58 protein-coding genes and 1 tRNA gene (1 of these 59 cut by a window edge) are annotated in these 54099 nt (G+C 61.8%); 27 read left to right on the top strand and 32 right to left on the bottom strand.

What is annotated here, in order from left to right; all coding sequences use genetic code 11:
- Positions 1-177: 177 nt before the first annotated feature.
- Positions 178-759: a hypothetical protein gene (locus tag J3456_RS15530; RefSeq protein WP_349581028.1), complete on the top strand. Its 582-nt coding sequence runs from the start codon at positions 178-180 to the stop codon at positions 757-759.
- Positions 760-937: 178 nt separating this feature from the next.
- On the opposite strand, the gene J3456_RS15525 is transcribed toward J3456_RS15530, so the two are convergent.
- Genes J3456_RS15525 through J3456_RS15515 form a run of 3 tightly spaced genes read right to left on the bottom strand, consistent with a single transcriptional unit; the run spans position 938 to position 3687 of the window.
- Positions 938-1474, bottom strand: a complete 537-nt coding sequence (locus J3456_RS15525; protein WP_349581027.1) for a GNAT family N-acetyltransferase — start codon at positions 1472-1474, stop codon at positions 938-940.
- On the bottom strand, positions 1474-2751 hold the full coding sequence (eno, locus tag J3456_RS15520; protein ID WP_349581026.1) for a phosphopyruvate hydratase: 1278 nt from the start codon (positions 2749-2751) through the stop codon (positions 1474-1476). The genes J3456_RS15525 and eno overlap by 1 nt, the downstream gene beginning before the upstream one ends.
- A 33-nt stretch (positions 2752-2784) precedes the next feature.
- Positions 2785-3687, bottom strand: a complete 903-nt coding sequence (locus J3456_RS15515; RefSeq protein ID WP_067939274.1) for a DMT family transporter — start codon at positions 3685-3687, stop codon at positions 2785-2787.
- 129 nt (positions 3688-3816) lie between these two features.
- Here J3456_RS15515 and J3456_RS15510 point away from each other — a divergent pair, with 129 nt between their 5' ends.
- A complete protein-coding gene (locus J3456_RS15510; protein ID WP_349581025.1) occupies positions 3817-4878 on the top strand; it encodes an AbrB family transcriptional regulator in 1062 nt (353 codons plus the stop codon).
- 10 nt (positions 4879-4888) lie between these two features.
- Here the strand turns inward: J3456_RS15510 and J3456_RS15505 are convergent, their stop codons facing one another.
- Together J3456_RS15505 and J3456_RS15500 are read right to left on the bottom strand one after the other, a co-directional pair.
- Positions 4889-5587: an NYN domain-containing protein gene (locus J3456_RS15505; RefSeq protein ID WP_120351010.1), complete on the bottom strand. Its 699-nt coding sequence runs from the start codon at positions 5585-5587 to the stop codon at positions 4889-4891.
- Positions 5584-6003, bottom strand: coding sequence for a Fur family transcriptional regulator (locus J3456_RS15500; protein ID WP_067629018.1), 420 nt, complete (start codon positions 6001-6003; stop codon positions 5584-5586). Before J3456_RS15500 ends, J3456_RS15505 begins: the two co-directional genes overlap by 4 nt.
- Before the next feature lie 347 nt (positions 6004-6350).
- Here J3456_RS15500 and J3456_RS15495 point away from each other — a divergent pair, with 347 nt between their 5' ends.
- Positions 6351-7661 carry a DEAD/DEAH box helicase gene (locus J3456_RS15495; protein ID WP_349581023.1) on the top strand — a complete coding sequence of 437 codons (1311 nt, stop codon included), beginning with the start codon at positions 6351-6353 and terminating at the stop codon, positions 7659-7661.
- 186 nt (positions 7662-7847) lie between these two features.
- On the opposite strand, the gene J3456_RS15490 is transcribed toward J3456_RS15495, so the two are convergent.
- From J3456_RS15490 to mazG, 4 genes are all read right to left on the bottom strand, one after another.
- The gene (locus J3456_RS15490; protein ID WP_349581022.1) at positions 7848-9257 is read right to left on the bottom strand and encodes a protein adenylyltransferase SelO; all 1410 of its coding nucleotides are present in this window, start codon (positions 9255-9257) and stop codon (positions 7848-7850) included.
- The gene (locus J3456_RS15485; RefSeq protein WP_067629022.1) at positions 9257-9706 is read right to left on the bottom strand and encodes a GNAT family N-acetyltransferase; all 450 of its coding nucleotides are present in this window, start codon (positions 9704-9706) and stop codon (positions 9257-9259) included. Before J3456_RS15485 ends, J3456_RS15490 begins: the two co-directional genes overlap by 1 nt.
- Entirely contained in the window at positions 9703-10644 is a 942-nt protein-coding gene (locus J3456_RS15480) for a nucleoside hydrolase (protein WP_349581020.1), read from the bottom strand. The genes J3456_RS15485 and J3456_RS15480 overlap by 4 nt, the downstream gene beginning before the upstream one ends.
- 77 nt (positions 10645-10721) lie before the next feature.
- Positions 10722-11546, bottom strand: a complete 825-nt coding sequence (mazG, locus tag J3456_RS15475) for a nucleoside triphosphate pyrophosphohydrolase (protein ID WP_349581019.1) — start codon at positions 11544-11546, stop codon at positions 10722-10724.
- A gap of 64 nt (positions 11547-11610) precedes the next feature.
- Here mazG and J3456_RS15470 point away from each other — a divergent pair, with 64 nt between their 5' ends.
- The 3 genes from J3456_RS15470 to J3456_RS15460 all read left to right on the top strand — a co-directional run bounded on the left by J3456_RS15470 (position 11611) and on the right by J3456_RS15460 (position 14276).
- Positions 11611-12780, top strand: coding sequence for a M20 aminoacylase family protein (locus J3456_RS15470; protein WP_349581018.1), 1170 nt, complete (start codon positions 11611-11613; stop codon positions 12778-12780).
- Positions 12780-13745, top strand: a complete 966-nt coding sequence (speB, locus tag J3456_RS15465) for an agmatinase (protein ID WP_349581017.1) — start codon at positions 12780-12782, stop codon at positions 13743-13745. Before J3456_RS15470 ends, speB begins: the two co-directional genes overlap by 1 nt.
- Before the next feature lie 105 nt (positions 13746-13850).
- Complete coding sequence (locus J3456_RS15460; RefSeq protein WP_349581016.1) at positions 13851-14276, top strand: DUF1499 domain-containing protein; 426 nt, start codon at positions 13851-13853, stop codon at positions 14274-14276.
- Here the strand turns inward: J3456_RS15460 and J3456_RS15455 are convergent.
- Positions 14214-14513, bottom strand: coding sequence for a hypothetical protein (locus J3456_RS15455; protein ID WP_349581104.1), 300 nt, complete (start codon positions 14511-14513; stop codon positions 14214-14216). The two genes, J3456_RS15460 and J3456_RS15455, sit on opposite strands and share 63 nt — an antisense overlap.
- Before the next feature lie 60 nt (positions 14514-14573).
- Here J3456_RS15455 and prfA point away from each other — a divergent pair, with 60 nt between their 5' ends.
- The 3 genes from prfA to J3456_RS15440 all read left to right on the top strand — a co-directional run bounded on the left by prfA (position 14574) and on the right by J3456_RS15440 (position 17286).
- Positions 14574-15629 (top strand): peptide chain release factor 1, encoded by a 1056-nt coding sequence (gene prfA, locus J3456_RS15450; protein WP_349581015.1) that lies wholly within the window; start codon positions 14574-14576, stop codon positions 15627-15629.
- Positions 15626-16468, top strand: coding sequence for a peptide chain release factor N(5)-glutamine methyltransferase (gene prmC / locus J3456_RS15445; protein WP_349581014.1), 843 nt, complete (start codon positions 15626-15628; stop codon positions 16466-16468). The genes prfA and prmC overlap by 4 nt, the downstream gene beginning before the upstream one ends.
- Before the next feature lie 209 nt (positions 16469-16677).
- On the top strand, positions 16678-17286 hold the full coding sequence (locus J3456_RS15440; RefSeq protein WP_259944150.1) for a DUF4167 domain-containing protein: 609 nt from the start codon (positions 16678-16680) through the stop codon (positions 17284-17286).
- A 64-nt stretch (positions 17287-17350) separates the two neighbouring features.
- Here the strand turns inward: J3456_RS15440 and J3456_RS15435 are convergent, their stop codons facing one another.
- The 7 genes from J3456_RS15435 to lptF are packed head-to-tail and all read right to left on the bottom strand — an operon-like array spanning position 17351 to position 25347.
- Positions 17351-17929 carry a hypothetical protein gene (locus J3456_RS15435; RefSeq protein ID WP_349581013.1) on the bottom strand — a complete coding sequence of 193 codons (579 nt, stop codon included), beginning with the start codon at positions 17927-17929 and terminating at the stop codon, positions 17351-17353.
- A 2-nt stretch (positions 17930-17931) separates the two neighbouring features.
- Complete coding sequence (gene rsmA, locus J3456_RS15430; RefSeq protein ID WP_349581012.1) at positions 17932-18774, bottom strand: 16S rRNA (adenine(1518)-N(6)/adenine(1519)-N(6))-dimethyltransferase RsmA; 843 nt, start codon at positions 18772-18774, stop codon at positions 17932-17934.
- Complete coding sequence (gene pdxA, locus J3456_RS15425; RefSeq protein WP_349581011.1) at positions 18771-19745, bottom strand: 4-hydroxythreonine-4-phosphate dehydrogenase PdxA; 975 nt, start codon at positions 19743-19745, stop codon at positions 18771-18773. Before pdxA ends, rsmA begins: the two co-directional genes overlap by 4 nt.
- The gene (locus J3456_RS15420; protein WP_349581009.1) at positions 19742-20980 is read right to left on the bottom strand and encodes a peptidylprolyl isomerase; all 1239 of its coding nucleotides are present in this window, start codon (positions 20978-20980) and stop codon (positions 19742-19744) included. The genes pdxA and J3456_RS15420 overlap by 4 nt, the downstream gene beginning before the upstream one ends.
- Positions 20968-23118, bottom strand: coding sequence for an LPS-assembly protein LptD (locus J3456_RS15415; RefSeq protein WP_349581008.1), 2151 nt, complete (start codon positions 23116-23118; stop codon positions 20968-20970). Before J3456_RS15415 ends, J3456_RS15420 begins: the two co-directional genes overlap by 13 nt.
- Before the next feature lies 1 nt (position 23119).
- On the bottom strand, positions 23120-24217 hold the full coding sequence (gene lptG / locus J3456_RS15410) for an LPS export ABC transporter permease LptG (protein ID WP_067629041.1): 1098 nt from the start codon (positions 24215-24217) through the stop codon (positions 23120-23122).
- A complete protein-coding gene (lptF, locus tag J3456_RS15405) occupies positions 24214-25347 on the bottom strand; it encodes an LPS export ABC transporter permease LptF (RefSeq protein WP_349581006.1) in 1134 nt (377 codons plus the stop codon). Before lptF ends, lptG begins: the two co-directional genes overlap by 4 nt.
- A gap of 131 nt (positions 25348-25478) precedes the next feature.
- On the opposite strand from lptF, the gene J3456_RS15400 reads away from it, so the two are divergent.
- Together J3456_RS15400 and J3456_RS15395 are read left to right on the top strand one after the other, a co-directional pair.
- Entirely contained in the window at positions 25479-26951 is a 1473-nt protein-coding gene (locus J3456_RS15400; protein ID WP_349581005.1) for a leucyl aminopeptidase, read from the top strand.
- 7 nt (positions 26952-26958) lie between these two features.
- A complete protein-coding gene (locus tag J3456_RS15395) occupies positions 26959-27417 on the top strand; it encodes a DNA polymerase III subunit chi (protein ID WP_349581004.1) in 459 nt (152 codons plus the stop codon).
- 51 nt (positions 27418-27468) lie between these two features.
- On the opposite strand, the gene J3456_RS15390 is transcribed toward J3456_RS15395, so the two are convergent.
- The 4 genes from J3456_RS15390 to J3456_RS15375 all read right to left on the bottom strand — a co-directional run bounded on the left by J3456_RS15390 (position 27469) and on the right by J3456_RS15375 (position 31314).
- Positions 27469-27942 (bottom strand): hypothetical protein, encoded by a 474-nt coding sequence (locus J3456_RS15390; RefSeq protein WP_349581003.1) that lies wholly within the window; start codon positions 27940-27942, stop codon positions 27469-27471.
- A gap of 149 nt (positions 27943-28091) precedes the next feature.
- A complete protein-coding gene (locus J3456_RS15385; RefSeq protein ID WP_349581002.1) occupies positions 28092-28673 on the bottom strand; it encodes a retropepsin-like aspartic protease family protein in 582 nt (193 codons plus the stop codon).
- Between the two features lie 45 nt (positions 28674-28718).
- A complete protein-coding gene (locus J3456_RS15380; RefSeq protein WP_067629053.1) occupies positions 28719-29357 on the bottom strand; it encodes a MarC family protein in 639 nt (212 codons plus the stop codon).
- 91 nt (positions 29358-29448) lie between these two features.
- Positions 29449-31314: an ABC-F family ATP-binding cassette domain-containing protein gene (locus J3456_RS15375; RefSeq protein WP_349581000.1), complete on the bottom strand. Its 1866-nt coding sequence runs from the start codon at positions 31312-31314 to the stop codon at positions 29449-29451.
- Between the two features lie 106 nt (positions 31315-31420).
- Between J3456_RS15375 and ndk the strand changes: the two genes are divergently transcribed.
- Entirely contained in the window at positions 31421-31843 is a 423-nt protein-coding gene (gene ndk / locus J3456_RS15370; RefSeq protein ID WP_067266630.1) for a nucleoside-diphosphate kinase, read from the top strand.
- A 63-nt stretch (positions 31844-31906) separates the two neighbouring features.
- Here ndk and J3456_RS15365 read toward each other — a convergent pair whose 3' ends face one another.
- The 3 genes from J3456_RS15365 to J3456_RS15355 all read right to left on the bottom strand — a co-directional run bounded on the left by J3456_RS15365 (position 31907) and on the right by J3456_RS15355 (position 33607).
- Positions 31907-32329 (bottom strand): DUF4112 domain-containing protein, encoded by a 423-nt coding sequence (locus J3456_RS15365; RefSeq protein WP_067629055.1) that lies wholly within the window; start codon positions 32327-32329, stop codon positions 31907-31909.
- Between the two features lie 95 nt (positions 32330-32424).
- Positions 32425-32547: a hypothetical protein gene (locus J3456_RS15360; protein WP_349580998.1), complete on the bottom strand. Its 123-nt coding sequence runs from the start codon at positions 32545-32547 to the stop codon at positions 32425-32427.
- 145 nt (positions 32548-32692) lie between these two features.
- Positions 32693-33607: an MBL fold metallo-hydrolase gene (locus tag J3456_RS15355; protein WP_349580997.1), complete on the bottom strand. Its 915-nt coding sequence runs from the start codon at positions 33605-33607 to the stop codon at positions 32693-32695.
- 44 nt (positions 33608-33651) lie between these two features.
- Here J3456_RS15355 and J3456_RS15350 point away from each other — a divergent pair, with 44 nt between their 5' ends.
- On the top strand, positions 33652-34974 hold the full coding sequence (locus J3456_RS15350; protein WP_349580995.1) for an ATP-binding protein: 1323 nt from the start codon (positions 33652-33654) through the stop codon (positions 34972-34974).
- Between the two features lie 69 nt (positions 34975-35043).
- Complete coding sequence (locus J3456_RS15345; protein WP_259944189.1) at positions 35044-35493, top strand: DUF4442 domain-containing protein; 450 nt, start codon at positions 35044-35046, stop codon at positions 35491-35493.
- A 26-nt stretch (positions 35494-35519) separates the two neighbouring features.
- Here the strand turns inward: J3456_RS15345 and J3456_RS15340 are convergent.
- Positions 35520-35596: transfer RNA gene (locus J3456_RS15340), tRNA-Ile, on the bottom strand.
- A 128-nt stretch (positions 35597-35724) separates the two neighbouring features.
- On the opposite strand from J3456_RS15340, the gene purM reads away from it, so the two are divergent.
- The 3 genes from purM (at position 35725) to rnd (ending at position 38601) form a co-directional block, all read left to right on the top strand.
- Positions 35725-36771, top strand: a complete 1047-nt coding sequence (gene purM, locus J3456_RS15335) for a phosphoribosylformylglycinamidine cyclo-ligase (RefSeq protein WP_349580994.1) — start codon at positions 35725-35727, stop codon at positions 36769-36771.
- Complete coding sequence (gene purN / locus J3456_RS15330; protein WP_349580992.1) at positions 36768-37364, top strand: phosphoribosylglycinamide formyltransferase; 597 nt, start codon at positions 36768-36770, stop codon at positions 37362-37364. Before purM ends, purN begins: the two co-directional genes overlap by 4 nt.
- 79 nt (positions 37365-37443) lie before the next feature.
- Positions 37444-38601: a ribonuclease D gene (gene rnd / locus J3456_RS15325; protein WP_349580990.1), complete on the top strand. Its 1158-nt coding sequence runs from the start codon at positions 37444-37446 to the stop codon at positions 38599-38601.
- A gap of 57 nt (positions 38602-38658) precedes the next feature.
- Here the strand turns inward: rnd and J3456_RS15320 are convergent, their stop codons facing one another.
- Positions 38659-39177 carry a hypothetical protein gene (locus J3456_RS15320; RefSeq protein ID WP_349580987.1) on the bottom strand — a complete coding sequence of 173 codons (519 nt, stop codon included), beginning with the start codon at positions 39175-39177 and terminating at the stop codon, positions 38659-38661.
- A 125-nt stretch (positions 39178-39302) separates the two neighbouring features.
- Here J3456_RS15320 and J3456_RS15315 point away from each other — a divergent pair, with 125 nt between their 5' ends.
- Positions 39303-39713, top strand: a complete 411-nt coding sequence (locus J3456_RS15315) for a SufE family protein (protein ID WP_349580985.1) — start codon at positions 39303-39305, stop codon at positions 39711-39713.
- A gap of 3 nt (positions 39714-39716) precedes the next feature.
- On the opposite strand, the gene J3456_RS15310 is transcribed toward J3456_RS15315, so the two are convergent.
- Entirely contained in the window at positions 39717-40361 is a 645-nt protein-coding gene (locus J3456_RS15310; protein WP_349580984.1) for a DUF1638 domain-containing protein, read from the bottom strand.
- Positions 40362-40411: 50 nt separating this feature from the next.
- Entirely contained in the window at positions 40412-41110 is a 699-nt protein-coding gene (locus J3456_RS15305; protein ID WP_259944197.1) for a cobalamin B12-binding domain-containing protein, read from the bottom strand.
- Positions 41111-41311: 201 nt separating this feature from the next.
- Between J3456_RS15305 and J3456_RS15300 the strand changes: the two genes are divergently transcribed.
- Positions 41312-42388 (top strand): PA0069 family radical SAM protein, encoded by a 1077-nt coding sequence (locus J3456_RS15300; RefSeq protein WP_349580983.1) that lies wholly within the window; start codon positions 41312-41314, stop codon positions 42386-42388.
- 3 nt (positions 42389-42391) lie between these two features.
- Here J3456_RS15300 and bmt read toward each other — a convergent pair whose 3' ends face one another.
- Both bmt and J3456_RS15290 read right to left on the bottom strand, forming a co-directional pair.
- A complete protein-coding gene (gene bmt / locus J3456_RS15295; protein ID WP_132443426.1) occupies positions 42392-43405 on the bottom strand; it encodes a betaine--homocysteine S-methyltransferase in 1014 nt (337 codons plus the stop codon).
- A gap of 132 nt (positions 43406-43537) precedes the next feature.
- Positions 43538-43855, bottom strand: a complete 318-nt coding sequence (locus J3456_RS15290; RefSeq protein WP_259944203.1) for a DUF1476 domain-containing protein — start codon at positions 43853-43855, stop codon at positions 43538-43540.
- A gap of 167 nt (positions 43856-44022) precedes the next feature.
- On the opposite strand from J3456_RS15290, the gene purC reads away from it, so the two are divergent.
- From purC to J3456_RS15265, 5 genes are all read left to right on the top strand, one after another.
- Positions 44023-44784, top strand: a complete 762-nt coding sequence (gene purC, locus J3456_RS15285) for a phosphoribosylaminoimidazolesuccinocarboxamide synthase (protein WP_067629081.1) — start codon at positions 44023-44025, stop codon at positions 44782-44784.
- 48 nt (positions 44785-44832) lie between these two features.
- On the top strand, positions 44833-45063 hold the full coding sequence (gene purS / locus J3456_RS15280; protein WP_007119709.1) for a phosphoribosylformylglycinamidine synthase subunit PurS: 231 nt from the start codon (positions 44833-44835) through the stop codon (positions 45061-45063).
- Positions 45063-45731 carry a phosphoribosylformylglycinamidine synthase subunit PurQ gene (gene purQ, locus J3456_RS15275; RefSeq protein ID WP_349580982.1) on the top strand — a complete coding sequence of 223 codons (669 nt, stop codon included), beginning with the start codon at positions 45063-45065 and terminating at the stop codon, positions 45729-45731. The genes purS and purQ overlap by 1 nt, the downstream gene beginning before the upstream one ends.
- Positions 45732-45800: 69 nt before the next feature.
- The gene (locus tag J3456_RS15270) at positions 45801-47528 is read left to right on the top strand and encodes a sensor histidine kinase (RefSeq protein WP_201721952.1); all 1728 of its coding nucleotides are present in this window, start codon (positions 45801-45803) and stop codon (positions 47526-47528) included.
- Between the two features lie 4 nt (positions 47529-47532).
- Positions 47533-48867, top strand: coding sequence for a sigma-54-dependent transcriptional regulator (locus tag J3456_RS15265; RefSeq protein WP_067624654.1), 1335 nt, complete (start codon positions 47533-47535; stop codon positions 48865-48867).
- A 23-nt stretch (positions 48868-48890) separates the two neighbouring features.
- Here the strand turns inward: J3456_RS15265 and J3456_RS15260 are convergent, their stop codons facing one another.
- Positions 48891-49181 (bottom strand): hypothetical protein, encoded by a 291-nt coding sequence (locus J3456_RS15260; protein ID WP_349580980.1) that lies wholly within the window; start codon positions 49179-49181, stop codon positions 48891-48893.
- Between the two features lie 547 nt (positions 49182-49728).
- Between J3456_RS15260 and J3456_RS15255 the strand changes: the two genes are divergently transcribed.
- Complete coding sequence (locus J3456_RS15255; protein WP_349580979.1) at positions 49729-52611, top strand: Rne/Rng family ribonuclease; 2883 nt, start codon at positions 49729-49731, stop codon at positions 52609-52611.
- 91 nt (positions 52612-52702) lie between these two features.
- On the opposite strand, the gene J3456_RS15250 is transcribed toward J3456_RS15255, so the two are convergent.
- Complete coding sequence (locus J3456_RS15250; RefSeq protein WP_349580978.1) at positions 52703-52930, bottom strand: sulfurtransferase TusA family protein; 228 nt, start codon at positions 52928-52930, stop codon at positions 52703-52705.
- Positions 52931-53021: 91 nt separating this feature from the next.
- Here J3456_RS15250 and J3456_RS15245 point away from each other — a divergent pair, with 91 nt between their 5' ends.
- Both J3456_RS15245 and J3456_RS15240 read left to right on the top strand, forming a co-directional pair.
- Positions 53022-53774: a cytochrome c biogenesis CcdA family protein gene (locus J3456_RS15245; protein WP_349580976.1), complete on the top strand. Its 753-nt coding sequence runs from the start codon at positions 53022-53024 to the stop codon at positions 53772-53774.
- 53 nt (positions 53775-53827) lie between these two features.
- On the top strand, positions 53828-54099 hold the 5' portion of the coding sequence (locus J3456_RS15240; protein WP_349580975.1) for a hypothetical protein. The gene runs 958 nt beyond the window's last position; only the first 272 of its 1230 coding nucleotides appear in the window; the start codon lies at positions 53828-53830; its stop codon lies beyond the right edge, outside the window.

The following is a 54099-nucleotide window of genomic DNA, read 5'->3' as shown; positions in this document are numbered from 1 at the left end:
TTCTCAGGCGGCCAAGGCGGCAATCGCGGCATATTTTTAACAAAGTTTCAAAAAATCTATCGTTTTCGCAATTTATTGAAACAAAAATCCATTTTAATGCGTGAATATAGCATGGGGGTCATTGGCTGGCGGAGGAGCTGGGTCTTGCCGGCCCCGATCTAAAGAAGGAGATTCAAAATGGCTATCTTTCAAACCAGAAGCTTTAAAAATTCCATGGCGATCACGGCCGCGGCGATCTTGCTCGCGCCCACAGCCCAGGCGGAAATCGGTCTGGGGGTCGGCGTGAGTGTCGGCGGCCATGGCGGTCACGATGGCGCGGATGTCGGCGTCGGGGCCTCAGTTGGCGGAAGCAGTGGCGTCGGGGCCGGGGTCGGCGCTTCAGTCGGGGGGGATAGCGGTGTGAACGCGGGCGTCGGCGCCTCAGTCGGCGGCGGGAACGGCGTGAACGCAGGCGTCGGCGCCTCAGTCGGTGGCAGTCATGGTGTCGGGGCCGGGGCGGGCGTCTCGGTTGGTGGCAATGGCGGCTCAGGCAGCGGCGGTGCCGGCACGGGCGGTCAAGACCCTGTTCCCGGGGCCACCGCAGGCCGGGCGACGGGCGTGGCCGACAGCAGTGCACTCTCTGCCAAGACAATCAACATTACGACGCTGATCGGCGCACCGGTCTGGAGCAAAGACCGCGTCTTGGTCGGTATGATCGAGGAGGTCGCCCCCGGCCCCAACGGCAAGTCGATGCCGTTCTACGCCTCAGCGCGGCGCTGAAAAGTGACAAGGATATCATCCGGATGCGGATTGCGCCGCGTCTGTCCGACCGGGGCGCGTTGCGGCTGGGGTATTCGAAACAAAAGTTCCTCCAGCTATTCGCCGGCTGATCGCCAATGGGATGAAGGCAGTGGACTGAAGAATGAGGGGCGGGGGAACTTCCGCCCCTTTTCATGCGCTACCGAGACAGTGCGGCGGCACCGGTCAGAGGCAGTTCATAAAAGCAGATCGCCTTACGGGCGAAATCGGGCATCGGCTGGTAGGGCCCCCGCTCAACAAACCCAAGCGCGGCATAGAGCGCGCGGGCAGGGGCAAAGGCGATGGAAGTGTCGAGATAGACCTTCTCAAACCCATCTTCCCGCGCCTGATCAATCAGCCTTTGGCAGATTGCACGGCCCGCGCCGGTGCCACGGGCGGCATCCGTCACAAAGACGCGCTTGATCTCACTCTCGGTATCGCTCAGCGCATGGGACATGCCGCAGCCCAGAGGGATGCCGTCACGTTCCGCCAGTAGGATGATGCCGCGCGGGCGGGCGTGTTCCTCGGCCAAGCGGTCCATCAGAACGCTGTATTTGTCTTGCGGATAGAAGGTCTCAACAATCCGCCGCTCGGTCGGGGCGAAGGTGTAGAGAAAGTCGCGGTAAGCCCAGCAAAGGTCGACCACCGCCGCGAGATCCGCAGCGGTGGTGACAGGGCGAATGTCTATGCCAGACATCAGCCGCGCAGGATCGAGCGGCCCGCGTATTGTGCGGTCTCGCCCAGCATTTCCTCGATACGGATCAACTGGTTGTACTTCGCCAGCCTGTCAGAGCGCGCCAGCGAGCCGGTCTTGATCTGACCGCAGTTGGTCGCCACGGCGAGGTCGGAAATCGTGGCATCCTCCGTCTCGCCCGAGCGGTGCGACATCACGTTGGTGTACCCCGCGCGATGCGCGATATCGACAGCCTTGAGCGTCTCGGTCAGGGTGCCGATCTGGTTGACCTTCACCAGCATGGAATTGGCGCAGCCGCGTTTGATGCCGTCGGACAGACGCGCGGGATTAGTCACGAAAAGATCATCGCCCACCAATTGCACCTTGCCGCCCAAGACATCTGTCAGCGCCTTCCAGCCGTCCCAATCGTCTTCGGCCATGCCGTCTTCGATGGAGATGATCGGATAGTCGTTCACGAGGGCTGCTAGATAGTCGGCGTTCTCTTCGCTCGACAGGGTCTTGCCCTCACCGGAAAGGACATATTTGCCGTCCTTGTAGTATTCCGTCGCCGCGCAATCGAGGGCGAGGTACATGTCTTCGCCGGGTTTGTAGCCCGCTTTTTCGATCGACTTCAGGATGAAATCAAGCGCATCGCGGGAAGAGCTGATGTTGGGGGCAAAACCACCTTCATCGCCGATCCCGGTCGAGAGACCCGCATCGGAAAGCTCGTTCTTCAGCGTGTGAAAAACTTCGGCACCCATGCGCACGGCCTCGCGGATATTGTCCGCAGCGACCGGCATGATCATGAATTCCTGAATGTCGATCGGGTTGTCGGCATGTTCGCCGCCGTTGATGATATTCATCATCGGCACCGGCAGGACGCGGGCGGTGGTGCCACCAACATAGCGGTAGAGCGGCTGTGTGCAGTAATCTGCGGCGGCCTTGGCGGCGGCCATCGACACGCCCAAGATAGCATTCGCGCCCAAGCGGGATTTGTTCTCGGTCCCGTCGAGTTCGATCATCATCTCGTCGATCTCGACCTGCTCGGTCGCGTCGATCCCCACCAGCGCTTCGGCAATTTCGCCGTTCACGGCGGCGCAGGCTTCCAACACACCTTTGCCCATGTAGCGGGACTTGTCGCCATCGCGGCGCTCGTTCGCTTCATAGGCGCCTGTTGAGGCACCGGAGGGAACCGCGGCGCGGCCCATTGTGCCGTCTTCGAGGATAACGTCGACTTCGACCGTCGGGTTGCCCCGGCTGTCGAGGATTTCGCGGGCGTGGATGTCGATGATCGTGCTCATGGGCTTTGTCCTCATGTTCGGGTTTGCAGCGGTTTACCCCGGCAGGCCCGGCTTGGAAAGACCGCGGCGGGGCCGGGGGGTGATTTTGCGTTCGCGCAGCAGGGTATAGACCCCCGAGGCGATGATGATCGCGGCCCCCACCAGCGTCAGCGTGTCGGGGGATTCGTCAAAGACCACGATCCCCGCGACCAGTGCGAATAGCATCCGCATGTAACGAAAGGGCGTGACGAAGCTGACTTCGCCCACGCGCATGGCCGCCACGATGGCGTAATAGGCCATCACACCGATCACCATCGCGGCGGCAAGATAGACCACCTCGGCCCCGCCGGGCATGGCGGCGGGGGTGCCAGCGGCCAGCATCAGGATCAGCCCTGCCGGGACCAGCACGATAAAGGCAAGAAAGCTAAGCTGCATGGAACTGATGCTTTTGGGGACCTTGCGCGTCGCCAGATCGCGCAGCGCAAGGCCGATGACACCTGCCACGGCAAAGAGCGACAGCGCGTTGAACCCCTCCAACCCCGGGCGGACGATCAGCAGCACGCCGAGGAAACCCACGACAATCGCGCTCCAACGGCGCCAGCCGACGGGTTCCCCCAGAAACAGCGCCGCACCAAGGGTCACGGCCAGCGGGGTCGCCTGCAAAATAGCAGAGGCCGAGGAGAGCGGCGTCAACACGATGGCGGTCACGAAACACAGGGTGCCCAGCACCTCCCCCACGGCGCGCAGCAGGATCGGCCCGGTGAGCATATCCGCAGAGAACAAACGCCGCCCCTGAATGCGCAGGATCACGGCAAAGATCGCCCCGCCGCCCGCGCCCAACAGCGCGATGATCTGCCCCACGGGGAGGGCATCGCTCGTCAGTTTGACGAACATATCCTCAATGGCGAAACCGGCCATGGCCAGCACCATCAGCATCGCGCCGCGCAAATTGTCCATGATAAGGCCCTTTCGCCCGTGGTATTGCCAGCCGCCCATGAACCTTTTGCGAAGAAAGGGCAAGGGCCCGAAATGCGCGTCATGCGTGTGGCTCTGGCGCCCGCTGCGACGGGGTGCTAGCCCTATGGCATGAGATGGCCGACCCGTTCCCTTGCCCCGCGCGACACAGTGCTGACCCTTGGGGTTGGCACGCTCGGCGCGTTGCTGTTTTGGTGGCTCAACGCGCCTGTCTATATGCTGCTGGGGCCGGTGATCGCAGTGAGTGGTCTGGGGCTGGCCGGTCTGCGCACGGCGGTCGACCCGCGGCTGCGGGACGCCTGTTTTGTGGTTTTGGGCATCGCCGTAGGTGCAGGCTTTAACCAAGATGCGGTCAACGCCATGGTGCGCTGGCCACTGGCCTTTGTCTTTATGACCGGGGTGATCTGGGGGATTATGGCCGCCTGCCGTTGGATGCTCGCCCGTTATTTCGGTTTTGATGCGCGCTCAGCGCTTTTGGCCTCGGCCCCGGGGCATCTGAGTTTTGTCATGGCGATTGCCAGCGATGGTGGCTCGGACGTGGCGCGGATCTCGATTACGCAGTCGGTCCGGCTTTTGGCGCTGACCATTGTTGTGCCCTTCGCTGCGCTGCTGATGGGCGTCGACATGACTGGTAATATCGCCCCGGTGGGCGCGGGAATGGGCGTTATCTCTATCGTGGTGATGATTTCCGCTGCGGTCGTGGTCGGGCTGATCTTCACCCGTCTTTCGGTGCCAGCACCGCTGCTGATGGGGGCGATGGTCGTCTCTGCCATCGCGCATTTGACCAAGCTGGAAACCGGTGTTCTGCCGGGTTGGCTGACCCTCATCGCCTATCTGGTGCTGGGCAGTCTTATCGGCACGCGGTTCTCGGGCATCACGCCTGCACGGTTTGTCAGCGGACTTGGTGCAGGGCTGGCGATTACCGGCGTTGCTGTCGGGCTTGCGGGTCTGGGCGCTGTGCCAGTGGCTTGGGCGCTTGGCATGCCGCTCGGTCATGTGCTGGTGGCGTTTGCACCCGGAGGGCTTGAAACGATGATCGCGCTTGGTGCTGTACTGGCTGTCGTGCCGGGATTTGTCGCGGCATGTCACATCATGCGGCTGGTCGTGCTGAGCGTGCTGTTGCCCGCCATGCTCGCCCGCGCGTCCCGACGCGAAAAGCATCCCGCCGAATGATACGCAGGCGTTAGGGTTTCAGGCGCACCATCAACCGGTTGCCGGTCTTGCGCGTCTCCAGTGCTTTCAGGTCCGCCGCCAAGGCGCTCAGCTTGCCATGGCCGTATGTCCGGCTGTCGAAATCCGGATGCGCTGCCTGAATGGTCTGGCCGATCTGACCGAGGTTGTACCAATCGTCCTCGGTGTCGATCTTGTCCATCGCCGCTTTGAACAGGGGCAGGGCGTCGGCCACCTTGGCGCTGGCGCGTGACGTTGTGTCCGGCTCTGCTCCGTCGAGGTTTTCGATCAGGATGAAACGGTTATAGACGTTGCGCAGCGAATCGTGGGTTTTCTTCTCCCCGATGCCGATCACCGTCACCCCATCCTCGCGCAGGCGGTTCACCAGCGCGGTGAAGTCACTGTCGGACGAGACGATCACGATGATATCGAAGCGGCGGCTGTGCAGAATGTCCATCGCCTGAATGACCAGCCCGATGTCGCTGGCGTTCTTGCCCTTGGTGTTCGCGGTCTCTTGATGGGCCACCAGACCGAGCTCACGGATGGGGGCTTTCCAACCTTTAAGGTGGTCATTCGACCAATCGCCATAAACGCGGCGCAGGGCGGGCTCTCCGATGGTCGTAACCTCCCGCATGATGGCTGCGGCATGTTTGGCTGGGACATTGTCGGCGTCGATCAACACGGCCAGAAGCGGGCGGTCACGGTCGGTCATGGGTCATCCTTTTTGATTGGCACACCGTAAAGTTCCATCCGGTGCCCCTGCAGTTTGTAACCCAATTTACGCGCGATACGTTCCTGAAGCTCTTCGATTTCCGCGTCGACGAATTCGATCACCTCGCCCGAGTTCACATCGATCAGGTGGTCGTGATGTTCGCGCTGCGCATCTTCATAGCGCGCCCGGCCATCGCCGAATTCCAATTTGTCGAGGATGCCCGCTTCTTCGAACAGCTTGACCGTACGGTAGACCGTGGCGATCGAGATGCCGCTGTCGATCTCAGTGGCGCGGGCCAGCAGTTCTTCGGCATCGGGGTGGTCGTCGCTGTCGTGAATCACCTGCGCGATGACCCGGCGTTGACCTGTCATGCGCAGACCCATGGCCTCGCACCGTTTGATGATCGGGTTGCGCATCGTTTCGCCCTTCGTCCGTCGGACCACGTTCCTAACATTCTAGCGCGGCCAGACGCCACCGCAATTGAACCCTGCCGGTTGACTTTTGCCCGCGCGCAGCCCATGTGGGGGTCAAGCGAAGCCTTCTGCCGCGTGAGCAGTATCAGCGCCAAGTCCCATGAGGGGCCACTGGATGCTGACGACAAGGCCCGCCGATGTTCCCAAAATCACGCGTGGGGCCAAGCGCGACAGACGGGTGTGAGGCATGTGGCCTGCGCCCGCGATCTGGCTTGCGCGACCCCGTGGCGCCTGTATTGGGCGCGGCGACTAAGGATGGCGCGCGCTCCTGCGTGCCGGAAAGTGAACGAATGAGCGATTTTGACATGATGGGCCTGCCAAAGAAACTGGTGGCCCGGTTGAATGAAATGGGTCTGAAAGATCCAACCCCGATCCAACGACAAGCAATCCCCCAAGCCATGAATGGCCGCGACGTGATGGGCCTTGCCCAGACCGGCACCGGCAAGACGGCGGCCTTTGGTGTGCCGCTTATCGCACAGATGATGGAACTCGAAGGCCGCCCCGCGCCGCGCTCTGTGCGCGGGCTGGTGCTTGCCCCGACCCGCGAGCTGGCCCAACAGATCGCCGTGAACCTGCGCGGCTATGCCGAAGGCACGCCGATCAAAGTGGCGATGGTTGTCGGCGGCCAGTCGATCAACACGCAGATCAAGCGTCTGGAGCGCGGTGTTGATCTGTTAATCGCCACACCGGGCCGTCTGCTGGACCTGCTGGACCGCCGCGCGGTCAAGCTCGACACGACGACCTTCCTTGTGCTGGATGAGGCCGACCAGATGCTCGACATGGGCTTCATCCATGACCTGCGCAAAATCTCGAACCTGATCCCGAAAGAGCGTCAGACGATGCTGTTCTCGGCGACCATGCCCAAGTTGATGAATGAGATCGCCAACAGCTATCTCAGCAGCCCGATCCGCATCGAAGTCTCGCCTCCCGGCAAGGCGGCGGACAAGGTGACCCAAGAGGTGCATTTCATCGCCAAGGCCGAGAAGACCGAACTGTTGAAAGAACTGCTGGCCAAGCACAAAGGCGAGCGCGCGCTGGTCTTTGGCCGTACGAAACATGGCTCGGAAAAGCTGATGAAGACACTGGTCAAAGCCGGTTTTGACGCCGCTTCAATCCACGGCAACAAAAGCCAAGGTCAGCGTGACCGCGCGATTGCGGGTTTCAAAAATGGCGACATCACTGTGCTGGTGGCCACCGATGTGGCGGCCCGTGGCCTCGATATCCCGGATGTGAAACACGTCTATAACTTCGACCTGCCGAATGTCCCCGACAACTATGTGCACCGGATTGGCCGGACCGCGCGGGCGGGCAAAGACGGCGCTGCCGTGGCCTTCTGCGCACCGGATGAAATGGGCGAGTTGAAAGCGATTCAAAAGACCATGGGCATCTCGATCCCCGTGGCTTCGGGCCGTCCGTGGGAAGTGATCGATGAGCCCTCCAAACCCAAAGGCCGTGGCCGTGGGCGCGGTGGCCGTCCCGGTGGCGGCGGTGGTCGTCCCGGTGGTGGTGGCGGGGGCGAAGGCGCTGGCAAGCCAAGCGGCGGTCGTCGCCGTCGGCGCGGTGGCGGCGGCGGGAAGCCGGGTGGCCAGCAGGCAGCCTAAGCCGGCACTTAAAAGTTGAACGACCCAATGGCGCGCTGTGGCAACCACAGCGCGCCATTGACTTATCCGGCCCGCGTGGCTGCGGTCTTTGCGGTGCTTTTAGGCCGGAAGATCCTGTCGGAGGACATCGGGCTCACCTTTTGGTTCGCCTTGCTGATCAACCGCAAACCCCGAGTGCGCTAGGCTTTAGGTGCCACAAAAGGTCGCCGGGACGATCTCGCCTTCGGTCGGCGGGCGCTGAAGCTCGGGATCGATCTCTTCAAAGGGCGTCGCCAGCGCAGTCATCAAGCGCTCGAACGGGGCCATGTCACCCGCAACGGCGGCTTCGATCATCTGCTCAATCCGGTGGTTGCGCGGGATCACGGCGGGGTTCGCCGCCTGCATGACCGCCTGCGGGTCCGGCTCATCCTTGATCCGGCTGCGCCAGTTTTCGGCCCATGTGTCAAAGGCATCGCGGTTGGTAAAGTGATCACGCGCTTGGTCGGTCCCAAGGGCGCGGAACGTGTTGGTGAAATCCGAGCCGTCCGTTTGCATCAGGCTCAGCAGTTCATTGATCAGATCCACATCCTCGGGCCGAGGATCGGAAATGCCGACTTTGGCCGCAAAACGCTGCAACCATGCGGCTTCGATCAACTCGGGCATGTCGTGGACGATTTCGGTGGCGTCTTCGACGGCGGTCTCTTTGTCGCCCATCTGCTGCAAAAGCGAGGTCGCAAGCTGCGCCATGTTCCACACAACGATCTGCGGTTGGTTGCCGTAGGCATAGCGGCCCTGCCGGTCGATGGAACTGAACACGCGGCCCTGATGAAAGGCATCCATAAAGGCGCAGGGGCCATAGTCGATCGTCTCACCTGAGATGCTGCAATTGTCGGTGTTCATCACACCGTGGATAAAGCCGAAGGACATCCATTGTGCCACCAGCTCTGACTGCGCGGCACAGACCGCGCGCAAAAGGCCAAGCGGGCCATCGGCCTCTGGGTAGTGTCGCGCGATGGCATAATCGGTCAGGGTTTTGAGCGCCTCCGTCTCACCGCGATGGGCAAAGACCTGAAAGGTGCCGACACGCAGATGGCTTGCGGCGACGCGGGTGACGATGGCGCCGGGCAGAGGGCCGCTTTCGCGCAGGATCGGCTCCCCAGTGGCGACAGCAGCGAGGGCACGGGTGGTCGGCACGCCGAGCGCATGCATCGCCTCGCTGATCAGATATTCGCGTAGCACCGGCCCCACCCAAGCGCGGCCATCGCCCATACGCGAATAGGGCGTCGGGCCGGAACCTTTAAGCTGAATGTCACGGCGATTGCCCTCGCTGTCGATGACCTCACCCAGCAGGATCGCACGGCCATCGCCAAGTTGCGGGTTGAAGTTGCCGAACTGATGCCCGGCGTAAAGCTGCGCCAAGGGGGCCGCCCCTGCGGGCACCTGATTGCCGCCGAATACCTGCGCGCGGGTCTTTGCATCGCCGCCTTTGATTCCCAGCGACGCCGCCAGATCGTCGTTCCATACCAAGAGCTTGGGCTCTTTTACCGGCGTCGGGTCGAGCCGGGTAAAAAACCCGTCGGGCAGGGTGGCATAGCTGTTATCAAAGGGAATACGCATCACAGTTTCCGAGACATAAGCATGTAATCCTCGCGGGGGCGGAAGCCCGCGCGGGTGTAGACTTTGAGCGCCGCTTTGTTGGTGCGGTCTACCTCAAGATGGATGGCGCGCAACCCGCCCGCGGCAAGCGCCCGTGGCAGGGCGATCAGCGCTTCCGAGGCAATGCCGCGCCCTCGCACGCCGGGACGGACGTAGATTTCATCAATGATGGCGTCCAGCCCCCCAAATTCAACCGACCAGCCGAAACAGATCACCACATAGCCAATCGGCGCACGGGGCGGTCCGATCAGATAGGCGGCCCCATGGGGGATCCCCTCCAGCAGCGGCGCCAGCCCGTTGCGGCGCTGCTCGTCGGTCATCTCAATGCCCGCTTCGGCGTGAAAGGCCGTGACCAGCCCGACCAATTTATCAAGATGCTCAGGCGCGCCGAGGGTGAGATGTGCGCTCATAGACGGGCCAGCCTTTCGGTGAGCAGCGCAAAGAACCCATCGGCATCAAGGTCGCCCACGAAAAGCGCGTTGGGCGCGCGTTCTGTCACGCCCCACCAATCGGCTACGGTCATGCCCATGGTCAGCTCAGACTCGGTCTCGATCTCGACGTTGATGTGGCGGCCTTTGAACAGGTCACGATTGATTAGATAGGCGGTGACGCAAGGATCATGCAGCGGCGCGCCTTCGGAGCCATATTTCTCTTTGTCGAACCGCTCGAAGAAATCGGTCATCTCGGCCACGGCGACGCCCACCGGCGTGCCAATCGCGCGGAAGGCATCGTTGCGTGGTTTGGTGACCAGTGCCTTATGGGTCACGTCAAGCGGCATCACGACGATGGGAATACCGGATTTAAACACGATATCAGCGGCATGCGGGTCGACGTAAATGTTGAACTCCGCCGTGGGGGTGATATTTCCTCCTTCGAAATAACCGCCGCCCATCAGCACGATCTCTTGCACCTTTTCGGCGATATCGGGCGCCTTTTGCAGGGCGGTCGCGATATTGGTGAGCGGCCCCAAAGGGCAGAGGGTCACGCTGCCTGCAGGATGGGCGCGGACCTGCTCGATGATGAAATCGACGCCATGCCCCTCGGCCAGCGGCATGGTGGGGTCGGGCAGGTCGGGGCCATCAAGGCCGGTCTTGCCGTGCACATGTTCTGCCGTCACCAAGTCGCGACCCAGCGGGCGGTCGCAACCGGCAAAGACCTTTACATCCCGGTGCCCTGCCAATTCGCAAACGATGCGCGCATTTTTCGAGGTCAGGTCCAGTGGCACGTTGCCCGCGACACAGGTGATGCCCAGCACGTCAATCTCTTCGGGGCTGGCCAGCGCAAGGAGGATCGCGACGGCGTCGTCCTGTCCGGGGTCGGTGTCGATAATGATTTTGCGCAGGGTCATGGGCTTACTTTCGTGAAATTGCTTGGGGCAGAGCCTTGCCGGAGGCTCATGTCTTTGTCCAGCCGCAGGCCCGGCGATTAGCCGCGTTCCGCCAGTTTCACGGCATCCCAAAGCGCATCCATCTCGGCCAGATCACTGTCCTTTGGGGTTTTGCCCATGGCCGCGAGCCGCGTTTCGATCCCCTCAAACCGGCGGGTGAATTTGGCGTTTGCAGCGCGCAGGGCGGCTTCGGGATCAAGCCCAAGGTGGCGGCCCAGATTGGCCATGACAAAGAGCAGATCGCCGTATTCCTCTTCGACCTCCGTCTGCGAAAGCTCGTCCTTCGCCTCGACCAATTCGGCGGCCTCTTCGGTGATCTTATCCAACACCTGTGTCGTTTCAGGCCAATCAAACCCCACCCGCGCAGCGCGTTTTTGCAGTTTCATAGCCCGCAGAAGGGCGGGCAGGCCAATCGCCACCCCGTCCAACGTGCCGCCTTGTGCTTTGCCAGCGCGCTCTGCGGCTTTGATCTTTTCCCAATCGGCGGTTTGCTGTTCGGCGCTTTTGTCGCGGGATTCGTTGCCAAAGACATGCGGGTGCCGCGCAACCATCTTGTCGCTGATATTGCGCACCACAGATTGAAAGGTGAAATGCCCTGCTTCTTCGCCCATTGCGGTGTGATAGACCGATTGCAGCAACAGGTCGCCCAGCTCGCCCTCCAATTCCGCCCAATCGCGACGGGCGATGGCATCGGCAACTTCGTAAGCCTCTTCAATGGTATAGGGGGCGATGCTGTCGAAATCCTGTTCGATATCCCAAGGGCAACCGGTTTCAGGATCGCGCAGGCGGCGCATGATTTCAAGCAGCCGCTCAATGCCCGCATCGGAATCGTGAATGAGATCGGCTTTTGTGTTGTCCGGCATTGCAGGCCCCGTATGTCTGGTGTCAGATGCACCCTGACCAAACCAACCCCGAGGAGTCCAGCCCATGCCCGTGGTAAACCGCATCAATGCCTTTGCGGCGGATATGACAGCGTGGCGGCGCCATTTGCATAGCATGCCTGAGTTGGATCTGGAATGTCATGAGACGGCGGCCTTTGTCGCCGAACGGCTGCGGGAATTTGGCGTCGATGAACTGCACGAAGGCATCGCGACAACCGGGCTGGTTGCGATCATCAACGGGCAGGGCGCAGGGCCCACGATCGGCCTGCGCGCCGATATGGATGCCCTGCCCATACATGAAGCGACGGGCAAGGACTACGCCAGTACCCGTATGGGCAAAATGCACGCTTGCGGGCATGATGGGCATACAACGATGTTGCTGGGCGCCGCCCGCTACTTGGCCGAAACACGCAATTTCTCGGGCCGCGTTGCCCTGATCTTTCAACCCGCTGAAGAGGCCAGCGGCGGCGCTGGTATCATGGTCGAAGAAGGCATCATGGAGCGGTTCGACATCGCGCAGGTCTACGGCATCCACAACATGCCCGGGCTGGAAGAAGGCGCGTTTTTCACCACCCCGGGGCCATTCATGGCAGCGGTGGACGAGTTTCACATTCACATCAAGGGCAAAGGGGGCCATGGCGCGATGCCCCATGACACCCGCGACCCTGTGGTGGCGGCCTGTGGCATCGCCACGGCAATCCAGACCATCGTTAGCCGCAATCATCTCGCGGCACAGGATCTGGTGGTCTCGGTCACGCAAATCCACACCGGAAGCGCCGACAATATCATTCCTGAGACCGCCTATATCAACGGCACCGTGCGCACCTTTGACCGCGAGGTGCAGGAGATGGTGATGCGCCGCATGCAGCAGATCGTGGACGGGCAGGCGGCAAGCTATGACGTCTCAGCCGAGCTGGTCTATGAGGTCGGCTATCCCGCCACGGTCAACGATCCCGCCAAGACCGAAACCGCCATCGCGGCGGCAAGCGAAGTGGTGGGCGCGGACCGCGTGCATGGCGACTATGGCCGCGAAATGGGCGCGGAAGATTTCAGCTTTATGCTTGAAAAACGCCCCGGTGCCTATCTGTTCCTCGGGACCGGTGAGGGCGCGGGGCTGCACCATCCGGAATACGACTTCAACGACGAGATCGCGCCCATCGGCGCATCCTTTTTCGCCCGTATCGTTGAGCGGGCACAGCCAGCAGGAGGCAAGTAATGGCACTGGAAGACGCGGCCAAACAGATGGATATGGCCTTTACCCGCGAGGACCTCAAAGGGCCGAGCTATGAGTTGACCTTTGGCGGGGCGACCTCTTTCCTGCGACGTAAATACACCAAGGATCTGACCGGCGTGGACATCGCGGTAACCGGCGTGCCCTTTGATCAGGCCGTCACCAACCGCCCCGGCACCCGCCTTGGCCCCCGCGCCATCCGCGAGGCAAGCGCGCTGCAAGCGCCCGACGCGCCCTATGGCTGGGACTTTGACGTGCTGAGCGAATTCGCCATCGCTGATTATGGCGATCTGGCTTTCGACTATGGCCATGTCAGCCAGTTTCCGGCGGCACTCACCGCGCATATCAAGACTATTCTGGATGCCGGTGCGGCCTCGGTCGTGCTGGGCGGGGATCACTATATCTCGTTTCCGATCCTCAAAGCCTATGCCGAAAAATACGGTCCGATCAGCCTGTTACAGTTCGACGCTCACACGGATACATGGGCTGATGACGACATGGACCGGATCGATCACGGCACGATGTTCTACAAGGCCGTGAAGTCCGGCATCGTCGATCCCGCGACCAGCGTGCAGGTCGGCATCCGCACCACCAACGAAGACACGATGGGCGTCAATATCATCGACGCACGTGAGGTGCATGAGAAGGGGCCGCAGGCGACCGTGGCCAAAATCAAAGAGATCCTTGGCGATCGACCTTGCTATCTGACCTTCGACATCGACGCGCTTGATCCGGCCTTTGCCCCCGGCACCGGCACGCCGGTTTGGGGCGGTCTGACCGCGGCGCAGACCTCGATCATGCTGCGCGATCTGGCCGGGATCAACATCATGGGCGGCGATGTGGTTGAGGTCTCTCCGCCCTTCGACACCACAGGCGCGACGGCGATTGCGGGCGCGCATGTCGCGACCGAGATTCTGTCGCTGCTGGGCCACCGCATGAGAACCGCGTGAGCGAAGGCCACAACTTCATCGGGTAGCCCTCAGGCTTGGGGGCCGCCCACCTCACCGCGACCACCTGCGTCGCCTCAAATCGCCGACCTTTGAAAGGTGCTTAAAATGCTGTTCTGGATCATCGTGATCGCCCTCGTCGCCTTGGTGGCCTATGTCCGATTTGCGCCAACCGACACCGCGCGTTGGCATGCGCAGGCCGAAGGGCAAAAGATGGGCAAGACCCAAGGCACCAACAGCTATATCTGGCGCGCACCGGTTGACGGCGACGGGCAAGAGACCTTGGCGCAGCTCGACCGTGCAATCATGCAGACCCCGCGTACCGAGGTCGTCGCCGGATCACTGGCCGAGGGGCACGTCACTTACGTAACCCGTACCAAGCTAATGGGCTATCCCGACTTCACCACCATCGGCGTCTACGGTGAAAACCCGCGCTATATTGAGGTCTATGGCCGCTCGCGGTTTGGGCGGTCAGATCTGGGCGTCAATGCCAAACGGGTCAACGGTTGGCTCGCTCAGATCGAGACGCGATGACAGGCAGCCTTGCTGCACCTCGCGCCACATCGGCACGTTAAGCGACATCTGGCATTGCGCCATAAACATGCGCCCTCCGACCTGTAGGCAAATGGTTTCACCCAGTTCCACACGGGCGCCGGTACTGTTGGTGCAATAGCAATCAATCGTCTTGCCGCCCGGCGCTTTGACATCCGCAAGGGCAGGGTGCAGGGCCGTCAGGGCCACAAGGCAGGTGAGCGGCATGATGCGTTTCATAGCCCATGATAGCATAAGCCCCCTCTTGACCAAAGCTTTTGCATAAGCGACAGGAACCCCATGATCCCGATGCACCGCCTCGCGCAAATCTCGCAACGCTTCCAGTTTCTGGAGGCCAGCATGTCTGCGGGCTCCGATGGGGCCGATTTTGCAGCCCTCGCCAAGGAATACAGCGATCTCAAGCCGGTGGTGGATCAAATTGATCTTTACCAGCAGCTTCAGCGCGACCTTGAAGAGGCCGAAGCAATGCTGAAAGACCCCGAGATGGCCGAGCTTGCCCGCGAAGAACTGCCGCGTCTGCGCGCCCGTCTGCCGGAGGTGGAGCAAGGGTTGCAACTGGCGCTTCTGCCGCGCGATTCCGCCGATGCGAAACCCGCGATGCTGGAGATCCGCCCCGGCACGGGCGGCGATGAGGCGGCGCTGTTCGCGGGCGATCTGCTGCGCATGTACCAACGCTATGCCGAAGCGCGTGGCTGGGGGTTCGACCTCATCGAAAGCCAGATGACCGAATTGGGCGGCGTGAAGGAAGTCGTGGCCCATATCACCGGGCAGAACGTTTTTGCCCGGCTTAAGTTCGAAAGCGGCGTGCACCGCGTGCAGCGCGTGCCCTCGACCGAAAGCGGCGGGCGCATCCACACCTCGGCGGCCACTGTGGCGGTCCTGCCTGAGGCAGAGGACGTGGACATCGAGATCAACGCAAACGACCTGCGGATCGACACGATGCGCTCTTCGGGCGCTGGTGGGCAGCACGTCAACACAACCGATTCCGCCGTGCGCATCACCCATATCCCAACCGGGATCGTGGTGACCTCATCCGAGAAATCCCAGCACCGCAACCGCGACAAGGCGATGCAGGTGCTCAAAGCGCGGCTTTATGACATGGAGCGCAGCCGGATTGACAGCGCACGTTCCGCCGACCGCGCGGCGCAGGTCGGAACCGGCGACCGGTCCGAGCGCATCCGGACCTACAACTTCCCACAAGGGCGGATGACCGACCACCGGATCAACCTGACGCTCTACCGTCTTGAGGCCGTGATGCAGGGCGATCTGGATGAGATCGTCGATGCGCTGACCGCCGACGCCCAAGCACGGCAACTGTCGGAGATGGAGGGGTGAGCCCCCAGACTGCTGCCCAGGCCATGGCCGCTGCCGCCGGACGGCTTCGTGCCGCAGGCGTGCCCGATCCGGCGCGGGATGCGCGGCTTTTGTTGGCCCATGCCGCCGCCGTGGATGCCGCCCGCGTGACCCTGATCGCGCCCGAGGAAATCGCCCCCGAGGTCGCCGAACGGTTTGAGCAGCTCATCGCCCTGCGGGCCGTGAGGGTGCCGGTCTCACAACTCATTGGACGGCGGGCATTCTATGGCCGCGACTTTGCGATCAGCCGCGATGTGCTTGACCCGCGGCCTGAGACGGAAACACTGATTGATCTGGCCCTCGGCAATGATTTCACCCGCATTCTGGACCTTGGCACCGGGTCGGGCTGTATCCTCGTCACCCTGTTGGCCGAAAGGGCGCGCGCGACGGGGCTGGGCGTTGACCTTTCCGAAGCCGCCTGCCTTCAGGCCAGCGCCAATGCGGTGCAGCATGGGGTGGCCGAACGGGCCGACATCCGTCAATCCGATTGGTTCAGCGCCGTTGATGGGCGCTTTGATCTGATCTTGTCGAACCCACCCTATCTGGCTGCCGATGAAATGGCAGCGGTTTCTCCGGAATTGCTTCAGCACGAGCCTGAAATGGCACTGACCGATGGGCAGGACGGGCTGAGCATCTACCGCATCATCGCCGCCGAGGCGCAGGGCTATCTCACGCCCGAAGGCCGGGTCATGGTCGAAATCGGCTGGCAACAGGGCGAAGCGGTGCAGGAAATCTTTGCCGCCGCAGGCTGGGGACGGGTAACCCTGGCGCATGATCTGGATGGGCGACCGAGGGTCGTTTCAGCCGATAAACCGGCGTGAAATGGCGAAAAAACGGCTCTTTGGCGGGTTCAGCGGCAGTTTCTTCTTGCCCAAGCCTGTCTGGCATGGTTAGTCAGGGGTGTTGCAGCGGTGGATGCCATAGGCGGTCCCGCGCGGCACTATGCCCAACATATCGCTTAGGCCGGGTTCAAGACGTGCTTTGCACCCCCCGGTGAACGACACACAGCACACAAGGCTGACATCATTCCATGAATTCTCCCAGATCACGCTCCCGGTCGAAGAATAACCGCAAACGCTCGTCGCAAGGTGGCGGCGGCAATGTCGTCAACCGTGTTTTTGACAGCTCCGGCCCCGAGGGTAAGGTGCGCGGCACGCCGCAGCAGGTTATCGAGAAATACAACCAGCTGGCCCGCGATGCACAGTTGAGCAATGACCGTGTTGCGGCCGAGAACTTTCAACAGCACGCCGAGCATTACCTGCGTCTGCTGAGCGAAGCGCAGCGCGAGGTGGATCAGCGCCGCGAAGAGCAAGAGCGCCAGAACCGTGAGCGTCAAGCCGAGCGGGATCGCGAGCGCGCAGAGCGTCAGGAGCGCGAGGCGCAGCAGGGCGGCCAGTCTCAGGGCAACCAGTCGCAGGACGATCAGCCGAAGGCGGACAAACAGCCCGAGCCTGCGCAGCAGCAGCAAGCCGAGGCCGAGACGAACAGCGAAGAGAGCACGCTGGTCGACACGCCCGAAAGCAAGCCCAAGCCGAAACGCGCTCCGCGTCGCAAGCCCAAGCCGAAAGCGGCAGAGGCTCAGCCGCAGGACAATGGCAGCGATGGCGACGGTAACGACACCGCCAAAGCCGCAGAATAACAAAAAGCCCCGCAAATTGCGGGGCTTTTTCGTGTGGGACATTGGTAGGGCGCGCGGGGAGGGCTTACCCTTCCATCCCCGCCTGCACATATCTGACACGCCCGTTACGCCGCAGCACTTCTTCACGCGGCTCCCAGTCGTAGCGCGGGTCGCTCATGACCGGCGACCAGAACAACTCGCCGCCCTGCCGCCATGGATCAAGGACAAGCCCTGCCTCCATCTGGGCACCTGCGGCCGAGATGATGGCCGTCGAATGATCCAGCAACAACCGCGAGTCGCCATTGGCGATGGCGCGGTGCATGTCGAGCGTGGCGAAACCTTCGGCCAGCAGCCGTTTCTGCAGATCCTCTGCCCAATGCCAACACAGGCCCCGTGGCTTGCTGCCGTTGTTGACCTTCACGTTATGGATCAGCGGCGGGTCGGTGATTTGATAGGCAATCGCCAGCTCATGGGTATGACGGTAGGCGATCCGCGCCGCACGGGCGGCCTCTGCCGGGTCCACACTGGGAGAAAGCTCTGTAATGGCACGGGTCAGCGCCGAAATATCGGCCTCACTCCCCAGTGGGGGTGGCCCGTTGCGGGGCAAGGCACAGGCGGAAAGCGTCAGCAGCAGGGTGCAGACGAGCAATAGACGGTAGAACATTTTCACCCCTTGGCGATTTCACGGGCTAGGGCGCAGAAGCCCTCAAGCGGCACCTGCTCGGCCCGGTCGGTGGGTTTCAGCCCGGCGGCGTGAAGGCGATCTTCGATATCCAGCGCGGCGCCCTTGAGGGCCGAGCGCAGCATCTTGCGACGTTGGTTAAACGCCATGGCAACCACACGGCTGAGCACGGCAGGATCAGCCGGATAGCGCGGCTCGGGCAGGGCGGTCAGATGCACCACGCTCGACGATACCTTTGGCGGCGGCGTGAAAGCCCCCGGCGGCAATTGCATGACGATCCGCGCATCGCTGCGCCACTGGGCCAGCACGGCGAGCCGCCCATAGGCTTTGGAGCCGGGAGTCGCCACGATCCGCTCGGCCACTTCGCGTTGGAACATCAGCGTGAGGCTTTGCCAAAACGGGGGCCATTGCGGTGGGGTCAGCCAACGCACTAACAACTCGGTCCCGACATTATAGGGCAGGTTGGCGGCCACGCGGATCGGTGGGGTCAGGTGGCTCAGCGGGTCGATCTCCAGCGCGTCGCCTTCGATGACGGTTAGGCGACCGGGGTAGTGTTCCGCCACCTCGGCCAGCGCGGGCAGGCAGCGGCGGTCCTTCTCGATCGCCAGCACGTGCCGCGCGCCCTCGGCCAGCAGACCTCGGGTGAGGCCACCGGGGCCGGGGCCGATTTCCAGCACGTCGCAATCGGCCATGTCGCCTGCTTGTCGCGCGATCTTGGCCGTGAGGTTCAGGTCCAGCAGGAAGTTCTGGCCGAGCGATTTACGCGCGGCCAGTTCGTGTGTGTTGATCACCTCGCGCAGCGGCGGAAGGTTGTCGATTGCACTCATGTTTTTTGGCCCATCTGCCATGCCAGTTTGATCGCTTCGATCATGCTGGTCGGGTTGGCGCGCCCTTGGCCCGCAATGTCAAAGGCGGTGCCGTGATCGGGCGAGGTGCGCACGAAAGGCAACCCCAGCGTCACATTCACCCCCCGGTCAAAGTCCAGAGTCTTGATCGGGATCAGCGCTTGGTCGTGATACATCGCCACCGCCGCGTCATAGCCTGCGCGGGCGCGGGCGTGGAACATCGTATCGGCGGGCAGCGGCCCGGCTAGCGCGTAGCCTTCGCCTTGCATCTCAAGGATCAACGGCGCGATCCAGTCGATCTCTTGCTGCCCCATGTTGCCGCCTTCGCCCGCGTGAGGGTTCAGCCCGGCCACAGCAATGCGCGGACGTTCAACGCCGAAACGGCTCTGCAATTCCTGCGCTGTGATCTCAATGGTGCGGCGCAGCCCTGCGGCTGTCAGCGCCTGCGGCACCTGATCCAACGCGATATGGATCGTGGCAGGCACGACGCGCAACTGGTCGGAGGCCAGCATCATCACCACATCCTCAACCCCTGCCAGTGCTGCGAGATATTCAGTATGGCCGGGGTAGGCGAAGTTCGCGCCGTCTTGCAGGGCTTTTTTGTGGATCGGCGCAGTGCAGATGGCGCAGGCGGCCCCCGTTTGCACCAGATCGACCGCGCGGGCGATCACGTCAATCACCCCCTGCGCATGGCCGGGCTGCGGCACCCCGGCGAGCGCGGCACTGTCAAAAGCGTGCGACAACACAGGCAGCGCATCGGCACTTAGCCCGCCGACATCATCCGCACTGTCGATCAAACGGTGCGGCACATCATCGGGCAGGTGGCGCGGGTCGCCGATCCAGAACATCGGGATGTCAGACGAAAGCGCCGCCCAAGCACGGGCGGCGATCTCTGGGCCGATACCTGCGGGTTCACCGCAGGTGATGGCCACCGGCCGGGAGGGGCTGCTCATTGGCGGGTGATACGGGCTTCGGCGCGGGCCTGTTCCAACAGTTGCGTGGCGTAGCCCTCAAGCTTGCGCTGCCGGATTGAGCTTACCACCGCGTCGCGGTTCACATCAGCATTGGCCGCCGTGGTGCGGTTGCACAGCATGAGGAACACCAACGTCTCCCCGTTGGCACGGGTCAGCGTGGTCGAGACTTCGCCGGGGTCGAGTTTGGCCAGTTCGATGGCCACGTCCTGCGGGATCTCTGCTGGTGCCTTTGAACCGCGGTCGAGCACATTGGCGGGCTGGCCCTTGGCGACGCCATAGAGGTCATCGCACTGGTCCACCTGACCGCGCAGTTGCGCGGCGCGCGACAGGGCGGCCTCGGACCGGCCACCGGGGATGTAATAGGCGGCGTAGTCAATCTCGGAATATTCAACGCTGGGCTTGCCAGTCTCCTCGATGCCGCGCAGCTGGAACAGGGCCACGGCATTGGGGATCGGCAGCGGGGCCGTCACCTCACCGGGGGCAAGCGCCAGAAGGATCGGGCGCAGGCTGGCGGGCAGATTTTCAAGCGGGGTCCAAGGCATCTTGCCGCCGCGCCCGCGCGAGGCGGTGGCGGAATATTGGCTCGCATAGGAGGAGAACTCAGCCTCAGAGCGGCTCTGCGCGATCCGCGCGGCCAGCGCATTCACCTGATCGGCGTTCTGCGGCGGGGCGGGGATGATGATCTCGGACAAAAGCACGCGCAGGCCATTATTGCCCCGGCTGCTGCCAAGGGCGCGATCGACCTCTTCGTCGGTGATGTCGACGCGGCCATTATAGCGCGCGCGGATCAGGTCACGCCACGCGGCGCTGATCACGATGAAGTCACGAAAGGTCTCTTCCGAGATCTGCGCCTGACCCAGAACCTTAAGAAATTCCTCGGTCGTCAGATCCGCGCGGCTGGCAAATTCGGCCATGCCGGATTGAATGCCCTCTGGCGTGACTTCGAGCCCAGCTTGGTCAAGCACTTGCCCGCGCAGCCGGTCGTCGATCAGACTGTCGATCACGCTGTTGGTATCCGTTCCCGGTGCGCCGATCAACTGCATGAAACGCTGCCGCTGCTGGACTTCGTAACCGGTGATGACCTCATCGTTGACACGGGCCACGGGCGCAAAAAGGTTCTGCGCCGCCGCGGATTGGCCGACGACCAACGCAAGGGCGAGCGCCGCAGTGCCACGGATCCCGGCACGGACTGTCTGTTTCGTTACTTCCCACATGAGCGTACGTATCTTTCTGTTCCGGTGTTGGCGGCAAAGCCCCTGAGGCCGATGTTAAAACCGATATCCGTTGAGGGCTCAACACTTGTTGAGGATGAATAGCTGCGGTTAACGGAAAGGTCGACCTGCACGCATTCATTGTTGTAGCTCAGGCCAAGACCCGCTGTCGCCGCGCGTTCATCGGCAAGGTCGAAACGCCATTCGGCCGAAGCTTGCCATTGGCTGTTGATCGAATAGCTGCCGTCAAAGGTGATCTCTGACACATTCTCATCGCGGTCTTCTGCGGCATCCTCCTGCAGCCAGACATAGCTGCCCGCGATCTGCCCGCGTTTGAAATCCCAGATGCCGCGCAGCTCGGCCTTGGCGACTTCGAAATCATCATCGATCAACCCGCGGCCAATGAGCGCCATACCGTCGTCGCTGCGCAATTGCCCGGCGAGAAGGAAATCTGAATGGGTGCCCTGCAACCCCGAGCTAAAGGTGAAAGCATCGTCGGCCTTGGCCCGGATGACCTGCCCAAAAGAAAAGCTGCTATCCAACCCGGTCGGATCGATCCGCGCCCAGTTCACACCAAAGGCCGCGACCGCACCGCGTTCACGCCGGTCGGGGCGCGGAAAGCGGCTGAGCGATAGGAAGTTGCCCTCGTCATATTCGACCAGCGTGCTTTCCTCATTCGGGATGTTGAGCCGGTCACCCCCGGTCCAGCCGAATTGCACAATCGGTTCGAACTGTTGCACCACACCGCGCGCCTCGCGGCGCTGCATGGGGTAGCGAAATGCAACAGAGGCATGCGGGACGAGGTCATAGTGCCGCTCACTGTAAAAGGCATCCTGCGCGATGTTGAACAGACCAAAGCTCGCCCCGGTCCGGAGATCGGTGACCAGACCGTTGCCAAAGGTAAAGCGCCGCAGCCATTCAGCCTCGGCATTGAGCCGCGACACATCGCGCCCGTCGGCTTCGCCATCGCCGTCGCCATCGGTGCTGAGATCAGAGGCCCGGCGGTGGCTATGGGCCTCAAGCGTCAGACGAACTTCGCCGCCAAGTGACGTGGGGAAATAGCGCCGCTGGTGTTCGCCGTCCAAGACCAGATTGGGCAACAGATCATTGTCTTCGCCATCGCGCAGCGACTGGTAGTTCAGCAGGCTTGCGCGCACATATTGATCCCGCCGCGCGCGGCTGACGGTTAGCTCGCTGGTCAGGCGGTCTTTGTCGGAATAGCCGTAGTCACTGAGGTAGGACCGGTCGCTGGTGACCTCGATCCCGAAGTAAAGTTTGTAGTCCCGCCGCAGATCGAAGGTGCCGGTGCCAAACAGGTAGCCACGGGTTTCACCCGGCTCCAATTCGTCATCGGTGATCGCGCCGTCAAATTCGATCCGGCCAGAGACGAAAGCCTGACGGTAGCGGAATTCAAGCGTGCGAGTTTCGGCGGAAAGATAGGGCGTCAGCGTCAGATCGCGGTGATCGCCCATTTTGATGAAATAGGGCAGTTTCAGCCCCACGCCCAATTGCGAGGTTGAGCGCACCGAGGGGGCGAGAAAGCCGGTCGCGCGGTCCAATGTCGGGTCGGGCAGGCGCAGGCGCGGCAGATAGGCGACCGGCACATTCTTGATGCGAAACTGCGCCTCGTCAAAGTAGAGCTGCTGGGCCAGTTGGTCATGCACCACCCGTTTGGCGCGGATCTGCCAAAGCGGTGTTTCGCCATCTTCGCAGACTTTACAGGACGTTACGGCAGCTTTGTAGAGTTGGCTATAGCGCCCTTCGACACGGTTGATCTGCACAGCGGCAAGCTGCAACTGCTGCTCCAAAATCATACGCGCGCCGCGCAGCAGCCCCGATTGCAACCCCGCATCAAGGGAGGCCGCATCGGCGAGGATCGTGGTATTCTCGCCCTCCGACAGCACAATCGGCCCTTCGATGCTGAGCGCGCCTGTGGCCTGATCATAGCGGATCGCCGTGGCACGCAGCCGGGTCTCACCTTGGAAGGCTTCGACATTGCCCTGCGCGACCAAGACCTTATCACGGGTAATGAACACCTGATCGGCCACCAGAACGGCGGGGCGGTCGCTGGCAGGGGCGATCTGTGCAGCAAGGCTCAGAGGCGCAAAAGTAAGGGCAAGTCCAACAAGGGCCGCGCGCATGTCAGCCATCCTCCGCGTGCAATAGCAGGCCTAGCGCCAGAAAGATCGCGGCCACGGGCGGGGCCCAAGCAGCGAGTGTCACGGGGATCTGGCCGTTTTCGCCAAGGATCTGTGCGAAACTGCGAATGAAATACAAACCGAACCCCAGCAAAATCGAGGCCAGCACAGCAACGCCGGTCCCCCCAAAGCGGGTATGGCGCATGGTGAATGCGCTCGCAACCAGAACCATGGCGACCAGAAAGAAGGGCCGCGCCAGTTCGGCCTGCAACCAGACCTCATGCTGGCGGGTGCTGAAACCCGCCTGTTCCAACTGGCGGATGAACTCTGGCAACTCGTAGATAGACACGGCAGCGACACGGCCAATGCTCTCGCGGATGCGCTCAACGGTCAGGGATGAGGGGATGGTCAGGGTCTCATGCTCTTCAGAGGCGCCTTCGGCGTTCACCCCGGCCTCCAGCGGCCAAATTTTGGCGCCGGTCAATTCCCAGTCGCCACCGCTCAGCTGCGCGCTTTCGGCTTCGATCCGGCGGATCGGACCTTTCTCCGCGTCATAGCTGATGATCGTCACATTATAGAGAACGGAGGCATCGCTGTTGGTGCGCCACGCGCGAATGACCGATTGGCCTTCCTCCGTCCCCTGACGCAGCCAAAGCCCCTCGTCGCTCACCGACAGGGCCGAGCGACCGTTGGAGCGGTATTTCTGGGTCAGTTGCTCGGCCCGTTCGCTTGTCGCGGCGACAATGGGGTTGAGAAAGGCCACCGCCAGCGTGCCGATGATCAGGGCCACCACCACCGGTGCCACCAGCGCGCGCAGGGCAGAGCGGCCCGCAGCGCGGGTCACCACCAACTCCGAGGACCGCGCAAGACCGATGAATAGCGCTACCGTGGCAAGGATCATGATCAGCGGCAGGATCATATTGATGGTCTGCGGCATGTGCAGCAGCGTCATCCCCAAGACCTGATCCCAACCCACATCATCATCGGCAAAGCGCCGGGCCTGATCCACACCATCGACCAGCATCACCAAGGCGGCCAGCACCCCGGTGATGACGAGAAAGCTCATGAAAAAGCGTCGGGCGAAGTAGAGATGGAGGATCATGCGGCTGCCCCTTTGCCACGTAGCCGCCGCCTTATCCAGCGCGGATGTGCCGCCTGCCAAAGCATTGCCAGCGTCAGCACGGCCCCGATGAGCGAGGGCAGGTAGGCCAGCGGCCAGAGGGCCGCAGTCTCACGGATTTGCACCACCATCGTGCCCCGCAGCCCGTCAATGGCGATGAGCAGGCCAAAGGCGATCACCGCCTCGCGCCAGACGCCAAAACGGGAAAAGCCGCCAAGGATCAAAGTGGCAAACCCGATCATCGCTGCGACAAGGCAAAACAGCGGTTGCGCAAAACGGCCATGCAGTTCTTCGGCGACGACGCCCGCTGTGGTGTCGGTTTGCGCCGCAACTCCGGCCCAATTCCAAAGCAGATCGGGCGTCACCATGGCGCTGACCGACGGGTCGATTGCATCGCCGCTGCTCACCAAGGGAGAAATATCAAAGGAAAAGTCGCGGAATTTGGCCGTGGCCAAACGGTTGCGTTCGGTATCTAGCCGCTGCGCCATGCCGCTGAGCATGATCAGCGTCGTGCTGTCGCCATTGCGCGCCAGATAGGCTTCGGCGGCGGTATAGATCACCCCCTCATCGGCCTTGCGCCGATCCGACAGGAAAACATCACGAAGCACTCCATCGTTGTCGATGGCCCGGGTGTAGAAGGTCACATCGTCGGAAGGGTGTAGAAAAGTGCCCTCTGTCAGCAGTCGCGCGGTAAGGTTGCGCGAGATCTCAGCCTCGCGCTGTTTCAATTGACCCTGCGCCATGGGCACTAAAAAATGGCTGAGCACCGTCATCATCACCGCCACACACAGCCCGAAAACAAAGACAGGCCGCGCCAGCCGCCAAGGGCCCGAGCCTGCGGCCTGCAGCACGGTCAACTCAGATTCGCCCGACATGCGGTTGGTGACGTAGACCGAAGCGGCAAAGGTCGCGATCGGCAGGACGGTGACAATGAGCTTGGGCAGGCCAAGGGCCGTGAACTCCAAAAACACCAGTGCAGATTGACCATCGCCAATTAGCCGGTCGAAAAGGACCACCGCACGGTTGATCCAGAACAGCGCCACAAGCACCAGAGCGAAAAAGCCGAACATAACCAGAAGTTGCGACAGCATGTAGCGGTCAATTCTTGCCACTCTGATCCCCCGAGATGCTCTGACGGCCTTTGCGCAGATCCTAAAGCAATTCGCGGGGCGGGAAAACTGCTATCTGGCCATGCGCGGCGCGTCGCGATAGGTCTGGGGCAAAATCAACCATGAGGCACGCCATGACCGATCTGACCCCCATCACTTTCGCCGAGACCGACATCGACCGTATCGCGGGGCATTCCGGTCGGGTCGCCGTGTTTCTTGAACCCGAGGGGCGGCTCGATGCCGGGGCGCGGCGGGTCAATCGGCTGACCAAAGGCGCCTTGCAGCGGCTGATGGAAGGTGAGCGTTTCGCAGCGCTGAAGCCCGGTGACATGCTTAGCATGGGCTATCCCGCTGGCATGGCGGCAGAGGCGGTGGATGTGATCCACATGCCGCGCCGCGCCGAAGTGATGACCGCGCGCAAAGCCGGGGCCGCGCTGGCCAAGCGCCGGGGCGACAGTGATCTTTTGTTGCTTACCGCCGCGACCCGCCGGGTGGCGGATGTGGCCTTTGGTTTGGCGATGCGGGACTATGGGTTCGAAGATCACAAATCCGCCCCCAAGCCGCGTAAAGGCAGTGTTGAGGTGATGTGCTCCAAACCCGAGGAGGCCCGCGAGGCCGCAGCGCCGTTGATGGCGGTGGCCGAGGGCGCTTTCATGACGCGCGATCTGACCAACGCGCCTGCCAACATCCTGACCACAGCCAATTTCGCCGAACGTCTGGCGGAAATGGAGAGCCTGGGCCTTAAAGTTGAAGTGCTGGATGAGGAAGAGCTCGCAAGCCTCGGTATGCGCACGCTTTTATCTGTGGGGCAGGGGTCTGACAGCCCGTCCAAAGTCGTCGTGATGCGGTGGGAAGGCGGCGCAGATGATGCGGCCCCGCTGGCGCTGGTCGGCAAGGGCGTCGTCTTTGACACCGGCGGCATCAGCCTCAAACCCGGCGCGGGCATGGAAGACATGACCATGGACATGGGCGGCGCGGGCGTTGTCTCGGGCGTGATGCGCACGCTGGCGCTGCGCAAGGCCAAGGCGAATGTTGTCGGGCTGGTTGGGATCGTCGAGAATATGCCATCGGGCAATGCGACCCGTCCGGGCGATGTGATCACAACCATGAAAGGCGACACGGTGGAGGTCATCAACACCGACGCCGAGGGGCGTTTGGTGCTTTGCGATGTGATGTGGTACGCGCAGGACCGCTTCAAACCTGCCGCGATGATCGATCTGGCGACGCTGACGGGTGCAGTCATTATCGGGCTGGGTCATGAAAACGCTGGCGTTTTCTCGAACGACGACGGGCTGTGCAACGATTTCCTGAAGGCCGCCGAGAGTGAAGGCGAGGGCGCATGGCGTCTGCCGCTGGGTCAAGGCTATGACGATCAGTTGAAAAGCCGGATCGCCGATATGAAAAACATCGGCGGACGTCCGGCGGGGTCGATCACGGCGGCACAATTCCTCAAGCGTTTCGTCAAGGATGAGACACCTTGGATTCACCTCGACATCGCTGGGGTCGCCTCGTTGAAGTCCGAAACCACGCTGGCACCTGCAGGCGCGACAGGCTGGGGCGTGGCGGCGCTGAACCGTCTGGTCGCCGACCGTTTCGAGAAGGGCTGAGTTGGAGATGGGGGCGGCTTACTTCTACCACCTGACCCAGCGACCTCTGGTCGAGACGCTGACGATGCTGCTGGAAAAGTCGCTCGCCAACGGGTGGCGCGTGGCCCTGCGCGGGACCGATCAGGCGGGGCTGCAAGCGCTCGACCGGGCGCTTTGGACCTATTCGGACGATAGTTTTCTGCCCCATGGCATGGCGGGCGGGCCGCAGGATGCAGAGCAACCGGTGTTGCTGACCTTGGAGGATGGCACGCCCAATCGCGCGGATTGTCTGATGGCGGTGCATGGTGCCGATGTCACCGCCGAAGAGATCGCGTCGCTGCAACGGGTCTGCGTGCTGTTTGACGGGCATGATCCCGTGGCGCTGGATCAAGCACGCGGCCTGTGGAAGCGGCTGAAATCCGAAGGCGCGTCGGCGCAATATTGGTCTGAGGAAAGTGGTCGCTGGGAAAAGAAGGCCGAGACCTAAAGGCCAGCGGAGCAGGGGCAGGGCCGCAAAGCCGCCGCCCCTGACTGCTGGTCAGGCCGCTTTGTCGAGGGCGGGTTTCGCGGCAGCCGTGGCTTTGCTTGCGCTGGCCTCTGGCGCATCCGGTTCGACCTTGCTGACGTAGGATTTGGCAGCTTCGACTGCGCTGTTGTTCACCGGTGCGATCGTATCCAGCAAGGCGCGGGTGCGCTGGCTGTCGACGTTGCGCTGTGCAGCCGCACGGGCAAAGGCTTCGTTATCCGCGGCCGAGGCCTTTGGGGCCGTCTCGGTCGGCTTTGCCTGAGCCCCCGCCTGTACCGCTTCGCTCTTGGCAGGGGCTTGCACGGACTGAGGTTTGGACGCTTCTTGGGCTGCCGCGCTGTTTTGCGTGGTCTGACCATTGCTGGCCGTCTGGGTTTCGGCCTGCTGGGCGTCGTTTTGGTTTTCCTCGGGGGCCTGAGCGGGCTCAGACGCCGGGGGTTTGCTTTGTTGATAGGAGGAAGACCCCCCTAGGATACTCGTTAGCATAACAGCATGTTCCCTAAAATTAGATACAGTTGTGCCCTGCAGGTATCCGAGCAAAAGGGCGAAAAACCGGCTAATTAACGGCAAATGCGGCGTCATTTTGCGGCGAATTTCATTCTTTCTGCACAATGCGCGGGCGGCTAATGCCAGATTCAGCGGCTCAAACGCAACTCACCACCGCTGATTTCGATCCGACCCCAGCGTTGCAGGTATCCCATCCCCAAAAGCGATTGGGACATGACCCCGTCATTCACCACCGCCGAAACATTGCGGTCAACCGCATCGCCCACCACAACCTCATCCAGCCGCACGAAAGCGGTGCGCGTTTCACCGTTGGCGGTGCCCGCGCGGCCAAGGTAATCAAGCCCCTCGGGGTCAATGCCAATCCGCGCCGCGTCGGATTTGGTCAAGACGATATCAGACGCGCCGGTGTCGACGACGAAACGCACCGGAGTACCGTTGATCTGGGCCGTCAGGTAATAATGCCCATCGCGCCCGCGCGGCAGGACGATCTCACCCTCTTGGTTGACGGAGAGCTGTTGGCGGGCGGTGTCGCGGGTGATGTCTTGCCACAGGCCGACCCCGGCTGCCGCGCCGGTAAAGATCAGCCCCCAGACCGCCGCCTGTTGCAGCATCTTGTTCATATTGGGCCGGCTTTGCAAAAAGAACCAGCCCGCCAGCATCGCCAGCAGAACGATGAGGTAGATCAGATGTGCTGTATCGATTTCGGCCATGAATGCGCCCCCTTACACCTCATATAGGAAGGGAGCGGGCAAATGTCAGCCGGGCGTCGGGCCGGGGCCAAAGCCAAAGGCCGCCAGCCCATCGAGCACGAATTGGACCGAGAGGGCCGCCAGCAACATGCCCAGCAGACGGGTGATGATGTTGATGCCGGTCTTGCCCATCGCCCGCTCTAGCGCGCCGCTGACCTGCATCGTCAGCGCCATGACCACCAGCGTCAGCGCGGTGATCACGATGATGGTCAGCAGCCCTTCGCCGCCCGGTTTCTCACCCGTCAGCAGGATCACCGAGGCGATGGATCCGGGGCCAGCGATCAACGGAATGGCCATAGGGAAAACCGAAGGATCGTCGTGGTCATCCTCATCCGCGCGGTCTTCGCGGCGTTTGGTCCGGCGGTCGAACAGCATGTCGAGCGCGGTGATGAACAAAAGGATACCACCCGCCACGCGAAAAGCGGGCATCGAAATGCCGATAAAGCCCAGCACCGCCTCGCCAAAGGCGGCAAAGATCAACAGCACCAAGCCCGCCACGCCCACCGCGCGCCACGCGATCAGGCGGCGTTGCGCATTGCTCATCCCACGGGTCAAGGCAAGGAAGACCGGCGCGATGGCGATGGGGTCGATCACCACGAACATCGTGACGAGGGCGGTGATCATATAGGCGGTGTCGAGGGTCATAGGTCTTCCTTGGCGCGGGACGTCTTGCCAGAATGCACGAGGGCCGCCCCTTAGGCGACCCCCGCGATGTGATAAATTGGGCCTTGCTGGGTCAGGCTGTGGCTTTCTCCAGCTTTTCTTGCGCGCCAACCCAGAGGCTCTCCGCACGCTCCAGCGCTTCCATCACTTCAGCGTATTTCTTGTTCCAGACATCAAGCTCGCCGGTCTTGGCATCTTCGTAGAGCGCCGGATCGGCCAATTTCTTGGCCAGCTTGTCGCGCATCTCGTTGATCTTTTCCATGCGTGCTTCGGCCTTGCGAACTTCGCTGCGCAGGGCCAGCACCTCGTCGCGGCTGGCGCGTTTGGGCTTGGGAGCTTCTTTGGGCTGTTTCGATGGGTTCTTGCTGACGGGCTTTTCGGGTGTCAGCAGCATCTTGCGATAGGCTTCGAGGTCTTCCTCATAGGGTTTGACCGTGCCGTTCGACACGAGCCAAAGCCGGTCGGCCACCAGCGACAAGAGGTGCATGTCGTGGCTGACAAGGATCACCGCGCCCGAGTAGCGCGTCAGCGCCTCGACCAGCGCCTCGCGGCTTTCGATGTCGAGGTGGTTGGTCGGCTCATCGAGGATCAGCAGATGCGGGGCGTGCAGCGTGGCCAACAGCAGCGAAAGCCGCGCCTTCTGCCCGCCTGACAGGCGGCCCACCTCGGTCTCGGCCTGTTCCGGGCCAAGACCAAAGCCCGCCAATTGTGCGCGCAGTTTCGATTGCATCACACCGGGGCGGGCGGCGATCATATGTTGCAGCGGCGTCTCTTCGACGATCAGCTCGTCCACTTGGTGCTGGGCAAAGAATCCCACCCGCAGCTTGGAGGAGTTGACCTGCCGCCCGGCCATCAGCGGCAGTCGGTCCGACAAAAGCTTGGCCAGCGTTGATTTGCCCTGACCGTTCTTGCCCAAGAGCGCGATACGGTCGTCTTGGTCGATGCGCAGGTTCAGACGGGTCAGCACCGGATTGTCGTCGCTATAGCCGACAGAGCCGTTCTCGATATTGATAATCGGCGGTGAGAGTTCCTCGGGCTCAGGGAAGGTGAAGACCTTGCGCGCCACATCCTCGGGCGCGGTGATCATATCCATCTTCTCGATCATCTTCAGACGCGATTGCGCCTGTTTCGCCTTGGAGGCTTTGGCCTTGAAACGATCCACAAAGCTTTGCATGTGATCGCGGCGGGCCTGTTGTTTCTTGGCCATCGCCGCCTGCAACGCACGCTTTTCGGCGCGCTGGCGGGCGAATTGGTCGTACGGGCCCTGATAATAGGTCAGCTTGCGGTCTTCGAGGTGCAGAATGCCGCCCACGGCGCGGTTCAAGAGGCCGCGGTCGTGGCTGATGATCAGCACCGTATGCGGGTATTTCGCCAGATAGCTTTCCAGCCACAGCGCACCTTCAAGGTCGAGGTAGTTGGTCGGCTCGTCGAGCAGCAGCAGATCGGGCTGGGCAAAAAGCACGGCGGCCAGCGCCACGCGCATCCGCCAACCACCCGAGAAGGCGGAGCAGGGCATCTGCTGCTCTTCGTCGTCAAAGCCCAAACCCTTGAGGATCGACGCCGCGCGCCCTTCGGCGGACCATGCGTCGATATCGGCCAAACGGGTCTGAATGTCGGCGATGCGAGAGGGATCCTCGGCGGTCTCACTCTCTTTCATCAACCGCGCGCGTTCGATGTCGGCTTCTAGCACCGTGTCGATCAATGAGGTCTCGGATGAGGGCACTTCCTGCGCCACGCCGCCGATCTTGGCGCGGGACGGCAGAGAGATGTCGCCACTGTCGAGCGACAGCTCGCCACGGATGATCTTGAACAGCGTGGTCTTGCCCGCGCCATTGCGCCCGACGATGCCCACCTTGTGGCCCTCGGGGATCACGGCGGAGGCTTCCTCAAACAGAGGGCGGCCTTCGACGGAGTAGTTGATTTCTGAAATGCGTAACATGCACGCCGTTTGGAGCAAGCCGGGCCGAAGGTCAATCACGGCTTTTCATGTGTCAGACCCCATGCTAGGGAGCGCGCAAATCAACACCCGCTATGGAGTACAGCCAATGGCCCTCGAACGCACTTTCTCGATCATCAAGCCCGACGCAACCCGCCGCAACCTGACCGGCGCCATCGTCAAGAAATTCGAAGACGCTGGCCTGCGCGTTGTCGCACAAAAGCGCATCCACCTGACAAAGGCGCAGGCGGGCGAGTTCTACAAGGTACACGCTGAGCGTCCCTTCTACGACGAACTGTGCGAGTTCATGGCCTCCGCGCCGATCGTTGCTCAGGTTCTCGAAGGTGAAAACGCCATCGCGAAAAACCGCGAAGTCATGGGCGCCACCAACCCTGCGGACGCCGCCGAAGGTACCATCCGCGCAGAATTCGCTGAAAGCGTTGGCGAAAACTCCGTTCACGGTTCCGACGCACCGGAAACCGCAGCGGTTGAGATCGCGTATTTCTTCTCCGGTCTGGAACTGGTCGGCTAAGCCACCATTCTTCGGAAAACGAACGAAAGGGTCGCCTTTGGGCGGCCCTTTTGCGTTTAGGGATCAGTTATTGAGCGTGGGGTGATGCGAAGACATGCGCCCTTCGACGTTTCCCGTGGGCGGCGCTTTGGCGGCTTGGTCTTTCAGATGACGTTCCAGCAGATCGACGTTGCGCAGTTTCGACTTCCACCCGATGTCAAAAAGATCACCCACCAGCGGGACTGAACCGATAACGTAGTCGATCCCGGTGTTCACCAACATCTTTGCCAGCATCCCCTTTGGTGCGCCCATCCGGTGCGATTCTTTAAGAATATAGGCCGAAGGGAGCAGGGCGAGCGTATCGCCCACCACGGGCACGAAACCCAAAATCGAATCCCAACCCATGCGCACACCGACAACCGGCAATTTAAACGCGCTGTCCATGCTGACCGCCAGACGGCGCAGACGGGCGAGGTCGGCTTCGTGAGAGGGGGCGTGGGGTTCCATATCTGTCCTTGCGTGTTGCTCTAGGCTGCAAACGCGCGGTCGGGCGTCAAAGTTCCCCAAAGCACCGGCCCCATCCGGCGCATCGCGGGGCCTGCTCAAAGGCTGGCGTAATCGGTAATCAATGGTGTGGGACGCTGCGGTGGCTGGGCCGAGCTGCCCTTGGGCGTCTGCTCAGGCTTCGGTTTTTGCGGTTGCGGCGTTCTGTCAAGTCGGGCCATCGGGTAGCTCCTTTGCTGCTCGCTGGGGTTTGATGTCTCTCACCCTCGCAACCAGCTTGGGCGCGGTTCAGGTCCATAAAGGGGCCGAATTGCGCCCAGATTGGGGCATTTGTTGCGATTTTGCGACGGAATCCGCGGTTTTCCCCTATGAGGTGAGGGCGAAATGCGCCTCCGCCTGCAAGACGCCCTGCGGGGCAACGCGGCCCCGGCCTGTCAGATCGACCAGATGCGCCAGCACGTTTCGTGTGGCGGCCCCCAAAAGCGCGGCGGGGGTCTCGGTATAGATCACGCGGGCGAGGTCCTCAGCCGTGGCGGGCCCGGCGTTCAGCGCCTCAAGGATCGATGCCTCCCGCGCGCGGCGGTGCGCCACCAACCAGTCGAGCCGCGCATTGGGATCAAAGACCGGGGCGCCATGGCCGGGGTAGAACACCCGCCACGACCGGGCGGCCAGCTTTTCGCAAGAGGCCATGAAATCGGTCAGATCCCCATCAGGTGGCGAGACCAGCGAGGTGGCCCAGCCCATGACGTGATCCGCCGTGAGACAGGCATCCTCCCAAGCGAGGCAGAGGTGATTGCCGATATGACCCGGCGTGTGCAGCACCTCCAGCGCCCAGCCATCCCCCTCCAGCATGTCGCCGTCAGCCAAAAGGTGATCAGGGCAAAACCCGTGATCAACACCTTCACCGCCGCCGATCAGCCCCGCCTCGGCCAATCCCTGCATTACTGGGGACCGGCCCGCCGTGGCGTCGCCAAAAGCCCAGACCTCGGCCCCGGTGCGCGCGGCCAAAGGACGCGCGAGGGGGGAATGGTCAAGATGCGTATGGGTCACGATGATATGGCTGATCCGCTGGCCCGGCTGGAGCGCGGCGAGGATCGCCTCAAGATGCGCGGGGCTGTCGGGGCCGGGGTCGATCACGGCAACCTCGGACTGGCCCAGAAGATAGGTATTTGTGCCACGATAGGTCATCGGCGAGGGGTTGGGCGCCACGATACGGCGCAGCCCGGGCTCCAAGGTTTCGGCAAGGCCAATCTCGGGGTCGAAGTTGTCGGGCGGCAGCATGGTTTCACCTTTCGCTGGGGCAGGGGGCTGGCTAAGGTCTAGCCATGAATTTTGCCTGGCTCAAACGATATGTGCCGCGCGGCATCTACGGACGCGCCGCGTTGATCCTGCTGTTACCAGTGGTGTTTTTGCAGTTGGTCGTTGTGGTGATCTTTGCCCAGCGACATTTCGAAGGCGTCACCGGTCAGATGACCGACACGGTCCTGCGCGAGTTGGAACTGGTCATGCTGGCGGTCGGCACCGCACCCGATGCCCAATCGGTGCCCATGGCGGTAGAGGCGCGGGCGGGGCCGCTTGATTTCGTGGTGACCCGCGCCAATCCTCCGCTGCCGGAGGAAGACAGCATGCTGTGGTACGATTATTCGGGCCGGGTGCTGATCCCCCGGCTGCGCAGCAAAATGGACGGTATCGAGGCGGTGGACCTCAGCGACGACGATTTTGTGGTGCTCTATATCGATAGTGTGCACGGCCCGTTGCGCATCCAGTTTGAACGGCGGCGGATCTCGGCCTCCAACCCGCACCAGCTTTTCGTTTACACGGTGTTTTTCGGCGTACTTTTGAGCTACATCGCCACGATCTACCTGCGAAATCAACTGCGCCCCATCAAACGCTTGGCCCGTGCGGCCGAAGCCTTTGGCCGGGGCCGGCATGAACCCTACACGCCCACCGGTGCTGTCGAAGTACGCGCGGCGGGCAACGCCTTTGTCGACATGCGCGCACGGATCGAACGGCAGATTGAGCAGCGCACGCTGATGCTCTCAGGGGTAAGCCACGATCTGCGCACCCCGCTGACCCGGATGCGCCTTGGCCTGTCAATGATCGACGAAGAGGATGCGGCCCCGCTGCTGGCCGATGTGGATGACATGCAGCGGATGCTGGATGAGTTTCTCAATTTCGCCAAAGGCGCCGCCGAGGGCGATCCCGAGGAAGTGGCGCCGCATCGGTTCGTCAGCGCCATTGTCGAAGACGCGCAGCGCACCGGGCGCAAGGTCACGCTGTTGCCGCCCGAGGGCGCGGGCGAGGGGATCGTGAAACTGCGCAAGGTGGCAATGCGCCGGGCGGTGGATAACCTGATCTCCAACGCCGTGCGCTATGGCTCGCAGGCCGAAGTCTCGGTCATGCTAAGTGACCGTACCCTGCGTATCCGGGTCGAAGACGACGGCCCCGGCATCCCGGAAGAGCGGCGCGACGAGGCAACGCGGCCTTTTTCGCGGCTTGATCCTGCGCGCAATCAAGACAAGGGCGGCGGCGTTGGGCTGGGACTTGCCATCGCCTCAGACATTGCGCGCGCCCATGGCGGGGTGCTGCGGCTGGGGGAATCGGCGCGGCTCGGTGGGCTGCGCGCAGATATTGTCATCGCGCGGTGACCCCGCGGCAGGATTGTGCCCCGCGCGCGGCTTTGCCACAGTGAGCCGACCCTAGAACGGAGCGCAGCCATGACCCCCTACGACATGATCAAAGCCCATCTCGACACCGCCGTGCCTTTTGCGGCCCATGTCGGGGTGAAACTGCTCAAGATCGACGACGGCACCGCCAGCGCCGAACTGGTGCAGCGGCATGAGACCTCCAACCACATCGGCACCCAGCACGCAGGCGCGATGTTCACCTTGGGCGAAGCGGCCTCGGGTGCTGCCATGGCCGGGGCAATTGCGCCGGTGATAATGGACATGCGCCCCGTCGCGGCCATGGGGCAGATCACCTTTAAAAAGATCGCCGAGGGCACACTGACCGCCCATGCCGAAACCTCGCGCCCCGGTGCCGAGCTGCTGACCGCGCTGCAAGAGGACGGAAAAGTCGCCTTTGACGTGGCGGTCGACATCCAGAATGAGGCGGGTGAGACGGTCGTAGAGATGCAGGTGAACTGGCATGTCAGCGCCAAACGCTGAGGTTTGGGCGCACGGCGGGGGCGGTATGGTAGGCCCGGCAGGACTTGAACCCGCAACCAAAGCGTTATGAGCGCTCTGCTCTAACCAATTGAGCTACAGGCCCGCCATGGGCGTTTGGGTATGACGCCGCAGCCCGAGCGTCAAGACATTAGCTGCACCAAATGATTGCAGTGACCCGCACAATACTCTAACTCCGCGCGCAAGGGAAAATGCGCGCCGGGGGCCATGACCATGACAAAATCCGACAACGGAATCACCTATGCCGAAGCAGGCGTGGATATTGACGCAGGCAACGCGCTTGTAGAGCGGATCAAGCCAGCGGCGAAATCCACCGCGCGGCCCGGCGTTATGTCTGGCCTTGGCGGCTTTGGCGCGCTGTTTGACCTGAAAGGCGCAGGTTTCACCGACCCGGTGCTGGTTGCGGCGACGGATGGCGTTGGCACCAAGCTGCGCATCGCCATTGATACCGGCAATGTCGACAGCATCGGCATCGATCTGGTTGCCATGTGCGTCAACGATCTGGTTTGCCAAGGTGCCGAGCCGCTTTTCTTCCTCGACTATTTCGCGACCGGCAAACTGGAACTCGACAGTGCCGCGCGGATCATTGAAGGCATCGCCAAGGGCTGCGCCGATTCCGGTTGCGCCTTGATCGGGGGCGAGACCGCTGAAATGCCGGGCATGTATCACGCTGGCGATTTCGACCTTGCTGGTTTTTCCGTCGGAGCGATGGAGCGCGGGACCGAGCTGCCGCGCGATGTGAAAGAGGGTGACGTGCTCTTGGGCCTGCCCAGCGACGGGGTGCACTCCAACGGCTACAGCCTCGTGCGCAAAATCGTTGAGCGCAGCGGTCTGAGCTGGGGCGACGATTGCCCATGGGGCGAGGGTGATCTGGGCAGTGCGCTGCTGACGCCGACCAAGCTTTACGTCAAGGGCGCCGTTGCGGCCCTGCGCGCCGATGCCGTGTCGGCGCTGGCGCATATCACGGGCGGTGGCCTGACTGAAAACCTGCCGCGTGTCCTGCCCGTGGGGTTGGCGGCTGAGATTGACCTGAACGCGTGGGACCTGCCGCCGGTCTTCAAATGGCTGGCCGCCGAAGGGGGCATGGCCGAGGCCGAGATGCTCAAGACTTTCAACGCTGGCATTGGCATGGTTGCCGTTGTCTCCGCCGACAAGGTCGACGCCGCTAAGGCCGCCTTTGCCGAGGATGGCCACGCCGCCATTGAGATTGGCCGCATCACAGCAGGCAATGGCGTTACTTATTCCGGCGCGCTGCTTTGACCAAGCGGGTTGCGATTTTCGTCTCGGGCGGCGGCTCCAACATGCGGGCGCTGGTCGAAGATATGACCGGCGACCATGCAGGCCGCCCTTGTTTGGTGCTGTCGAACAACGCAGATGCAGGCGGGATCGCTTGGGCGCAGGGGCAGGGGATCGCGACCGAAGTGGTCGATCACCGCCCCTACGGCAAAGACCGTACCGCGTTTGAGGCGGCCCTGAGCGCCGCACTTGAGGCCCATGCGCCGGACATCATTTGCCTTGCCGGCTTTATGCGCAAACTGACCGAAGGCTTCACCGATGCTTGGGCCGGGCGGATGATCAACATCCACCCGTCGCTGCTGCCGAAATACCGCGGGCTGCACACCCATGCCCGCGCGCTTGAGGCGGGTGATACCGAACATGGCTGCACCGTGCATGAAGTCACTGCAGCTTTGGATGATGGCCCCATCCTTGGCCAGGCGCGCATTCCGGTTCTGCCGGGCGACACGGCAGAGACCTTGGCCCAGCGGGTGCTGGTGCAAGAACATCGCCTTTACCCCGCCGTGCTGCGCCGTTTCGCCGCCGGTGAGCGTCAGCCGGTCATGCTGACGGGCTGACGCTGGTCAAAGCTTCCCTTGTGATGTACCTCTTTGACAAAGCCCGATGACCGGGCGTGCAACTTGTCAAAGAGCATTTATGAAAACCATCACCACGACCGCCGACCTCGCGCAATTCTGTGAAGAAGCTGCGCGCCATGATTACGTGACCGTCGACACGGAATTCCTGCGCGAGCGGACCTATTATTCCAAACTCTGCCTTGTCCAACTTGCCATGCCCGGCACCGACGACAGCAACGCCGTGCTGGTCGATCCCTTGGCAGACGGCATCTCACTTGAGCCGCTTTACGATCTGTTCCGCGACACATCGGTGGTCAAGGTGTTCCATGCGGCACGACAGGATCTTGAGATCTTCTACGTCGACGCCAAGGTCTTTCCCGAACCGCTGTTCGACACGCAGGTGGCCGCGATGGTCTGCGGATTTGGCGAACAGGTGGGCTATGAGACCCTGGTCCGCAAGATCGCGCATGAGTCGCTGGACAAGACCTCGCGCTTTACCGATTGGTCCCGCCGTCCGTTGACCGATGCACAGAAAACCTATGCGCTGGCCGACGTAACCCACCTGCGGCAGATTTACGAGTTTCTGGCGCGCAAGCTTGAACAGACCGGCCGCGCCCGCTGGGTGGCCGAGGAGCTTGAGACGCTGCTCAGCCCCGATACCTATGTGACCCAGCCACAGGATGCGTGGAAGCGGGTGAAGACCCGGACCAATTCGCCGAAGTTTCTGGCGATCGTCCGCGAATTGGCCGCCTTTCGTGAGGATTACGCCCGCACCCGCAATATCCCGCGCAATCGCGTGTTCAAGGATGACGCGCTGGTCGAATTGGCGAGCCTCAAACCCTCTAACGGCGAAGAGCTGAACCGCGCCCGTCTGCTGCTGCGCGAGGCCCGCAAGGGGGAAATCGCCGAGGGCATTTTGAAAGCCGTGGCCGCAGGCGTGGCTTGCAAAGCCGCCGACATGCCGCAACCCGACCGCAAGCGCGACAAGCTGCAGGTAAACCCGGCGCTGGCCGATCTGCTGCGGGTTTTGCTCAAGGCCAAGACCGAAAGCGCAGGCGTCGCGGCCAAGCTCATCGCCTCGGCCAGTGATCTGGATATGTTGTCGGCGGGAGAGCGCGACGTGCAGGCCCTGCGCGGCTGGCGGCATGAGGTCTTTGGCGCCGATGCGCTGCTGCTCTGCGAAGGCAAGATTGCTTTGGCCGCCGACGGGACGGATGTGAAAGCAGTCAAAGTCTGAACCGAAAAGAGCCGCGCGATTGGGGCAGCTTTTTCCTCTGGCGCGTGGCTTGGCCGTTTAGCGGCGAGAGACCAAGGCGTTCGTCTGCCCTTCGACGCGAATCTCGCGCACCCCGGCCAGCATTTGATCTGTCAGACGACGGCCCGCGATGACCTCACGGGTGGGGCGACTGCCCTGCGGGGTCGCCTTGTCGGGGCGCACCCCTTCCAGACGGTAAGTCAGAACACCGTCAACGGGCGTCTCATCAATTGTCGCAGGAGTTAGCTGCACTGCATAGATGCCCTGCCGCGCGGCAAGGCCCGTGGCGCGTAGGATCGCACCGCCCGGCACCGGCTCGATCGTCAGGTCCGTGATCTGCTCGAAAGGGCGCCCATCATAGGTGTCGGCCTCAACCGCGCGCCGCGCGAACAGCCCGCTGCGCTGTGGAATCAACGGGTTGTTGCTCTCTTCCGGGGTGGACGGGGCCGAACGCGAAGGGCCGAACCAATTCATCGGATTGATGCGGCTGTCACGGACCGTGCCGCAGGCGGATACCAAAAGGGTCGAGGCCAAAAGAGCGAGGAGTGTCTTGCGCATGGGATCCGCCGTTAAGTTAACTTGTCTTGTGCTACCGCATCACGCCAGCCATGGGAAGGGGGTGGACCTTTGCGCATCGGCATCCTACCTGTCAGGCAGTGAAATTCACCAAAGAGAGTGCACCAATGGCCACGCCCGCCTTTGAAGAACTGGTCGAAGATTTCGAGTTTTTGGAAGACTGGGAAGACCGCTATCGCCATGTGATCGACCTTGGCAAAGCGATGGACCCGCTGGCTGAGCCGCTGCGCGTACCCGCGACCAAGGTCGACGGCTGCGCATCTCAGGTCTGGCTCCATGCACAGTTTGACGGCGGCAAGCTGCATTTCGACGGGGCAAGCGACGCGATGATCGTCTCGGGGCTGATCGCGGTTTTGCGCAAGCTTTACAACGGCTTGACGCCTGCCGAAGTGGGCGCTGTCGATGCCAAGGCGGAACTGGCGCGGCTGGGATTGAATGACCACCTCTCGGCGCAACGCTCAAACGGGCTGCGCGCGATGATCGAGCGCGTCCGCGAGACGGCCGCTCAGGAAGCCTGACGGTTAAAGGTCGCGCAAAGCGGTCTGCAGATCCCCGTAGCCCGTGAAGCGCCGCTCGAACGCAAGGCCGAGCCGCGCGGCGCAGCCTTGCGCCTTTTCGGTCAGCGCCGGGTCGTCCGTCTGCGCCTGATAGACCAGTTTTTCGTAATTGCCGAAATACATGTCGCGCAGCTCTGGGTGCCGGTCGAGGCCCATAGGCTTGATGATGAAAGACTCAAACTGCCGCACCAGAAAATCGGTGAGGTAGAAGGTGGTGATCTCATCCTCCGAGGTTTTGGCGAAACTCTCGTTGCCCTGAAAAAAACTGTAGCAATGTGGCCCTGCGACCATCTGCACGCCCATCTCTTCGCAGGCCCGTTCCAGCCCGCCGCCCGTCCCGCAATCGGCGTAGACGACAAAGAAATCGTCATAGTCCGCGCGGTGTTTGGCGACCGTGTCGCGCACCGCTTGGGTGATCTTTTCCGGGTAGAGGTGATATTTCGCGGGCAGGCAGGTGAGATCCAAATGGGTCCAGCCGTTCGCGGCCTTCAGATCCAGTATCTCACGGGCCAGCGCGCCACAGGCGATCAGCAGAATGCGGCCCGCGCGGGTGGGCGCGAGCCCCTCTTGGGTGAGGGTCCGATCATCTGGAAGGTTGCTGTCGCTCATGGCGTCACCATCGCATGTCACCGACACCAACGCAAAGCAGGGATGGCAGCTCAGGCGTTGGCGGAGTTGTGTTTCCGGCCCATCCAGTCTTTGGCCGTTTCCACCGCCACGGCAGCATCGCGGCAATAGGCGTCAGCCCCGATGGCCTTGCCGAACTCTTCGTTCAGAGGCGCACCACCGACCAGCACGATATAGTCATCGCGCTTACCCTGTTCGATCAACGTGTCGATCACGACTTTCATATAGGGCATTGTCGTGGTCAGCAGAGCGGACATGCCGAGGATGTCGGCCTGTTCGGCCTCAAGCGCTTCGAGGTAGGCTTCGACCGCATTGTTGATCCCAAGGTCTACAACCTCGAAACCCGCGCCTTCCATCATCATGCCGACGAGGTTTTTGCCGATGTCGTGAATATCGCCTTTGACGGTGCCGATCACCATCTTGCCCACACGCGGCGCGCCGGTTTCAGCGAGCAGCGGCTTGAGGATCGCCATGCCGCCCTTCATCGCATTGGCAGCCAGCAGCACTTCGGGCACAAAGAGGATACCGTCGCGGAAATCCGCGCCCACGATGGTCATGCCGCCGACAAGCGCTTTGGTCAGAACCTCATAGGGTTCCCAACCGCGGTCGAGCAGGATTTGCACCCCTTCTTCGATCTCTTCCTTGAGACCGTCATAGAGGTCATCGAACATCTGCTGGACCAGTTCTTCGTCGTCCAACTCGGCCAGGATGATATCGTCTTCTTCTGACATGGTGTTTCCTTCTGCTGGGCGTGCAGGTGCATGACACTTGGGCCCTTGTCTCACGGAATGTTAGCGCCGGGGTCGCGGTTTGCGACATCGGCCGCGCCATGCGCGACGCCTTGGGGGCAAACTACTGCTTTTTGCGGTGTAAGGACAAGGGTTTGCGCAAGTTTACTTGCTGATGTTCGCGCAATGTTCTAACCTTCTTTCATGGATAGGGAAGACCAGCGATTCCGCGTGCTTGGCCGCGCGGCAGGCAGCAATGATGCAGGCCGGTTTGAGCGTCACGCCCGCGTGGCCGAAGATGACGGTTGGGCGCGGGAAGAGGTGCTTCCGGTGCTGCGAACCAGCACAAGCATCGAAGTGCCGCGCAAGGTTATCACCTACAACCGCTCGCCGGATCTGCCTTTTGATCGGTCGATCAACCCGTATCGCGGCTGCGAGCATGGCTGCGTCTATTGTTTTGCGCGGCCCAGCCATGCTTATCTTGGCTTGTCGCCGGGGCTGGATTTTGAGACGCAGTTGATCGCCCGCCCCGAAGCGCCGCAGGTGCTGGCGCGGGAGTTGCGCGCGAACCGCTATGAGGTCGCGCCCATCGCCATCGGCACCAATACCGACCCGTATCAGCCAATTGAAAAGACCCACGGCATCATGCGTGAATGCCTTAAGGTGCTGTCAGAGTTCAATCACCCGGTGGCGATTGTCACCAAAGGCAGCCTGATCGAACGTGACATTGACATTCTGAGCGATATGGCCAAGCGGGGTCTTGCAGCGGTGGGAATTTCGGTGACCACGCTTGACGCCCAGCTCAGCCGGTTGATGGAGCCGCGCGCGCCAGCCCCGCAGCGACGGTTGCAGGTGATCCGGAAGCTGTCAGAGGCTGGGGTGCCGGTACGGATCATGGCCTCGCCAATGGTCCCGGCACTTACTGACCCGGAGCTAGAGGCGATCCTGACCGCTGGTCGCGATGCCGGGGCGCGCCATGCCAGCTGGATCATGCTGCGCCTGCCGCGCGAGGTTTCGCCGCTGGTGCAAGAGTGGCTCGCCACCCATTACCCCGACCGTGCTGAGCGGATCATGGCGCGGCTGCGCGATATGCATGGTGGGAAGGAATACGATGCAGGATGGCACAAGAGAATGCGGGGCGAGGGGCCCTATGCGGAGATGGTAGCGCAGCGTTTTGATCTGGCGGTCAAACGTTTGGGGCTGACCCGCGCGGGCGTGCCGCTGCGCTGCGATCTGTTTCGACCGCCCTCCGAAAAGGGCGATCAATTGAGCTTGTTCTGAAGCTTAGCTCCGGCGGCGGCCACGGCGCGGCGCGCGCACTGGACCTTGACCATCGGTGCCATCGCTTTCGGACGAGAAATCACCGATCTCTTCGCGGATCTGCTCAAGCGTCGGGGCCGGGCCTTTTTCCGTGCTGTCGAGCGCTTCGCGCATCGCGACCAGATGCTCGGGCAGAGTGCCGCAGCAACCGCCGATGACGCTGGCCCCGGCGTCGCGTGCCATGGTGGCATAGCGCGCCATCAACTCGGGCGTGCCGTCATAGTGAATATGACCTTCGACGTATTTCGGAATGCCCGCGTTGCCCTTGGAAATAATTGGTAGCGTGCCATTCTTGGCTGCAAAGCCCAATACGGTGCGCAGCAGGTCCGATGCGCCCGTGCCGCAGTTGGCACCGTATGCCAGTGGTGTGTTGTCCAGCCCGTGGACCATATCGACCATCCCTTCGGAGGTCAGGCCCATCATCGTGCGGCCCGCGGTGTCGAAGCTCATCGTGCCGCACCATGGCAGGCCCGCCAGCGCAAAGCCTTCGGCGGCGGCGCGGTATTCTTCGGGGGCGCTGATCGTTTCCAGCCAACCAATGTCGGCACCGCCTGCCTTGAGGCCATCAGCGGTCTCGTGGAACATCTCAACGGCGAGGGAGTGGGTCAGGGTCCCGACCGGCTCCATGATCTCACCCGTGGGGCCGACAGAGCCTGCGACGATGACTTTGCGCTCGGCTGTATCGGCCACTTCGCGTGCCAGTTCGGCAGAGACGCGGCTCAACTCATGCACCCGCTTTTCGGCGCCGTGTAGCTTGAGCCGCGAGGCGTTAGCCCCGAAAGAGTTGGTCAGAAACAGATCACTGCCCGAATCCACCGCGAAACGGTAAAGCTTGATGATCTTTTTCGGTTCATCGGTGTTCCACATCTCAGGCGCGTCGCCTGACATCAGCCCCATGTTGAACAGATTGGTGCCTGTGGCCCCATCCGCGAGCAATGTGCCCTTTTCAGCCAAAAGATCGGTGAATGCGTTGCTCATGGGGGCTCCTGTAGGGTCTGGGAATTTCGCCTGATGTCATGATGGGTTCATGGGGGCAATCTCATAATATTCATCTTCATTATGAGGGCAGGCGGGTAGGGGCACCCCGGCGCGTGGCCGGGGTGGAACGGGTTAGCTGGTCTCGCTCAGGAGTTGCGCTTTGGCTTCGGCCATCAGCGCCTGCATCTTGGCGCGGATCGTTGCCTCGTCGGCGCGGTCGCCCAGATCGCCCGAGACTTTGCGGTAAACATCCTCGTCGCCCGCTTCTTCGAAATCGGATTTCACCACCTCTTTGGCGTAGTCATCAGCGTCGCTGCCCGATTTGCCTAAAAGTTCAGCAGCCCAGAGGCCCAGAAGTTTGTTGCGGCGCGCTTCGGCGCGGAATTGCATATCCGCATCATGGGCGAACTTGCTTTCAAAGGCATTTGCACGGTCGTCGAACTTGCTCATAGCGGGTCTCCGATTGCTGGTGTTACTCTAACCATATGCGGTCGCCTCCTCGTTCTCACAAGTGGCGCGTCAAAGGTGACGGGCCATGCTTGCAGCAGCGGGGTGGTTGCACTAAGAGAAGCGCAAGCGGCAGGGATGTTCCCGGCCCCCTGTTGGAAAGGATGCCCATGGCCCGGCGCAACAAGATCTACGAAGGCAAGGCAAAGATCCTCTATGAAGGTCCTGAGCCCGGCACCATCGTGCAATATTTCAAAGACGATGCCACCGCCTTTAACGCCGAGAAGAAAGCCACGATTGAGGGCAAAGGCGTGCTGAACAACCGTTTGTCCGAGTTCTTTATGACCGGGCTGAACAACATCGGCGTGCCGACGCATTTCATCAAACGCCTGAACATGCGCGAACAACTCGTGCGGCAGGTTGAGATCATTCCGCTCGAAGTGATCGTGCGCAACTATGCGGCGGGCTCCATGTCCAAGCGTCTTGGCATCGAAGAGGGCACGCAACTGCCGCGCCCGATTGTCGAGTATTGCTACAAGGACGACGCGCTTGGTGATCCACTGGTCACCGAAGAGCATATCGCCGCCTTTGGCTGGGCAACCCAGCAAGACATGGACGATATCCTGAGCCTCGCGCTGCGGGTCAACGACTTCATGTCGGGTGTGATGATGGCCGTCGGCATCAAGCTGGTGGACTTCAAGATTGAGATTGGCCGCGTTTATGATGGTGACTTCCAGCGCCTGATCGTCGCCGATGAGATCAGCCCCGACAGCTGCCGCCTGTGGGACATCGAAACGGGCCAAAAGCTCGACAAAGATGTGTTCCGCCGGGATTTGGGCTCGCTCACCGATGCCTATACCGAAGTGGCCAAACGTCTCGGCGTCATGCCCAAGAACAATGCGCCGGTCTCCAAGCCGACGCTGATCAACTAACGCGGCTTCGCCGTTCAATTTGCAGATGTTACAAAGGGGTGTCGCGCCATGAAAGCACGGGTGCATGTGATGCTGAAGAACGGGGTTCTCGACCCTCAGGGCGAAGCTGTCCGCCACGCGCTCGGAGCCTTGGGCTTTGACGGGGTGAATGGTGTGCGTCAGGGCAAGGTGATCGAGCTTGACCTTGCCGAGGGCACGTCTGAGGCCGAAGTGACCGCCATGTGCGAAAAGCTCTTGGCCAATACGGTGATCGAATCCTATTCGGTGGAGCTGGCCTGATGCACGCAGCGGTAGTTGTCTTTCCCGGGTCCAATTGCGACCGCGACCTTGCCGTGGCTTTCAAAGCCGCGGGCGCCAAGGTTTCCATGGTCTGGCACAAGGACAGCGAACTGCCGCAAGGCGTTGATATGGTGGGCATTCCCGGCGGGTTCTCCTATGGGGATTACCTGCGCTGCGGGGCCATCGCCGCGAATTCGCCGATCTGCCGCTCTGTGGCGGCTCATGCGCAGCGCGGCGGCTATGTGCTGGGCATTTGCAACGGATTTCAGGTGCTGACCGAAACCGGCCTGCTGCCCGGCGCACTGCTGCGCAATGCGGGGCTGAAGTACATCTGCAAGACCGTGGGTCTTAAGGTTGAGACCACGGCGAGCGATTACACCAATGGCTACGACGCCGGTCAGGTGATCAACATTCCGATCGCGCACCATGACGGCAATTACTTCGCCGATGATGAGACCATCGCGAAACTGCGCGGCGAAGATCGTGTCGCTTTCAGCTATGCCGAGAACCCGAATGGCGCGCGTGATGATATTGCGGGCATTCTATCGGAAAACCGGCGCGTGTTGGGCATGATGCCGCACCCTGAGCGGGCAGCCGAAGTGGCACATGGCAATACGGACGGGGCGGCGCTCTTCCGCGCATTGACCGGTGCTTTGCAAACCGCCTGACTTGAGTGCGGCCTGCGTAGCAGGTAGATTGCCGCGATGAGTGATGCATCCGGTTCCGAAGGCAATAGCATGGCCGTATCCTGGCGGGTGCGGTTTGCGATTGCGTCGCTGATGATCTTGGCAGTAGTGACGATTTCGATCACCAACAAGCTGCTGACCGACCGGTTTACCGAAAGCACCCGCAATCGGGCAGAGTTGCGGATCGCGCTCTACAGCGGCAACCTGCTCGCAGAGTTGCGGCAAAACGCCATCGTACCGCAGCTTCTGGCACGGGATCCCACATTGATCGGTGCGCTGCAGTCGGCGGATTATTCGCTGTCGACGCAGCGGCTTATCTCTTTCGTTGAGGAAATCGGCGCGGCATCCTTGATGCTTTACGACATCGACGGGCGCACGGTGGCGGCGACGGACCGGAATCGCCTCGGCTCCGCCCATAAATCCGAGCCCTATTTCGTTGATGCCATCCGCTCTAACGCGACGATCTTTTCGACCATTGAGCGTGAGCAGGGCGGCTATCGCTTTCTCTATTCGCGGCGCATGCAGTCTGGTGGGACCACACTTGGGGTGATCGCCGTTGAGGTTGATCTGCAAAAGTTTGAACGGGCTTGGGCCGGGATCTCGGACGCGGTCATCGTGATGGACAGCACGGGCGAGATTATCCTCGCCACCGAGTCCCGTTGGCGCGGGCTGACAGAGCCCGAAGCGCTGGCCAACCACACGCCCCAAAGCGCCATTGAACGCGCCATCCAAGCCACCACCGATTGGACCGCGCTGCCGCCCGACGCCTATTTACAGGGCGAGGCGGTGATGCGGTTGGAAAACCGGATACCGTTCCGCGGCTGGCGGATGAGCAGCTACACGACCTATGCCTCGGTCCGCGAAAAGGTGAACGGCGTGCTGGCGTTAGAGGTCATGGGCTTTGCGATCCTGCTGGCGCTGGCCTTCTATTTCCTGAGCCGCCGCACGGCGGGACGGCTGGCGATCTTTCAACGGGAATCGGCGAAACTCAGGGCGCTGAACCTTGCCCTCCAACGTGAGATTGCCGAGCGCAAGCGGGTGCAACAGACCCTCGCCGTGGCCGAGCAAACCCTTGAGCAATCATCGAAACTTGCCGCATTGGGCGAAATGTCTGCTGCCGTCAGCCATGAGTTGAACCAACCGCTTGCCGCGATGAAGACCTATCTGGCGGGCGCGCGGCTTTTGCTGAACCGCAACCGGCAGGATGAGGCGCTCTCGTCCTTTGGGCGCATCGACGACCTGATCGAACGAATGGGCGCGATCACGCGGCAGCTTAAATCCTATGCCCGCAAGGGGCAGGAGGCTTTCTCTCCGGTTGATATGGGCGCGGCGCTGGCGTCTTCCCTATCGATGATGGAGCCGCAATTGCGCCAGCGACAGGTTCAGATCAGCCGTATCCTGCCCGATAATCCCGTCATGGTGATGGGAGACCGTATGCGGATCGAACAAGTTATGGTAAACCTGTTAAGAAACGCATTGGACGCAACAAAATCGGAACGAAACCCTCAGGTGGACATTATACTATCAGCGGGGGAGACGGCGACATTAACCGTGCGCGACAATGGCCCGGGGATTGAGGACTTGGACGCGCTGTTCGAACCTTTCTACACGACCAAACAGCCCGGCGATGGTGTTGGGCTGGGTCTTGCCATTTCATCGGGGATCGTCAACGACCTTGGGGGACGGCTTATGGCGCGCAACGGACAGAACGGTGGCGCTGTATTTGAGATGCAACTGCCTATATTGGCAGATGAAACGAAGATTGAAGCGGCGGAGTGAACGCATGGCTCAGGCAATGAAAATCGCGATTGTAGACGACGAACAGGACATGCGGCAGTCGATCAGCCAGTGGCTGGCCCTTTCGGGGTATGACACGGAAACCTTCGGCAGCGCCGAAGACGCGCTAAAGACTTTGGGGCCAGATTATCCGGGCATCGTCATTTCCGACATCAAAATGCCGGGCATGGACGGGATGCAATTCCTGAAAAAGCTGATGGGCAGCGACTCGGCTTTGCCGGTCATCATGATCACCGGTCATGGTGACGTGCCGATGGCGGTTGAGGCGATGCGCGTCGGCGCTTTCGACTTTCTTGAAAAACCATTCAACCCCGACCGGATGAGCGAACTGGCCAAGAAGGCCACCAATGCGCGGCGTCTGGTCATGGACAACCGCGCCCTGCGGCGCGAGCTGTCGGACGGCGGCCAGTTGATGAAAAAGCTGATCGGCCAGTCCCCCGTGATGGAACGCTTGCGCGAAGATATCCTCGATCTGGGGCAGGCCGATGGCCATGTGCTGATCGACGGAGAAACCGGGACCGGCAAGACCCTCGTGGCCCATGCGCTGCACGCGGTTGGCAGCCGCGCGGGGAAGAAATTTGTCCTCGTCTCCTGTGGTGCTCTGGAGGAAGACGCGCTCGCCAAGCGGTTGTTCGGCCCGATGCAGCCCGAAGATGCGCAACTGCCCGCCATCGAAGAGGCGCGCGGCGGGACACTGGTGTTGGAAGACATTGAGGCATTGTCCGAAAGCCTTCAGGCCCGCTTGTTGAGTGCCATCAATGAGCAAGGCACTCCGGCGGAGACACGCATCGTTGCGATCTCGAACCTGCAAGAGGCGGGCCGCACTTCGGAAGACGCGCTGCGCTCGGATCTCTTTTATCGCTTGGCAGCGCTCCGGATCACGGTGCCGCCGCTGCGCCAGCGTGGTGAGGATATTCTGACGCTCTTCACCCGGCTGAGCGATCAATTCGCGGATGAATACGGCTGCGAGGCGCCTCAGGTCAGTGCACAAGAGGCGGCACAGTTGTTGCAGGCGCCATGGCCCGGCAACGTGCGCCAACTCATTAACGTAGCCGAACGCGCCGTGCTGCAATCGCGCCGCGGCTCGGGCACCATCGCCTCCCTCTTGATGAGCGACCATGACGAGATGCAGCCGGTGATGACCACCGAAGGCAAACCGCTCAAGGAATATGTCGAGGCATTCGAGCGCATGTTGATCGACAACACCATGCGCCGCCACAAGGGCTCTATCGCCAGCGTGATGGACGAGCTTTGCCTGCCACGCCGGACGCTGAACGAGAAAATGGCGAAATACGGGTTGCAGCGGTCAGATTACCTCTGACCACCTCCCTTTAGCTGCGCGGCTTAACCGCTGCGCTGCTCCGCAATCTCGACCGCTCTGCCATTCGGATCGGTGATGCAGGACCAACTCGCGCCGCCGGGTACGTCAACGATATGGCGGTAAAGCTCCACCACAGGGCGTGTTGTATTGACGGCGACACCCGTAGCGCCGGTTTGCTGGGTCACCGCAGTCACACAGCTTTTCTGCCCGCGCAGTTCGGCCAGCGCCGCCGGATCATCGGCCACGGCGATCTCATCACAGGCGGCGAGGCCCAGAAGGGTCAGACAAAGCGTGGGGCGCAGGAATATTTGCATGAAGCGGTCCTTTGAAACTCTGGGCCGCGGGGGCGGCAAAGCAATTCTATGGTGCCGCCCAGCGATCCTTGTGACGACAGTCTGAATGTTTCCAAGCCCATGCGCCTTGTCAACCGATCCGAGATAAACCGCATTTGACTGTTGCTCATTCGATTGACCATTGTGTTTCACCCCTTAAAGCCCTTAACTAGCCGGATAAGTCCTGTAACGCCCGACTGGCGTATGGTGACTTTTGACAGTTTCGCTGCCGTGCCAGCCCGACACCGGGGGGCCAGCAGACCGATTGGGCCGGAAACGGCCGAAGAACCGCTGACATTCGCGAGGGTTAGCCCGACCGAAGCACAGCTAATTAATGGATGGGAGAGGCGCAAAGGCCCTCGCATCGGAGAAGAACCGCGATGACGCGCGCAGATGCTCAGAGCAGACAGATGGGGGCCATTCGTGGCCCTGCTGTTGCCGCGTCCTCCATCGCCCTGACAAGTCACACCTCCCAGCCCGATGCCCCGCCAGGGGCCTTCCGTGCGCGGGTGCTGTGCATAATGGATCTATGTCTAAGAAAATGCTTATCGATGCCACCCACGCCGAGGAAACTCGCGTTGTGGTCGTGGACGGAAACAAGGTCGAAGAATTCGATTTTGAATCAGAAAACAAACGCCAGCTTGCCGGCAATATCTATCTAGCCAAGGTTACACGGGTCGAACCGTCGCTTCAGGCTGCTTTTGTTGACTATGGCGGCAACCGTCATGGCTTCCTCGCTTTCTCGGAAATCCACCCCGATTATTACCAGATTCCCGTGGCCGACCGTCAGGCGCTGCTGGAAGAAGAGCGCGCCTATGCCGAAGCGCAGGCCGCCAAGGACGACGAAGACGAAAAGCCCAAGCGGACCCGCTCGCGGTCGCGCAGCCGGTCGAAAAGCCAAGCGGCTGAGACCAACAGCGATGATGCCGTGGCCACTGCAGAGGTCGCCGACGACAACAGCGATCAAATCGCGGGCATGGAAACCGTTGATCTCGACAGCGAAGAGGGCAGCTCGCCCATGGAGCGGGTCGCGGAAACGCCGGTTGAAGAGCCTGAGAACGGCGAAGCCGAAACCGAAGCTGCCAAGGCAGATGAAACGGCTGCGGCTACGTCCGATGACGCTGACGCCAGCGACGCCCAGGCCGACGATGCCGATAACGAAGACGACAAAGGCAGCGATGCCACGGCGAAAGACGATTCCATCGAATCCGTCGCCGACGAAGATGACAGCGAAGACATCCGCCCCGTGCGCAAACCGCGCCCGCGCCGCTACAAGATTCAAGAAGTCATCAAGGTCCGCCAGATCCTGCTGGTGCAGGTCGTCAAAGAAGAGCGCGGCAACAAGGGCGCGGCGCTGACCACCTACCTCAGCCTCGCGGGTCGCTACTGCGTGCTGATGCCCAACACCGCCCGTGGTGGCGGCATCTCGCGTAAGATCACCAATGCGGCTGACCGTAAGAAACTAAAAGAAATTGCGACCGAGATCGAAGTGCCCAAGGGTGCTGGTCTGATTGTCCGGACTGCTGGCGCGAAACGCACCAAAGCCGAGATCAAGCGCGATTACGAATACCTCCAGCGCCTCTGGGAGCAGATCCGCGAGCTGACGCTGAAGTCGATCGCGCCCGCCAAGATCTACGAAGAAGGCGACCTGATCAAACGCTCGATCCGCGACCTGTATAACCGCGAAATTGACGAGATCCACGTAGAGGGCGAGCGCGGCTACCGCATCGCCAAGGACTTCATGAAAATGATCATGCCGTCCCACGCCAAGAACGTGAAGCTTTACAACGAAAGCCTGCCGCTTTTCGCCCGCTATCAGGTGGAAAGTTACCTCTCGGGCATGTTCAACCCCACGGTGCAACTGCCCTCGGGCGGCTATATCGTGATCGGCGTGACCGAGGCGCTGGTGGCGATTGACGTGAACTCTGGTCGGGCCACCAAGGAAGGCTCGATCGAGCAGACCGCGACCAAGACCAACCTTGAGGCTGCCGCCGAAGTGGCGCGTCAGCTGCGTCTGCGTGACCTTGCCGGGCTGATCGTCATCGACTTCATCGACATGGATGAGCGCAAGAACAACGCCGCCGTCGAAAAGATGATGAAAGACAAGCTCAAGACCGACCGCGCGCGCATCCAAGTGGGCCGCATCTCGGGCTTTGGCCTGATGGAAATGTCGCGCCAGCGTCTGCGTCCGGGCATGATCGAGGCGACGACCCAGCCATGCCACGCCTGCCACGGCACCGGTCTGGTGCGCTCTGACGACAACCTTGCCCTGTCGATTATCCGACAGATCGAAGAGGAGGGCACCCGCCGCCGTTCGCGCGAAGTGCTGGTGCGCGCGCCCGTGGGCATCGCTAACTTCCTGATGAACCAAAAGCGTGAGCATATCGCCAATATCGAGATGCGTTACGGCATGTCGGTGCGGATTGAAGGCGACCCAACTTTGGTCAGCCCCGATTTCCACATCGAAAAGTTCAAGACCGCCACCCGTACCGTGCCGCCCGTCTCGGATCACGTCGTTTCGGTCGATACATCGCTGATGGATCAGATCGACGAAGATGAGAGCGCCGCAGAGGCCGAAGTGGAAGAGGCACCCGCCGCACAGGAGCCCCCCCAATCCGAGAACGGAAACGGGAATGGCAACGGCAATGGTGAAGAGGGCGAGGGCAAATCCAAACGCCGCCGTCGTCGTCGTCGCAGCCGGGGTGGCCGTGGCCGCAATGGCAATGGCGAGCAGCAGAATGGTGCAGACGATCAGAACGGTGGTCAGCAGCAGGAAGAGGCGAAGCCGGACGAAGGCGACAAAGCCCAACCGGTAGAAGCGGAGGCAGCGCAGGCCGACACCTACGCCGCGCCCGCCGCCGAGGAAAAGCCTAAGCCTAAAAGCCGCAGCCGGTCGCGCAAGCCCAAAGCCGAACTGGCCCCCGAAGCGGAACCCGCGCCCGCGGCGCTTGCCGCCGCAGAAGGCGAAACGCCACAGGTTACCGCCGAGGCCGAAGGTGAAGAGACGCCCAAGCCCAAGGCCAAGCGCAGCCGCCGGACCAAGAAACCCGTGGCGGAAGCGGCAGAAGAGACGGTGACAACAGATGCCGTGACGACCGAGGAAGAGGCCGCACCCGCGCCGAAACCCAAGCGCCGCAGCCGGGCCAAAGCCAAGCCGGTTGAGCCGGTTGCCGAAGCCACACCCGACGCACTGCCGACCGAAGCGCCGATCGCGGCCCCGTCGCCGGAAACGGCCACACCTGTCGCGGAAGCACCGCAACCTGAGCCGCAGCCCGAACCCACGGCCCAGCCGGTGGAAGCCGAAGCGCCTGCTGCCGAAACGGCTCCTGAGCCGGTGGCCGAAAAGGTGGAAGAGCAACCCGCCGAAAAGCCCAAGCCCAAACGGCGCGGCTGGTGGTCACTGGGCAGCTAAGCCACTTTAGACAAAAGGAAACGGCGGGCTTTAGGCCCGCCGTTTTTGTTTCGGCTGTAGGGTCAAAACCTGCGTTCCGAGCAACTTCGGCTCAGCCACCCTTGGTGATAATATAAAGCTCTGCCGCGCCCTCGGTCCGGGTTTCGGTCAGCACATGACCGGCTTCCACGCAGAAATGCGGCACGTCGATCACAGCGGCCGGATCATCGGCTGTCATATGAAGCTGATCGCCCGGCGCGAGGGCCGCCAGTCGTTTGCGTGCCTTCAGCACGGGCAGGGGGCACAGAAGCCCCGTGGCATCCAGTTTTTCGATCTTCATAAGATCAGTTAATCCAAGCCAATCCCGAGGTCCACGATCTTGTGACAATATGACAGGTGACGCCGGGGCGTTGTCGGTCTAGGAGTTGGTCATGTTTGATATAAGCCTCATCGACGCTGGAATCCTGCCGGCCATGATCATCGCTCTGGTTGCCGGGATTTTCAGTTTCCTCTCGCCCTGCGTGCTGCCCATCGTGCCACCCTATCTGGCCTATATGGGGGGCGTGTCGATCAATGACATGTCCAGCCAATCCAGCGCACGGCGACGGACGGTCGTGGCGGCGTTGTTCTTTGTGCTGGGGCTGAGCACTGTGTTCATCCTACTGGGCTTCACCGCCTCGGCCTTTGGGATGTTTTTTTTACAGAATCAGGCGCTTCTCGCTAAAATTTCGGGCGTAGTGATTATTGTCTTCGGCCTGCATTTCATCGGGCTCTTTCGCATTCCGTTTCTCGATCAAGAGGCGCGGATGGACGCGGGCGACAAGGGCGGGTCGAGTTTCGGCGCTTATGTCTTGGGGCTGGCCTTTGCCTTTGGCTGGACCCCCTGCATCGGGCCACAGCTGGGCGCGATCTTGTCACTGGCGGCAAGCGAGGCTTCCGTCTCCCGCGGGACGCTTTTGCTGGGCGTCTATGCGGCGGGGCTTGGCATTCCCTTCCTGCTGGCCGCGATGTTCATCACCCGCGCGATGACGCTGATGAACCGGATCAAACCGCATATGAAGCTGATCGAGCGGATCATGGGGGGCCTGCTGGTGATTGTTGGTCTGGCGCTGCTGACCGGCGCATTCACCGCCTTTTCCTTCTGGCTGCTTGAGACCTTCCCGATCCTCGCAACCGTGGGTTAAGCCTTAATCTTGCCCCGAATTGCGGCTAGACTATGCCGAAGAAGAGGGCGGGCATGGTGAGCACAGGGCAGGCAAAGACGGTGAAAACGCGGCGGGTGTTCTACATCCCCGGCTACGATCCGATTCACCCGCGCCGCTACCGTGAGCTTTACCGCAAGGAGGGCGCGGCGCAGGCCGCGATCTCGGGCTATGAGATTGCGCTGAAACCAAAAGCGGGCAAGGGCAATTACGGCTGGCGCGTCGACGCTGGGATCGACGGTCATCAGGTGACCTCGCAGGTCGAAGTGCTGGTCTGGTCCGACATCGTGCGCGAAAGCATGAGCAA

This window comes from Sulfitobacter sp. NFXS29 (assembly GCF_040148765.1).
Classification (GTDB): domain Bacteria; phylum Pseudomonadota; class Alphaproteobacteria; order Rhodobacterales; family Rhodobacteraceae; genus Sulfitobacter.
The sequence above is the reverse complement of the archived record's forward strand: the minus strand, read 5'-3'. Positions and strand labels throughout refer to the sequence as shown.

What these genes read in the sequence shown, in the direction of transcription:
- J3456_RS15490 (WP_349581022.1), bottom strand. Translation starts at nt 9,257, where the DNA reads ATGCGTATTCCCTTTGATAACAGCTATGCCACCCTGCCCGACGGGTTT.
- J3456_RS15265 (WP_067624654.1), top strand. Translation starts at nt 47,533, where the DNA reads ATGGCTCAGGCAATGAAAATCGCGATTGTAGACGACGAACAGGACATG.
- J3456_RS15495 (WP_349581023.1), top strand. Translation starts at nt 6,351, where the DNA reads ATGAGCGATTTTGACATGATGGGCCTGCCAAAGAAACTGGTGGCCCGG.
- J3456_RS15255 (WP_349580979.1), top strand. Translation starts at nt 49,729, where the DNA reads ATGTCTAAGAAAATGCTTATCGATGCCACCCACGCCGAGGAAACTCGC.
- J3456_RS15365 (WP_067629055.1), bottom strand. Translation starts at nt 32,329, where the DNA reads ATGGAACCCCACGCCCCCTCTCACGAAGCCGACCTCGCCCGTCTGCGC.
- J3456_RS15415 (WP_349581008.1), bottom strand. Translation starts at nt 23,118, where the DNA reads ATGCGCGCGGCCCTTGTTGGACTTGCCCTTACTTTTGCGCCTCTGAGC.
- J3456_RS15460 (WP_349581016.1), top strand. Translation starts at nt 13,851, where the DNA reads ATGCTGTTCTGGATCATCGTGATCGCCCTCGTCGCCTTGGTGGCCTAT.
- J3456_RS15395 (WP_349581004.1), top strand. Translation starts at nt 26,959, where the DNA reads ATGGGGGCGGCTTACTTCTACCACCTGACCCAGCGACCTCTGGTCGAG.
- J3456_RS15505 (WP_120351010.1), bottom strand. Translation starts at nt 5,587, where the DNA reads ATGACCGACCGTGACCGCCCGCTTCTGGCCGTGTTGATCGACGCCGAC.
- J3456_RS15500 (WP_067629018.1), bottom strand. Translation starts at nt 6,003, where the DNA reads ATGCGCAACCCGATCATCAAACGGTGCGAGGCCATGGGTCTGCGCATG.
- purC (WP_067629081.1), top strand. Translation starts at nt 44,023, where the DNA reads ATGGCCCGGCGCAACAAGATCTACGAAGGCAAGGCAAAGATCCTCTAT.
- J3456_RS15390 (WP_349581003.1), bottom strand. Translation starts at nt 27,942, where the DNA reads ATGCTAACGAGTATCCTAGGGGGGTCTTCCTCCTATCAACAAAGCAAA.
- J3456_RS15470 (WP_349581018.1), top strand. Translation starts at nt 11,611, where the DNA reads ATGCCCGTGGTAAACCGCATCAATGCCTTTGCGGCGGATATGACAGCG.
- J3456_RS15435 (WP_349581013.1), bottom strand. Translation starts at nt 17,929, where the DNA reads ATGTTCTACCGTCTATTGCTCGTCTGCACCCTGCTGCTGACGCTTTCC.
- J3456_RS15345 (WP_259944189.1), top strand. Translation starts at nt 35,044, where the DNA reads ATGACCCCCTACGACATGATCAAAGCCCATCTCGACACCGCCGTGCCT.
- J3456_RS15525 (WP_349581027.1), bottom strand. Translation starts at nt 1,474, where the DNA reads ATGTCTGGCATAGACATTCGCCCTGTCACCACCGCTGCGGATCTCGCG.
- J3456_RS15455 (WP_349581104.1), bottom strand. Translation starts at nt 14,513, where the DNA reads ATGAAACGCATCATGCCGCTCACCTGCCTTGTGGCCCTGACGGCCCTG.
- J3456_RS15480 (WP_349581020.1), bottom strand. Translation starts at nt 10,644, where the DNA reads ATGACCCTGCGCAAAATCATTATCGACACCGACCCCGGACAGGACGAC.
- J3456_RS15375 (WP_349581000.1), bottom strand. Translation starts at nt 31,314, where the DNA reads ATGTTACGCATTTCAGAAATCAACTACTCCGTCGAAGGCCGCCCTCTG.
- J3456_RS15355 (WP_349580997.1), bottom strand. Translation starts at nt 33,607, where the DNA reads ATGCTGCCGCCCGACAACTTCGACCCCGAGATTGGCCTTGCCGAAACC.
- lptG (WP_067629041.1), bottom strand. Translation starts at nt 24,217, where the DNA reads ATGATCCTCCATCTCTACTTCGCCCGACGCTTTTTCATGAGCTTTCTC.
- J3456_RS15290 (WP_259944203.1), bottom strand. Translation starts at nt 43,855, where the DNA reads ATGAGCAAGTTCGACGACCGTGCAAATGCCTTTGAAAGCAAGTTCGCC.
- J3456_RS15270 (WP_201721952.1), top strand. Translation starts at nt 45,801, where the DNA reads ATGGCCGTATCCTGGCGGGTGCGGTTTGCGATTGCGTCGCTGATGATC.
- J3456_RS15245 (WP_349580976.1), top strand. Translation starts at nt 53,022, where the DNA reads ATGTTTGATATAAGCCTCATCGACGCTGGAATCCTGCCGGCCATGATC.
- J3456_RS15320 (WP_349580987.1), bottom strand. Translation starts at nt 39,177, where the DNA reads ATGCGCAAGACACTCCTCGCTCTTTTGGCCTCGACCCTTTTGGTATCC.
- mazG (WP_349581019.1), bottom strand. Translation starts at nt 11,546, where the DNA reads ATGCCGGACAACACAAAAGCCGATCTCATTCACGATTCCGATGCGGGC.
- purS (WP_007119709.1), top strand. Translation starts at nt 44,833, where the DNA reads ATGAAAGCACGGGTGCATGTGATGCTGAAGAACGGGGTTCTCGACCCT.
- J3456_RS15515 (WP_067939274.1), bottom strand. Translation starts at nt 3,687, where the DNA reads ATGGACAATTTGCGCGGCGCGATGCTGATGGTGCTGGCCATGGCCGGT.
- J3456_RS15300 (WP_349580983.1), top strand. Translation starts at nt 41,312, where the DNA reads ATGGATAGGGAAGACCAGCGATTCCGCGTGCTTGGCCGCGCGGCAGGC.
- rnd (WP_349580990.1), top strand. Translation starts at nt 37,444, where the DNA reads ATGAAAACCATCACCACGACCGCCGACCTCGCGCAATTCTGTGAAGAA.
- speB (WP_349581017.1), top strand. Translation starts at nt 12,780, where the DNA reads ATGGCACTGGAAGACGCGGCCAAACAGATGGATATGGCCTTTACCCGC.
- J3456_RS15305 (WP_259944197.1), bottom strand. Translation starts at nt 41,110, where the DNA reads ATGTCAGAAGAAGACGATATCATCCTGGCCGAGTTGGACGACGAAGAA.
- J3456_RS15400 (WP_349581005.1), top strand. Translation starts at nt 25,479, where the DNA reads ATGACCGATCTGACCCCCATCACTTTCGCCGAGACCGACATCGACCGT.
- eno (WP_349581026.1), bottom strand. Translation starts at nt 2,751, where the DNA reads ATGAGCACGATCATCGACATCCACGCCCGCGAAATCCTCGACAGCCGG.
- J3456_RS15250 (WP_349580978.1), bottom strand. Translation starts at nt 52,930, where the DNA reads ATGAAGATCGAAAAACTGGATGCCACGGGGCTTCTGTGCCCCCTGCCC.
- J3456_RS15530 (WP_349581028.1), top strand. Translation starts at nt 178, where the DNA reads ATGGCTATCTTTCAAACCAGAAGCTTTAAAAATTCCATGGCGATCACG.
- prfA (WP_349581015.1), top strand. Translation starts at nt 14,574, where the DNA reads ATGATCCCGATGCACCGCCTCGCGCAAATCTCGCAACGCTTCCAGTTT.
- J3456_RS15420 (WP_349581009.1), bottom strand. Translation starts at nt 20,980, where the DNA reads ATGTGGGAAGTAACGAAACAGACAGTCCGTGCCGGGATCCGTGGCACT.
- J3456_RS15380 (WP_067629053.1), bottom strand. Translation starts at nt 29,357, where the DNA reads ATGACCCTCGACACCGCCTATATGATCACCGCCCTCGTCACGATGTTC.
- J3456_RS15385 (WP_349581002.1), bottom strand. Translation starts at nt 28,673, where the DNA reads ATGGCCGAAATCGATACAGCACATCTGATCTACCTCATCGTTCTGCTG.
- pdxA (WP_349581011.1), bottom strand. Translation starts at nt 19,745, where the DNA reads ATGAGCAGCCCCTCCCGGCCGGTGGCCATCACCTGCGGTGAACCCGCA.
- J3456_RS15260 (WP_349580980.1), bottom strand. Translation starts at nt 49,181, where the DNA reads ATGCAAATATTCCTGCGCCCCACGCTTTGTCTGACCCTTCTGGGCCTC.
- J3456_RS15310 (WP_349580984.1), bottom strand. Translation starts at nt 40,361, where the DNA reads ATGAGCGACAGCAACCTTCCAGATGATCGGACCCTCACCCAAGAGGGG.
- purM (WP_349580994.1), top strand. Translation starts at nt 35,725, where the DNA reads ATGACAAAATCCGACAACGGAATCACCTATGCCGAAGCAGGCGTGGAT.
- rsmA (WP_349581012.1), bottom strand. Translation starts at nt 18,774, where the DNA reads ATGAGTGCAATCGACAACCTTCCGCCGCTGCGCGAGGTGATCAACACA.
- J3456_RS15440 (WP_259944150.1), top strand. Translation starts at nt 16,678, where the DNA reads ATGAATTCTCCCAGATCACGCTCCCGGTCGAAGAATAACCGCAAACGC.
- J3456_RS15360 (WP_349580998.1), bottom strand. Translation starts at nt 32,547, where the DNA reads ATGGCCCGACTTGACAGAACGCCGCAACCGCAAAAACCGAAGCCTGAG.
- J3456_RS15315 (WP_349580985.1), top strand. Translation starts at nt 39,303, where the DNA reads ATGGCCACGCCCGCCTTTGAAGAACTGGTCGAAGATTTCGAGTTTTTG.
- bmt (WP_132443426.1), bottom strand. Translation starts at nt 43,405, where the DNA reads ATGAGCAACGCATTCACCGATCTTTTGGCTGAAAAGGGCACATTGCTC.
- J3456_RS15510 (WP_349581025.1), top strand. Translation starts at nt 3,817, where the DNA reads ATGAGATGGCCGACCCGTTCCCTTGCCCCGCGCGACACAGTGCTGACC.
- J3456_RS15350 (WP_349580995.1), top strand. Translation starts at nt 33,652, where the DNA reads ATGAATTTTGCCTGGCTCAAACGATATGTGCCGCGCGGCATCTACGGA.
- J3456_RS15485 (WP_067629022.1), bottom strand. Translation starts at nt 9,706, where the DNA reads ATGAGCGCACATCTCACCCTCGGCGCGCCTGAGCATCTTGATAAATTG.
- purQ (WP_349580982.1), top strand. Translation starts at nt 45,063, where the DNA reads ATGCACGCAGCGGTAGTTGTCTTTCCCGGGTCCAATTGCGACCGCGAC.
- ndk (WP_067266630.1), top strand. Translation starts at nt 31,421, where the DNA reads ATGGCCCTCGAACGCACTTTCTCGATCATCAAGCCCGACGCAACCCGC.